The 57671-nt window shown below is 54.6% G+C and carries 48 protein-coding genes (2 of these 48 cut by a window edge); 22 read left to right on the top strand and 26 right to left on the bottom strand.

The features are described 5' to 3' along the window. On the top strand, window positions 1–820 hold the end of the coding sequence (locus D6C13_RS12110) for an alpha-L-rhamnosidase (RefSeq protein WP_120132994.1). The gene continues 1841 nt to the left of window position 1, outside the view; only the last 820 of its 2661 coding nucleotides appear in the window; the start codon falls outside the window, past its left edge; the stop codon is at window positions 818–820. 93 nt (window positions 821–913) lie between these two features. Here D6C13_RS12110 and D6C13_RS12105 read toward each other — a convergent pair whose 3' ends face one another. Genes D6C13_RS12105 through rstA form a run of 3 tightly spaced genes read right to left on the bottom strand, consistent with a single transcriptional unit; the run spans window position 914 to window position 4450 of the window. Next, a complete protein-coding gene (locus D6C13_RS12105; RefSeq protein ID WP_120132993.1) occupies window positions 914–2395 on the bottom strand; it encodes a carboxypeptidase M32 in 1482 nt (493 codons plus the stop codon). Then, window positions 2379–3722, bottom strand: a complete 1344-nt coding sequence (gene rstB, locus D6C13_RS12100) for a two-component system sensor histidine kinase RstB (RefSeq protein WP_120132992.1) — start codon at window positions 3720–3722, stop codon at window positions 2379–2381. Before rstB ends, D6C13_RS12105 begins: the two co-directional genes overlap by 17 nt. After that, the gene (gene rstA, locus D6C13_RS12095) at window positions 3719–4450 is read right to left on the bottom strand and encodes a two-component system response regulator RstA (RefSeq protein ID WP_120132991.1); all 732 of its coding nucleotides are present in this window, start codon (window positions 4448–4450) and stop codon (window positions 3719–3721) included. The genes rstB and rstA overlap by 4 nt, the downstream gene beginning before the upstream one ends. Before the next feature lie 296 nt (window positions 4451–4746). Here rstA and D6C13_RS12090 point away from each other — a divergent pair, with 296 nt between their 5' ends. Next, window positions 4747–5166: a hypothetical protein gene (locus D6C13_RS12090; protein ID WP_120132990.1), complete on the top strand. Its 420-nt coding sequence runs from the start codon at window positions 4747–4749 to the stop codon at window positions 5164–5166. An 81-nt stretch (window positions 5167–5247) separates the two neighbouring features. Here the strand turns inward: D6C13_RS12090 and D6C13_RS12085 are convergent, their stop codons facing one another. The 3 genes from D6C13_RS12085 to D6C13_RS12075 are packed head-to-tail and all read right to left on the bottom strand — an operon-like array spanning window position 5248 to window position 9008. Further along, window positions 5248–6483 carry a c-type cytochrome gene (locus D6C13_RS12085; RefSeq protein ID WP_120132989.1) on the bottom strand — a complete coding sequence of 412 codons (1236 nt, stop codon included), beginning with the start codon at window positions 6481–6483 and terminating at the stop codon, window positions 5248–5250. Continuing rightward, on the bottom strand, window positions 6480–8243 hold the full coding sequence (locus D6C13_RS12080; RefSeq protein ID WP_120132988.1) for a GMC family oxidoreductase: 1764 nt from the start codon (window positions 8241–8243) through the stop codon (window positions 6480–6482). Before D6C13_RS12080 ends, D6C13_RS12085 begins: the two co-directional genes overlap by 4 nt. Window positions 8244–8258: 15 nt before the next feature. Beyond that, the gene (locus tag D6C13_RS12075) at window positions 8259–9008 is read right to left on the bottom strand and encodes a gluconate 2-dehydrogenase subunit 3 family protein (RefSeq protein WP_120132987.1); all 750 of its coding nucleotides are present in this window, start codon (window positions 9006–9008) and stop codon (window positions 8259–8261) included. Window positions 9009–9431: 423 nt separating this feature from the next. On the opposite strand from D6C13_RS12075, the gene D6C13_RS12070 reads away from it, so the two are divergent. Beyond that, window positions 9432–10925 (top strand): YchO/YchP family invasin, encoded by a 1494-nt coding sequence (locus D6C13_RS12070; protein WP_120132986.1) that lies wholly within the window; start codon window positions 9432–9434, stop codon window positions 10923–10925. A 10-nt stretch (window positions 10926–10935) separates the two neighbouring features. Here D6C13_RS12070 and narL read toward each other — a convergent pair whose 3' ends face one another. Continuing rightward, window positions 10936–11586, bottom strand: coding sequence for a two-component system response regulator NarL (gene narL / locus D6C13_RS12065; RefSeq protein ID WP_112290142.1), 651 nt, complete (start codon window positions 11584–11586; stop codon window positions 10936–10938). Further along, complete coding sequence (narX, locus tag D6C13_RS12060; RefSeq protein ID WP_120132985.1) at window positions 11583–13394, bottom strand: nitrate/nitrite two-component system sensor histidine kinase NarX; 1812 nt, start codon at window positions 13392–13394, stop codon at window positions 11583–11585. Before narX ends, narL begins: the two co-directional genes overlap by 4 nt. A gap of 359 nt (window positions 13395–13753) precedes the next feature. Between narX and D6C13_RS12055 the strand changes: the two genes are divergently transcribed. The 4 genes from D6C13_RS12055 to D6C13_RS12040 all read left to right on the top strand — a co-directional run bounded on the left by D6C13_RS12055 (window position 13754) and on the right by D6C13_RS12040 (window position 17887). After that, window positions 13754–15172, top strand: a complete 1419-nt coding sequence (locus D6C13_RS12055; RefSeq protein ID WP_120132984.1) for a NarK family nitrate/nitrite MFS transporter — start codon at window positions 13754–13756, stop codon at window positions 15170–15172. 169 nt (window positions 15173–15341) lie between these two features. Next, entirely contained in the window at window positions 15342–16322 is a 981-nt protein-coding gene (locus D6C13_RS12050) for an alpha/beta hydrolase (RefSeq protein WP_120132983.1), read from the top strand. Window positions 16323–16369: 47 nt separating this feature from the next. After that, entirely contained in the window at window positions 16370–17290 is a 921-nt protein-coding gene (locus D6C13_RS12045) for a LysR family transcriptional regulator (protein WP_120132982.1), read from the top strand. Between the two features lie 99 nt (window positions 17291–17389). After that, on the top strand, window positions 17390–17887 hold the full coding sequence (locus D6C13_RS12040; RefSeq protein WP_120132981.1) for a YjjA family protein: 498 nt from the start codon (window positions 17390–17392) through the stop codon (window positions 17885–17887). Between the two features lie 526 nt (window positions 17888–18413). Here the strand turns inward: D6C13_RS12040 and nth are convergent. The 10 genes from nth to D6C13_RS11990 form a co-directional block, all read right to left on the bottom strand. Then, window positions 18414–19052, bottom strand: a complete 639-nt coding sequence (nth, locus tag D6C13_RS12035; protein WP_120132980.1) for an endonuclease III — start codon at window positions 19050–19052, stop codon at window positions 18414–18416. Beyond that, window positions 19045–19743 (bottom strand): electron transport complex subunit E, encoded by a 699-nt coding sequence (locus D6C13_RS12030; RefSeq protein WP_120132979.1) that lies wholly within the window; start codon window positions 19741–19743, stop codon window positions 19045–19047. The genes nth and D6C13_RS12030 overlap by 8 nt, the downstream gene beginning before the upstream one ends. After that, window positions 19736–20368, bottom strand: coding sequence for an electron transport complex subunit RsxG (rsxG, locus tag D6C13_RS12025; RefSeq protein WP_120132978.1), 633 nt, complete (start codon window positions 20366–20368; stop codon window positions 19736–19738). The genes D6C13_RS12030 and rsxG overlap by 8 nt, the downstream gene beginning before the upstream one ends. 9 nt (window positions 20369–20377) lie before the next feature. Further along, on the bottom strand, window positions 20378–21430 hold the full coding sequence (gene rsxD, locus D6C13_RS12020) for an electron transport complex subunit RsxD (protein ID WP_120132977.1): 1053 nt from the start codon (window positions 21428–21430) through the stop codon (window positions 20378–20380). Continuing rightward, window positions 21431–23530, bottom strand: a complete 2100-nt coding sequence (rsxC, locus tag D6C13_RS12015) for an electron transport complex subunit RsxC (protein ID WP_120132976.1) — start codon at window positions 23528–23530, stop codon at window positions 21431–21433. 1 nt (window position 23531) lies between these two features. Continuing rightward, window positions 23532–24098, bottom strand: a complete 567-nt coding sequence (gene rsxB, locus D6C13_RS12010) for an electron transport complex subunit RsxB (protein ID WP_047611978.1) — start codon at window positions 24096–24098, stop codon at window positions 23532–23534. Beyond that, entirely contained in the window at window positions 24098–24679 is a 582-nt protein-coding gene (gene rsxA / locus D6C13_RS12005) for an electron transport complex subunit RsxA (protein WP_095922116.1), read from the bottom strand. Before rsxA ends, rsxB begins: the two co-directional genes overlap by 1 nt. 40 nt (window positions 24680–24719) lie before the next feature. Then, window positions 24720–25160, bottom strand: a complete 441-nt coding sequence (locus tag D6C13_RS12000; RefSeq protein ID WP_112291513.1) for a DUF2569 domain-containing protein — start codon at window positions 25158–25160, stop codon at window positions 24720–24722. A 255-nt stretch (window positions 25161–25415) separates the two neighbouring features. Beyond that, on the bottom strand, window positions 25416–26783 hold the full coding sequence (dcuC, locus tag D6C13_RS11995; protein WP_120132975.1) for an anaerobic C4-dicarboxylate transporter DcuC: 1368 nt from the start codon (window positions 26781–26783) through the stop codon (window positions 25416–25418). 555 nt (window positions 26784–27338) lie between these two features. After that, window positions 27339–28547: an FAD-dependent oxidoreductase gene (locus D6C13_RS11990; protein WP_120132974.1), complete on the bottom strand. Its 1209-nt coding sequence runs from the start codon at window positions 28545–28547 to the stop codon at window positions 27339–27341. Between the two features lie 304 nt (window positions 28548–28851). On the opposite strand from D6C13_RS11990, the gene D6C13_RS11985 reads away from it, so the two are divergent. The 6 genes from D6C13_RS11985 (at window position 28852) to D6C13_RS11960 (ending at window position 35009) form a co-directional block, all read left to right on the top strand. Beyond that, window positions 28852–29565 carry a FadR/GntR family transcriptional regulator gene (locus D6C13_RS11985; protein WP_120132973.1) on the top strand — a complete coding sequence of 238 codons (714 nt, stop codon included), beginning with the start codon at window positions 28852–28854 and terminating at the stop codon, window positions 29563–29565. Beyond that, window positions 29552–30730 (top strand): aminotransferase class I/II-fold pyridoxal phosphate-dependent enzyme, encoded by a 1179-nt coding sequence (locus tag D6C13_RS11980; protein ID WP_120132972.1) that lies wholly within the window; start codon window positions 29552–29554, stop codon window positions 30728–30730. The genes D6C13_RS11985 and D6C13_RS11980 overlap by 14 nt, the downstream gene beginning before the upstream one ends. Before the next feature lie 59 nt (window positions 30731–30789). Further along, on the top strand, window positions 30790–32070 hold the full coding sequence (locus D6C13_RS11975) for an ABC transporter substrate-binding protein (protein ID WP_120132971.1): 1281 nt from the start codon (window positions 30790–30792) through the stop codon (window positions 32068–32070). A gap of 63 nt (window positions 32071–32133) precedes the next feature. Beyond that, complete coding sequence (locus tag D6C13_RS11970; protein ID WP_120132970.1) at window positions 32134–33057, top strand: carbohydrate ABC transporter permease; 924 nt, start codon at window positions 32134–32136, stop codon at window positions 33055–33057. Window positions 33058–33067: 10 nt separating this feature from the next. Then, the gene (locus tag D6C13_RS11965; RefSeq protein ID WP_120132969.1) at window positions 33068–33910 is read left to right on the top strand and encodes a carbohydrate ABC transporter permease; all 843 of its coding nucleotides are present in this window, start codon (window positions 33068–33070) and stop codon (window positions 33908–33910) included. A 4-nt stretch (window positions 33911–33914) separates the two neighbouring features. Next, window positions 33915–35009 (top strand): ABC transporter ATP-binding protein, encoded by a 1095-nt coding sequence (locus tag D6C13_RS11960; protein ID WP_120132968.1) that lies wholly within the window; start codon window positions 33915–33917, stop codon window positions 35007–35009. A 177-nt stretch (window positions 35010–35186) separates the two neighbouring features. Here D6C13_RS11960 and D6C13_RS11955 read toward each other — a convergent pair whose 3' ends face one another. After that, a complete protein-coding gene (locus D6C13_RS11955; RefSeq protein WP_120132967.1) occupies window positions 35187–36479 on the bottom strand; it encodes an MFS transporter in 1293 nt (430 codons plus the stop codon). A 142-nt stretch (window positions 36480–36621) separates the two neighbouring features. Here D6C13_RS11955 and D6C13_RS11950 point away from each other — a divergent pair, with 142 nt between their 5' ends. From D6C13_RS11950 to D6C13_RS11935, 4 genes are all read left to right on the top strand, one after another. Beyond that, complete coding sequence (locus tag D6C13_RS11950; protein WP_120132966.1) at window positions 36622–37521, top strand: LysR family transcriptional regulator; 900 nt, start codon at window positions 36622–36624, stop codon at window positions 37519–37521. A gap of 170 nt (window positions 37522–37691) precedes the next feature. Then, entirely contained in the window at window positions 37692–38915 is a 1224-nt protein-coding gene (gene mlc / locus D6C13_RS11945; protein ID WP_120132965.1) for a sugar metabolism global transcriptional regulator Mlc, read from the top strand. A gap of 324 nt (window positions 38916–39239) precedes the next feature. Continuing rightward, the gene (bioD, locus tag D6C13_RS11940) at window positions 39240–39926 is read left to right on the top strand and encodes a dethiobiotin synthase (RefSeq protein WP_120132964.1); all 687 of its coding nucleotides are present in this window, start codon (window positions 39240–39242) and stop codon (window positions 39924–39926) included. 147 nt (window positions 39927–40073) lie between these two features. Continuing rightward, window positions 40074–41570: an MDR family MFS transporter gene (locus D6C13_RS11935; protein WP_120132963.1), complete on the top strand. Its 1497-nt coding sequence runs from the start codon at window positions 40074–40076 to the stop codon at window positions 41568–41570. On the opposite strand, the gene D6C13_RS11930 is transcribed toward D6C13_RS11935, so the two are convergent. From D6C13_RS11930 to D6C13_RS11910, 5 genes are all read right to left on the bottom strand, one after another. After that, window positions 41567–43225: an ABC transporter permease gene (locus tag D6C13_RS11930; protein WP_120132962.1), complete on the bottom strand. Its 1659-nt coding sequence runs from the start codon at window positions 43223–43225 to the stop codon at window positions 41567–41569. The genes D6C13_RS11935 and D6C13_RS11930 overlap by 4 nt on opposite strands. A gap of 48 nt (window positions 43226–43273) precedes the next feature. Further along, a complete protein-coding gene (locus D6C13_RS11925) occupies window positions 43274–44215 on the bottom strand; it encodes an ABC transporter substrate-binding protein (RefSeq protein ID WP_208642889.1) in 942 nt (313 codons plus the stop codon). A 77-nt stretch (window positions 44216–44292) separates the two neighbouring features. Next, entirely contained in the window at window positions 44293–45042 is a 750-nt protein-coding gene (locus tag D6C13_RS11920; protein ID WP_120132960.1) for an ABC transporter ATP-binding protein, read from the bottom strand. A gap of 670 nt (window positions 45043–45712) precedes the next feature. Next, window positions 45713–47218, bottom strand: a complete 1506-nt coding sequence (gene araA / locus D6C13_RS11915; protein WP_120132959.1) for an L-arabinose isomerase — start codon at window positions 47216–47218, stop codon at window positions 45713–45715. Between the two features lie 66 nt (window positions 47219–47284). Beyond that, window positions 47285–48964 carry a ribulokinase gene (locus D6C13_RS11910; RefSeq protein WP_120132958.1) on the bottom strand — a complete coding sequence of 560 codons (1680 nt, stop codon included), beginning with the start codon at window positions 48962–48964 and terminating at the stop codon, window positions 47285–47287. 416 nt (window positions 48965–49380) lie between these two features. Between D6C13_RS11910 and D6C13_RS11905 the strand changes: the two genes are divergently transcribed. From D6C13_RS11905 to araC, 4 genes are all read left to right on the top strand, one after another. Continuing rightward, window positions 49381–50367 carry an arabinose ABC transporter substrate-binding protein gene (locus D6C13_RS11905; protein WP_120132957.1) on the top strand — a complete coding sequence of 329 codons (987 nt, stop codon included), beginning with the start codon at window positions 49381–49383 and terminating at the stop codon, window positions 50365–50367. Between the two features lie 125 nt (window positions 50368–50492). Next, entirely contained in the window at window positions 50493–52076 is a 1584-nt protein-coding gene (gene araG / locus D6C13_RS11900; RefSeq protein ID WP_120132956.1) for an L-arabinose ABC transporter ATP-binding protein AraG, read from the top strand. An 18-nt stretch (window positions 52077–52094) separates the two neighbouring features. After that, on the top strand, window positions 52095–53099 hold the full coding sequence (gene araH / locus D6C13_RS11895; protein ID WP_120132955.1) for an L-arabinose ABC transporter permease AraH: 1005 nt from the start codon (window positions 52095–52097) through the stop codon (window positions 53097–53099). Window positions 53100–53276: 177 nt separating this feature from the next. After that, complete coding sequence (gene araC, locus D6C13_RS11890) at window positions 53277–54212, top strand: arabinose operon transcriptional regulator AraC (protein WP_120132954.1); 936 nt, start codon at window positions 53277–53279, stop codon at window positions 54210–54212. Between the two features lie 595 nt (window positions 54213–54807). Here the strand turns inward: araC and uxuA are convergent. Then, window positions 54808–55992, bottom strand: coding sequence for a mannonate dehydratase (gene uxuA, locus D6C13_RS11885; RefSeq protein ID WP_120132953.1), 1185 nt, complete (start codon window positions 55990–55992; stop codon window positions 54808–54810). A 196-nt stretch (window positions 55993–56188) separates the two neighbouring features. On the opposite strand from uxuA, the gene D6C13_RS11880 reads away from it, so the two are divergent. After that, window positions 56189–56887, top strand: a complete 699-nt coding sequence (locus D6C13_RS11880; protein WP_120132952.1) for a FadR/GntR family transcriptional regulator — start codon at window positions 56189–56191, stop codon at window positions 56885–56887. Window positions 56888–57452: 565 nt separating this feature from the next. Here the strand turns inward: D6C13_RS11880 and bcsG are convergent. Further along, window positions 57453–57671, bottom strand: partial view of a cellulose biosynthesis protein BcsG gene (bcsG, locus tag D6C13_RS11875; RefSeq protein WP_120132951.1) — the end only. It continues 1428 nt past the right edge of the window; only the last 219 of its 1647 coding nucleotides appear in the window; its start codon lies off the right edge, out of view; the stop codon is at window positions 57453–57455.

Genomic DNA, 57671 nt, shown 5'->3' with positions numbered 1-57671 from the left:
CGCTTATTCCACGCAATTATTCGCCAAAGCGGCCAAAGTGCTGAAACGCGATGCGGACTATCAACATTACAATGCCCTGCATCAGGCGATCGTAAGACGTTTTCAGGAGGAATTCTTCACGCCTTCCGGCCGTCTGGCAGCCAGAACGCAAACCGCACACATTCTGGCGCTGTATTTCAATCTGGTGCCTGAGGCATTTCGCCAGAAAACAACCGATACACTGGTCGAATTGCTCAATGAACACAACGGGCATCTGGTCACCGGTTTTGTCGGCACGCCGTATTTCTGCCACGCGCTGAGCCAGAATGGTCGCATCAGGGAAGCCTGGGATTTGCTGCTGAAAGACGATTTCCCGTCATGGCTGTATCAGGTGAAAGCCGGTGCCACCACTATCTGGGAGCACTGGGATGGCATTAAGCCGGACGGCAGCATGTGGAGCGCGGACATGAATTCCTTCAATCACTACGCTTACGGCGCGGTCGGCGAATGGCTTTACCGCGTGGCGGCGGGGATTGAAGCGGACGAAGAGCAGCCAGGATTCAAGCACTTCATCATTAAACCGCTGACCGGCGGCGGTCTGAACTGGCTGGAAACTCGTTACCAGTCGGTTTATGGCGCAATAGGCGTTCGCTGGGAAGTCAGTGGTCAGGAAGTGAATCTTTGTGTGAAGGTTCCGGCGAATACTTCCGCCACCGTAGTGCTGACGGGCGGTGAAACATTGCTTGAAGCGGATGGCGTTGATTTTATCCGTAATGCAGAAGGGTTTACCGCAGAGGTGGGCTCAGGAGAATACCGGCTGAAATATCACGTAGCGGGATAAATGGGTCAATAAGCAGATAGCTTAAGAAAAGCAGACAGCTGAAAAACACCTCCTTTGCGAAAAGGAGGTGTTTTTGTTTTATTTGCAGATGAATTACAGGTAACGGTTTTCCAGATGCGCGCGGAAGAACGCCGGGTTCAGCGTTTCGCCGGTGGCATTCTTAATCAGCTGATCGGTCGAGAAGCGGCTGCCGTGCTGCCAGATATTTTGCTGCAACCACTGGAACAACGCCGTCAGGTCACCGCGCACGATATCATCCTGCAACGTTGGAATCGCTTTGTTGGCTGTCTGGAACAGCTGCGCGGCGTACATGGCACCCAGCGTATACGTCGGGAAATAACCAAAACCGCCGTCGGTCCAGTGAATATCCTGCATACAACCGTCGCGGTAGTTGCCGACCGTATCAATGCCCAGATATTCCTTCATTTTGTTGTTCCATAAGGCCGGAATATCATCGACTTCGATTTCACCTTCCATCAGCGCTTTTTCGATTTCATAACGCAAAATCACGTGGGCCGGATAGCTCAGTTCATCAGCATCAACACGGATGAAACCGGGCTGAACGCGCTGATTCAGCTTCATGAAGTTGCTTTCATCCAGCCCTTCACGATGACCGAACTGCTCGATAACCAGCGGATAGACAGATTTCAGGAACGGTTCGCTGCAACCTAATTGCATTTCAAACAGCAGGCTCTGGGATTCATGTACGCCCATTGAACGGGCGTTAGAGACCGGCTGGCCGAGCCATTCTTTCGGCAGATTCTGTTCGTAACGCGCATGACCGGTTTCGTGGATCACACCCATCATGGCGCTGAGGAATTCTTCTTCGTTATAGCGCGTAGTGATGCGCACATCCTGTGGCACGCCGCCGCAGAACGGATGTGCGCTGACATCCAGACGACCGGCATCAAAGTTAAAGCCCAGACGCTCCATCACTTTCAGCCCGAGCTGGCGCTGTTTTTCGATATCAAACGGGCCTTGCGGCGCGATGCGGATTTCAGACTTTTGCTTTTCGACCACGGTCTGCAACAAATCCGGCAACCAGGTTTTCAAATCGCCAAACAAAACATCGAGCTTTTGCGAGGTCATACCCGGTTCGTATAAATCGAGCAGGGCGTCATAGCGGCTGATACCCGCGGCTTCTGAACGCAACTGCGCTTCCTGACGGCTCAGTTTCACCACTTCTTTCAGGTTATCAGCGAAACCTTCCCAGTCGTTGCCTTTGCGCTGAATACGCCAGGCCTGTTCGCAACGTGCGCCCGCCAGGGATTTTGCCTGCACCAGACTTTCCGGCAGCAGAGCGGCCTGCTGATAATGGCGGCGCATTTCACGCAGGTTTGCCTGCTCGACGTCATTAAGCTGCTCGCCGCTTGCCTGTTCCAGCCATTCACCCACCTGTTTCGCAGTGAGGATCTGATGCGTCAGCACGCTCAGTTCCGCCAGCGCTTCCGAACGGGCTTGTCCGCCTTCCACAGGCATCATAGCGGCGGCGTCCCAGCCTGCGATTGCCGATAAATGGCCAAAGCGGGAGAGGCGGGCGAAAGTGTCGTGTAGTTTTTTATATGCGATGGTCATTATGGCTCCCTTCCTGATTTTCATTATTAGGCTGTTCGACAGCCAGATTAAATGTGGGTTTTACCGGCCAGCTGAAACGCATGCTGGCGCCGCCCAGCGGGCTGCTGTCTACGGCGATGCGCCCCTGATATGCCACGGCGATGGAATGAACGATGGCCAGCCCCAGCCCGCAGCCGCCGGTAGCGCGGTCGCGGCTCGGATCCAGACGCACGAACGGCTCGAAGATCCGCTGGCGCTCTTGCGGCGGAATACCCGGCCCGTCGTCTTCGACCTGCAGGCTGGCCAGTTCTCCGTCGAGCCACAGACTGACGCGCAGGGTTTCCTGCGAATAACGCAGACCGTTATTGACCAGGTTGTCCAGCACACGCTCCATCAGACGTAAATCCACGCCGCCGAAATCACTGTTTTGCGGGGCGTCGTAAAGGATCGTGCGCTCGGTGATCATGCGGAAATCATCGACTTTATCTTCCAGCCATTCGGCCAGATTGACTTTTTCCAGATTCAGCGTCACCTGTGGCCGGTCAAGGCGTGCATACGTCAGCAGTTCATCAATCAGCGCTTCCAGCTGTCCGATATCCCGGTTGATGGCATTTTGCTCCGCCTCGGGTAAATTTTCGCTGATGGCCAGCCGGTAACGCAGGCGAACCAGTGGTGTGCGAAGTTCATGCGCGATGCCGTCGATCAGCAGTTTTTTACTGGCGACCAGCGTGCTGATGTTGTCCGCCATCTGGTTAAACGCCACGCCCAGCCGGTTCAGGCTGGAGGTCGAATCAAAATCAATGCGCTCGTCGAGATGCCCGTTACCCAGGCGCAGCGCCGAGTTTTCCAGACGCAGCAAATCCTGCCAGTGCGGACGCATCCACAGGAAGACGGGTAACGCCAGCGACAGACCGATGAGCATGAGCAGAACGAAATCGAGCACGCGCATTTCGTGCATATAAAACAGATACGGGATCGGCCCGACCACCAGCACGTAGTGGCTGCGCGGCACCCGCTGGATAAAGGTATATTCATCATCGAGTGCCACGATTTCGCCGTCTTTCAGGCGCTGATCAAGCAACGGGCTGAGTTTGCGTTTACCGAGGGGTTCAATGTGCAGCTTGAAAGACAGATTTAAGTCCAGCGTATTTATGGTCTTATTCCAGTCTTTTATCGGGATTTCTCTGAGCTCACTGCGCATTAAATACAGCGAACTTTTCATCAGGTCGTTCATGGACTGTCGGCCGGTTTTCTCAGCGGTCACTTTATAGACCAGCCCGACCAGCATCGCCATGACCATAAAGCAGACCAGCAGCAACAAAAAAAACTGGATGAAAAGCTTTTTCATTCCTGCAAAGACTCCCAGGCATTAGGGGCAAATAAATAGCCTTTGTTGCGCACGGTTTTGATGCGAAATGGCTCAAGGGTGTTGTCGTACAATTTACGACGCAGGCGGGAGATCGCCACGTCGATGCTGCGATCCAGCCCGTCATAGCTGACGCCACGCAGGTTTTTCAGCAAGGCTTCGCGATCCATAATGCGGCCGGCGTGAGTCGCCAGTTCCCACAGCAAATCAAAGTCAGAAGTGGAGAGCACAATCGTTTCATCGACCAGCGTCACTTCGCGGTTAACCGGATCAATGCACAACTGACCAAAGTGCAGCGCATTGCCGCCTTTCAGTGTCTGAACCGGTTGCTCGCTCTGAAGGGTTTGCGCCGGATTCTGGCGTAAATGCAGGCGTAAACGCGCCAGAAGCACCGCCGGAGGCGTGGTTTTCAGAATGTAATCGTTAGCACCCATTTCCAGCGATAAGATGTGGTTCATGTCGCTGTCGAGCGAGGTCAGCAACACGATTGGGCCCGGAAATATCGGCCGTAAATCGCGGCACAGTGTCATGCCGTCTTTGCCGGGAAGCATGATGTCCAGCAGGACAAGATCGGGTTTTTCTTTCTCAATGCGTGCCTGCGCGGTATCGCCACGTGGCTCCACCAGCACATCGATATCGTGTTTACCCAGATAGGCGGCGATCAGGTTGCCGACTTCTACATCATCTTCTACAAAAACGATTTTATTCATTGGCTTGCTGCTTTTAGAAATCCGGTGATTAGCATAGCGTGACCCGCCTGACGGCGCCATCCTGCTAGCGTAATAGAACATGTCAGTTTTGCGGCGTGAATTCCAACTCCGCGAAATACTTTCGATAAATTCTGAAATGACAAATTTTGTCTGCTCAGGCAATAACTGCTCAAACTTAAGCACCCAAACCGACTGGCAAAGTATCCGTGAATTATGCCATTATATAGATGAATATCTTCATCGTTACAGATTGATTTGCCTAATTGATTGGCCCTGACCAGGAAGAGGAATAGGGGATGAATGAAAACCGCCTGGTACCCGATGCGCGCAGTCAAAAAGCGTCCTTTGACTATATGGAATATTTGTCCGCATCCTGCAAAAAGAAATGGAGTTTTGTTGACGCGATTTATGGCGTGATGCCGTTCTTCGGCATGGTACTGAAATCCCGTTCTAAGAAAGAAAATTCCAGGCAGGAAGCCTTACGCGCACTGGCTTTACAGGTAGTTTCCACGCAGGTCAGCGATGAGACCAATATCGTCCGGTTGATTGAACTGGCCGAGCAGCAAAATATGTACAGCATTGATATCAACCTGCCGTACTCACTGACCGAAGAACAGCTCACCGCAATAAAAGTGGAATGCAAACATCTGGTGCAACTAAGCCAGAATAACGATCATCTGTTAGTGCAGATTATGCAGATGCCTTCCCAGCACTGATTTCTCTGTGATGCCTGCAACGTCAGGCTTGCAAAAATAAAGGCCGCTTCTGCGGCCTTTATCATTTCGACAGTTTCCTGTTTATTTCTTCAGTTCTGCACGCAGGTCTTTCACGTCGGAGGCTGACACCGGCGCGGCGGCATTTCCCCAGCTGTTACGGATATACGTCAGCACGTTCGCCACATCGGCGTCACTCATGTTGGCATCAAACGAAGGCATAGACGGCGCCGTCGGTTTGCTGTCGGTCGCGACCGGACGGCTGCCCGTCAGCACGACGCGGATAAGCGATGTCGGGTTGGTCTGATTGATGAGCGCTGAATCGGCCAGACGTGGGAACAATCCTTCCTGACCTTTGCCGTCCGGCGTATGGCACGCAGAACAACGGTCAGCATAGATGTGTTTCCCGGCCATCATGGCGTTATCTTCCGCTTTCACCGGCGCAGGCGCTTTATTCCCGCTGTCGTGACCGCTGTCTTTCAGATAAACCGCCACGGCTTTGAGATCCGCATCCGTCCAGTGTTGTGAAGAATTGGTGACTTCTTCTGCCATCGGGCCGGACGCCATATCGAAGCGGTTAGAGCCGGTCTTCAGATACTGCATCAGATCTTCCTGCGTCCAGTTGCCGATACCGGTGTGCTTATTGCTGGTGATGTCCGGTGCAACCCAGTTTTCCACCACGGCGCCTTGCAGGAATTCGCTGTCTTTGTCGCCGCCAGTCATATTTTTCGGCGTGTGACAGGTTCCGCAGTGCCCCAGGCCTTCAACAATATAAGCGCCGCGATTCCACTGTGCAGATTTATCCATCTGCGGTTTGAATTCGCCTTTGTTAAAGTTCAGCCAGTTCCAGCCCATCAGGCTGGTACGCACGTTGAACGGGAACGGCAGCTGGTTGGTTTCGACTTCGTGATGCACCGGCTGCAGGGTTTGCAGATAAGCCCAGATCGCGGCGTTATCTTCGCGGGTGACTTTGGTGTACGCCGTGAACGGCATCGCGCCGTACAGACGTTTTCCGCCGTGACCGATACCTTCAGACATCGCGCGCTGGAAGTCGTCGAAGCTCCATTTACCGATACCCGTTTGCGGATCCGGCGTGATGTTGGCGCCGACCAGACGACCAAACGGCGTTTCTATCGGCACGCCACCGGCAAAAGGTTTGGCGTCCGGCGTCGAGGCGGTGTGGCAGGCCGCACAGTCGCCCACGGTGGCCAGATAACGCCCGCGTTCTACCTGCTCGAAAGAGCCGTCGCCTGCGGCATGTGCCAGACCGGAAACGCTCAGTGCCAGTAATCCGAGTGAGAATGACGTTAACTTTTTCATGCGATCATCTCTCCCGGTTTTTTCAGATAGAAATTGCGGATGGCATGCGCGGCTTTAAACGCCAGCGCGCCCACGGTGCCGGTCGGGTTGTAACCCGGGTTCTGCGGGAACGCGGAAGCGCCGACCACAAACAGGTTGGGTACGTCCCAGACTTGCAGGTGTTTGTTCACCGAACTGGTGGACGGATCCGCGCCCATCACAAATCCGCCCACCACGTGTGAAGACTGATACGGCGTGCCGTTCCAGTGGCCTTTCATCGGGTTAGCGACCAACTGGCGCGGGTTCATCGCTTTGGCGATTTCAGCCACTTTACCGGTGCAATACGCGGCCATTTTCAGGTCGTTTTCCGGGAAGTCGAAGGTCACACGCAGCAGCGGACGGCCGAGACGGTCTTTGTAATTCGGATCGAGCGACAGATAGTTGGTTTTGGTGGTGTAGCTGCTGGCTTCACAACCAATCGACATCGAGCTGAGATAGTTAGCGACTGTGGCTTTTTTCCACTCGGAACCCCATTTTGGCGTTCCCGGTGGAACAGGTCGGTAACCGATAGGCGCGCCGCCAATTGGCGTGACGCGTATACTGCCGCCGCCGAAGAAGCCGAGACCGCTGTGGTCAAAGTTATCGTTGTTAAAATCATCAATGCCCATTCCGACCGCGCCTGCGCCGATGAACGGATTGAAGTTTTTGTCATCGAAGAACAGCTGCACGCCATTGGCGGTCTGATAAGCATAATTACGACCAGTGGTACCGCTTAACGTAACCGGATCGTAGGGTTTACCGATACCGGAAAGCAGCATCAGACGTACATTTTCAAAGGTGAATGCGCTGACAATCACCAGATCTGCTGGCTGTTCCCACTCATCGCCAGATGAATCGATGTAAATCACGCCGGTAGCGCGTTTGCCGGTGGAATCGGTCAGCACCTGCATGACTTCACAGTTGGTGCGGGCTTCAAAATTCTCTTTGCGAATAAGCGCCGGTAACACGGTAGTGATCGCGCTGGCTTTCGAATAGTTTGCACAGCCGTAGTTGGTGCAGAAACCGCAGTACGTACAGGGTCCCATTTTCACGCCGAGCGGGTTGGTGTAAGGCTCGGAAATCAGCGAAGAGGGCACCGGGAACGCTTTGTAGCCCATGTTGCGCGCTGCTTCAGCAAACAGCGTCGGGCCATAAGGCTGATCCATCGGACGGGTCGGATACTCAATTGAGCGCATCCCTTCATACGGGTTACCGCCGTCATGATGTTCGCCTTTCACATTGCTGGCTTTTCCGGAAACACCGGCCAGTCGCTCAAAAGAGGCGTAATGCGGCTCCATCTCTTCCCAGTCGGTGCCCCAGTCCTGCAACACCAGTTCTTCCGGGATGGCGTTAGCGCCGTAACGTTCGGTCAGATGGCTTTTCAGGCGGAATTCATCCGGCTGGAAACGGAAGGTAATTCCCGCCCAGTGATTACCTGCACCGCCGGTGCCATTGCCGGGATGGAAAGAACCCCATTCGCGCATCGGCAGGGCAGTTTGCGCCGGATTGTTACGGATAGTGATGGTGTTCTGGCGGGTGCGCAGCATCAGTTCCTGACGGCTGTTGTAGCGCAATTCGTCGGTGACAGTGGCCACGTTAAAATCACGGGCAGTATCGCGCCACGGGCCGCGCTCAATCGCCACCACATTCAGGCCTTCATCGCATAATTCATTGGCGATGATCGAACCGGCCCAGCCGAGCCCGATAACCACCACGTCGGTTTTAGGTAATTTCTTTGCCATAATGTTGTTCTGCCCTTAGCTTTTCATTTTCCATGCGTCGCCGCCCGAAATACTCAGCGGTTCCAGATCGAGTTTCTGGTTATGTTTGCCGACATATTCGCGGTAGTCGTAGCGTGCGCCAGGGAAGCCCAGCATTTTCCACGACACCATATTGCGGTTACCGCCATAAATAGGATCGGCGAAGAAACCTTCCATCGTATTTTTCAGCGCAATGGCGAAGAACAGTTTGGAATCGATCCCATCGAGAGCTATTTTTCCGTTTTCCAGGCCGGACAGAATTTGGTCCTGCTGATCTCCGGGCAAGTCCTTGAACAACTTCTGGTGCTGAGACTGGGTATATTTATCCAGCGCGGCCAGGCCGAGTCGGTAGCGTTGCTGGGGAACCAGCGGGGACTGATCGCCTTGTTCCGGCGTGCCTTCCTGGAAAGGGCCTTCCATGTAAAGGCGGGCGTAGGTGCCGTAGAAACCCGCCAGCTGACGGTCGATAAACACCGCGCAACCGGCTTCTTTGCCACCGGCACTCAGATTATCGGCAGGTACCAGACGGTCTACGATAGCTTCCATTGCAGCGGCTTCAGCGTCGGTGAAGAACGCCCAGCCATCGAGTTCAATTTGGGGCGGCGGGCTCGCGTCAAAGGGGCTCCACACGGGCGTACCTTTGAGCGTGACTGCGTTTGCGGCTTTGGCTGCGCCCAACACCGCTGAGGCTGCCGTGAACGAGAGGATCTGCCGGCGAGTGACACCGGGCAACGTTTTTTTGCTCATTTATGTTCCCTGTTTTTTAGAAGGGCTATGTGTTGCAACAACGGGCTATAAATGGCGTTCATCGGGTTGTTTCGGTCAGTGAAACATCCGCGGTGATAACGCCATTCTGATTTGAGATACGCTCTGCATAAGCAGTCGGGTGGCATCAAAAATCGTTAACCTGCTAAGAATAAATGAAAACACTCTGTAAAGAAAAATGGTTGATGTGTCAAAAATGTTATCAAATGTGTGTGAATTGGTGTTTTCGATGTAATTTTAGATGAAATTTTGTGATCTGATGACAAAGCATCCATATATTCATCAAGGAAATGAATTCAAATGATTTCACTTAAGAAGAGGGGGGGTGTGACCTTTTGTGGCATGAAGGTTGAATTATGCTGCTCGTGAGGTAAGATCGAATCTTACTGGCAAAATGTGTAAGGCATGACAAACGTCACAGATTTTTTTCCTGATTTATTGAAGCGTTACGCGGTCTCTGCCATCGTGGCAGCCGCAACGGCTCTCTATGCTGTAAGCGCTAGTGCGCTGACGGCAGACCCTGCCGAATACGGCGCTCTCAGCTATAACCTCAGCGGTTTTCTTCCCGCCAGCGATAATCAGTCAACGTTTAATACCGGCGCGGCACCGCAGACCAACACTCTGCCAAGCCTGGGCAGCCAGTACATTAAAAATGACACCGGGCCGAGCGCCACTGAAAAACAGCTGGCGACGACACTCAAAGAACTGGGCACCTCGACCAGCGACAGCGACGATCCGCTGCGCATTCAGGCCGAAACGCTGGCGCTGAGTCAGGCGGCAAAACTGGTCCAGAAAGAAACCAGCAGCTTACTTTCGCCGCTGGGCACGGTCAGCACCACGCTGGATGTCACCGGGCATAATCTTGACGGCAGTTCCGGTCAGCTTTTCAGCCCGTTATACAATTCTGAAAACAATCTGGTGTACAGTCAGATTGGCCTGCAAAGCGCGGCTGACGCCACGGTCGGTAATTTCGGTCTGGGTCAGCGCTTTAATACCGGCCCGTGGATGCTGGGCTACAACGCTTTTATTGATAATGATTTTGACCATCAGCTGACGCGCGGCAGTCTTGGCGCAGAGGCGTGGACGGATTATCTGCGCTTCTCAACCAACTATTATCAGCCGTTTTCCTCCTACAAAGCCGACAGCAGTACGTCTGCACAACTGCGCCGTCAGGCACGCGGTTACGATATTTCGACCAAGGGCTATTTGCCGTTTTACCGCCAGCTGGGCGCTTCGCTCAGTTACGAGCAGTATTTTGGCGATCAGGTCGATTTATTCGGTAACGGCACGCGCCAGAGTAATCCGTCGGCGGTTTCATTCGGACTCAATTACACGCCGGTACCGCTGGTAACGGTGATGGCAGAACATCAGGCGGGGCAGGACGGTGATAATCAGGATCTGGTCAAACTGACGCTCAACTACCGGCTGGGTGTTCCGCTCGCTCAGCAACTGTCATCGCAGAATGTGGCGGCGGCGCGATCGCTTCGCGGCAGCCGGATGGACATGGTAGATCGCAATAATATGCCAGTGATGGAGTTTAAACAGCGTAAAACGTTATCGGTGTATTTAGCCACGCCACCGTGGTCATTGCAGCCGGGCGAAACGGTGCCGCTGAAGCTCCAGTTACGCGCGGTGAATTCCATCGTGGCACTGAGCTGGCAGGGTGATACGCAGGCACTGAGCCTGACGCCACCGGCAAATAACCGCAACCCGGAAGGATGGAGCGTCATTGTGCCGCAGTGGGACAATTCGCCGGGTGCGGCTAACAGCTACCGGCTTTCCGTCACGGTCGAAGACAGTAAATCACAGAAAGTCACCTCGAACTGGATCACCCTCAATGTGTCCCCGCCACTGACTGCTCAGCCGCAATACGGCGATGACGCGGGGCTGAATTTTTAGAGGCTCAAACCTAAAGCACATTACTCTGCAACACCCACACGGCGGCTTCGACGCGGGATTTTAGCTTCATTTTTTTCAGCAGATGTTTGACGTGAACTTTCACCGTGCTTTCGGTGATATTCAGACGGCGGGCGATCATTTTATTCGGTAAGCCTTCGGCAATCAGCTTGATGATGTCACGCTCGCGCGGCGTCAGGGACTGAATGTCGCGGTCTCCGCTCGGGCGGCTTTCCCGCAGGCTGGCGGCCAGCACCGGTGTCAGAGCTTCGCTCAGTACCATTTTCCCCGCGGCGGCGTTGTGCAGCGCCGTCAGCAAATCTTCCGGCTCCATATCTTTGAGTAAATAACCGTCCGCGCCGCGCTTGAGCGCCGTCACCACATCATCTTCATGATTGGAGACGCTGAACACCACAATGCGCCCGGAAAGCGAGGTCTGGCGCATGCTGTCCAGCGTATCGAGACCGTTCATGCCCGGCATGTTCAGATCAAGCAAGATCAGGTCGGGATCGAGCTGTTTCGCCAGTTCCACTCCCTGTTCGCCGTTGCTGGCTTCGCCAATCACCTTCAGGCTGGTATCCAGCGCAATCAGCTGTTTAACGCCATTGCGCAGCATCGGATGATCGTCAATCAGCAAAATAGTGGAAGGGGTCATGTCGTTCATACTTGCTCCTGGGGATTAATGGGCAGGGCTTCCGGACGAAAACGGACCGTCACTTCGGTGCCGCCGTCCGGGCGTCGGGCAACCCGACATTTACCGTGTAAGGTGCTGGCGCGATCCTGCATGATGATCAGGCCATAATGATTTTGTCGTTCGACATTCGGCGAAATACCCTCGCCGTTATCGCAAATACGCAGGGTGATTTCACCGTTATCACAATGCAGGGAAAGCGAAACCTGCGTAGCCCGGGCGTGCTTATACGCATTATTCAGCGCTTCACGCGCGATATGCAGCAGATGAATACCCTGATTAGCCGGTACTGAACGCGGCGGGATCTGATAATCGAAATCTATCGTCAGACCCATGCGGCGTGAGAACTCATCGGCAGTATGTTGCAGCGCCGCCCTCAGGCCGGGGGTATTCAATGTAAGGCGGAAGGTGGTCAGTAACTCACGCAACTGACGGTAAGCGGTGCTCAGTTCGTCACGCATCTGTTGCAGCAGATTCTGATCTTCTTCGCTGAAATCACCGGCGTGCATTTGCAGACAGGCGACCTGAATTTTCAGGCATGAAAGCGACTGGGCCAGTGAGTCATGCAGCTCACGCGCAATCGCCGAACGTTCTTCCATCAGCATCAGCTGTTGCTGATGTTCGGCCTGACGCGCCAGCATCAGCGTACTGGTCAGTTGCTCAAGCAGGGTGCTCACCAGTTGTTGCTGGGCGTCATTCAGATTTTCACCCGGCGGCAGTTGCGCCAGTAATACGCCGTAATTTTCACGCTCATCGCGCAGACTCCAGCTCAGTGACTCGCTGTTATCATCGGTATGCCCGCCTTCTTGCGGACTGAGCGGCGGGCGTGACGAAGTGTTACTCAGCTCATGAAACACGCCGGCATTAAACACTTCGGCGCTGTTATTTTCGTACTGACGTAATTGCACACCGTTCAGCGGCGTCAGTGATTGCAATTCTTTCAGCACCGGCTCCATGCGCGCTTCGAGCGGCTCGCTGGTGTGAAGCTGACGGCTTACGCGATACAGATAATCCAGCATCTGATTTTTCTGCTGCAAATCGGCGGTTTTCTCCGCCACGCGTTGCGCCAGATTATCGACCATCTCCGCCAGCGCCAGAGACATGCTGTTAAGGGAATCGCCGAGAATATCCATTTCGTTATGGGCATCACCGTTGGCGACCCGGTTGCGCTGATAACGATGGCTGAAATCACCGGCGGTGATGGCACTGGCCTGAGAAAGTAAACTTCTCCACGGAGCCAGCAGGTGACGGCGCAGGAACCAGATCGTCAGCGCCAGAAGCAAAAGGGTCACGGTGACCAGACCGCGCTGGATTAGCGAAATCTGTTGTAAATGGTATTCAGTTTTATGTTCCAGTTCGGTGACCAGCGTATCGAGCTGACCGACGAATACCGCGATATTGGCAGATACATCCTGCGGACGCTTCGCGTTCAGAATCTGATCCCGCAGCGTCGTCTGCCAGTAATTACGCAACGCCAGGAATTGCGGCTGCAGGTTTTCCCGCTCAACCGCCACAAGCAAATCTGCACTGTTCTGGTCGGCTTCAATCTGGCGAATATAAGCGAGGCTTTTATCTTTACCTTCGAGCGGCACTTCGGACAACAACCGGTAGCTTTGCATGCGCAGCGAACCGGCTTTATTGATCGCGTGAGCATTGCCTTCGATGCTCCCCGCCATCCATGCGGCCATACTCATCCCGCCAATACCCAGCAGGCCAAGCAGCAACATCAGTAATGTTGTCTGGCTGACCAGCGAAAGTGAAGGCAGAACACGTTTAAGCATGGAGAAATTTCCTGGAATTTATCGGGACATTGAAAAGGTGTGGATAACCACAGCCTTGTACGGAGTGGGCATTTTTTATGATCAGGGGGAGTTTCCCTATACCTCTTTATGATTACTCCTTTATTTCCATCCTGAACGGGTCGGCAAAAATGAGGCAGGGATCTCTATATCAACTTTATGAATAATAGCAGTTTATTGGAAACCCGCCGAATACTCATAAAGGATTTGTGGTCATTTTTACGCCGTGATCCACCTGCTGTTGCGTTGATTTGCATCAACATCGGGAGGCGGGGCTCTACCTAGTGTGTGCGACATAACTTAATCATTACAACAACAATGCGTTGCCACCCGAGGTACACATGTCACATACATCAGCTTCACCGGCGGAAAAACCGTCACGCCTGTTACAGGACTGGCGTCCGGAAGATCCGGCATTTTGGGAAAAAACCGGTCATAAAGTTGCCAGCCGAAATTTGTGGATTTCTGTTCCCTGTTTGCTGCTGGGTTTCTGTGTCTGGATGCTGTTCAGCCTGGTTTCGGTCAATCTGAACAAAGTCGGTTTTAACTTCACTACCGACCAGCTGTTTATGCTGACCGCCATCCCGTCAGTTTCCGGCGCACTGCTGCGCGTGCCGTACTCCTTTATGATCCCGTTGTTCGGCGGTCGCCGCTGGACAGCAATCAGCACCGTTTTCCTGATCCTGCCATGTGCATGGCTGGGCTTTGCGGTGCAGGATACCAGCACCTCTTACAACGTCTTCCTGATCATCGCGCTGCTGTGTGGTTTCGGTGGCGCAAACTTCGCGTCGAGCATGGCCAATATCAGCTTCTTCTTCCCGAAAGCGAAGCAGGGCGGCGCGCTGGGTCTCAATGGGGGTCTGGGCAATCTGGGTGTGAGCGTGATGCAACTCGTCGCTCCGCTGGTGATTTCTCTCGGCGTTTTCGCGGCGTTCAGTGATAAACAAACGCTGGCTAATGGCTCAGACATGTGGCTGCAAAACGCCGCGTGGATCTGGGTGCCTTTCCTGCTGATTGGTACCATTGCAGCCTGGTTCGGAATGAATGATCTGGCGTCTTCTAAAGCGTCAATCCGTCAGCAATTGCCGGTACTTAAACGCGGCCACTTGTGGATCATGAGCGTGCTGTATCTGGCGACTTTCGGCTCCTTTATCGGTTTCTCTGCCGGTTTTGCGATGCTGACCAAAACCCAGTTCCCGGACGTCAATATTCTGCAATTCGCCTTCTTCGGCCCGTTCTTTGGTGCGCTGGCGCGTTCTGCGGGTGGCATGTTGTCTGACCGCCTTGGCGGTGTCCGCGTGACGCTGGTGAACTATATCGTGATGGCTATTTTCGCCGGCCTGCTGTTCCTTACCCTGCCGGTTGGCGGCGTGGGCGGTAACTTCCCAGCGTTCTTCGGGGTCTTCATGGTGCTGTTCCTGACGGCCGGTCTGGGCAGTGGTTCTACCTACCAGATGATTGCGGTTATCTTCCGTAAACTGACCACCGATCAGGCGAAAGCACGTGGCGCAAGCGACGACGAAGCCTTGCGTGAAGCCGTGACCGATACCGCTGCGGCGCTCGGTTTTATCTCTTCCATTGGTGCTATCGGCGGGTTCTTTATCCCTAAAGCCTTCGGGACTTCACTGGCGATGACCGGTTCACCGGCGGGCGCGATGAAAGTCTTCCTGGTGTTCTACGTGGTTTGTGCGTTGATCACCTGGCTGGTTTACTTACGTAAACTGAACAAAGGTTTTGCGACCAAACAAGTCAGAAAGTAATCGCGAAATTGCAGTGAATGAAACAAGGGGCTTCTGCCCCTTTTTTGTTTTCTGGTCAACATGAAATACTGAACGTAAACAGGTATAAGCCATAACTATTCAGGCTTTTTAAAACCGGCGCAGGGCGTTATAAATAACAGGGTAAATCATTTCTGATAAGGATCCCCTGATGAAAACTGCCCACCTGGTTGACCCTGAACTGCGCCCGTTACTGGAACAGATGCCGGATCGCGTTCTTGAAGTCTCTGTCCTGCATGCCATGCGCGGGCAGCGTCAGGCGGCGGCGCTGGAAAGTCTTTTACAGGACGACGGCCTGCCCGTGACCCTCACTCAGCACAACATCTGGGGGGGCGAAGAGGCGCCTGCGGTGCGTGTGGTGGTGATTTCGCCGCAGCATGAGCGAAAAGGTCGGATGGGTATTTTGCATATTCACGGCGGCGGTTACGTGCTCGGCAGTCCGGAACAGTCGACGCCCTTGACGCGCCCGACAGCGGCACAACAAGATTGCGTGATTGTTTCGGTGGATTATCGCCTCGCGCCACAAACGCCTTTCCCCGGCCCGCTGGAAGACTGCTATGCCGCGCTGGTGTGGATGACTGAACAGGCCGATGAACTGGGTATCGACCCGGCGCATATCGGTGTGATGGGCGACAGTGCCGGAGCCGGACTGGCGGCCTCGCTGGCATTACTGACCCGCGACCGTGGCGGTCCGAAACTGGCGTTTCAGAATCTGATGTATCCGATGCTCGACGACCGCACGGTGACAGATCCCAACCCTAATCCTGTGACCGGCGAATTCTCCTGGACGCGTCAGGACAATCTTTTCGGCTGGCACGCGTATCTCGGTCATGAAGCGGGTTTACCGGACATTTCCTGCTACGCCGCCGCTGCCCGCGCGCAAGATTTGGGCGGATTACCTCCGGCCTGGATAGGTGTCGGTTCAATTGATTTATTCCTCGACGAGAATATTGAGTATGCCCGCCGGTTAATCCGCGCCGGTGTACCGGTGGAGTTCAGCATCTATCCGGGCGGATTCCACGGTTTCAACGGCGATCCGGCTTATGCGCTGGCACGTCGTGCCCGTAAACAGCGTCAGGATGCCTTAGCCGGTTTTAATCCGCTGCGTCATACCCATGACTTTGGCTTATAATGGGAAACACTCCATCAGGCAAAACCACCGGCTAATCAGACACTAAATTGGATATCAAACAACTCATCTACCTTTGTAATCTCGAGCGTGAACGGCATTTTGGCAGGGCGGCGCAAGCCAGCTTTGTCAGTCAGCCGACGCTGTCGATGCGCCTCAAGAATCTCGAAAAAGAACTCGACCTTAATCTGATTAACCGCGGTAATAACTTTGAAGGTTTTACCGCCGAAGGCCTGCGGGTACTGAGCTGGGCGCGGGAAATCGTCGCCGTCTATGAAGGGTTGAAACTCGAGGTTGAATCGCTGAAACAGGGATTGAGCGGTACATTGCGTATCGGTGTTATGCCGCAATGCAGCGTGTCGCTGGCGCAGCTGATTAAAGCGGTCAGCGAAGCGCATCCTGGACTGGATTACCGGGTTTCAGAAGTCAGTGCCGATCAGCTGATTGAAGCGCTGAGCAGTCATTCGGTGGATGTGGGTATCGGTTTCTTTGAGTTCTCGACGCTGAATGAGCTGCGATTTCAGCTAGTGCCGCTCGATGACGGCGGCGTTGACGTGGTGTATCACCCGGACCATTTCCCGCACTTGCAGGGCATTGAACTAATGACCGCTGAACAGGCGGTGACATTGCCGTTATGTCTTTCTGAACCGAGCCGCTATTTCCGTCGTTATCTGGATAATTTTTTCCGTCAGTCCGGGCTGGAATTGCATCCGACGCTGGAAAGCACGTCAATTTTTCAGCTGATGCAGGGCGTATTTGTCGGCATCGGCTGTGCGCTGGTGCCGCGCGGGCATCTTATTGATGAAATGCATCCTGCACTGAAACGTTGTCCGCTGGATATCACACCCATGAGCCGCCACGCCGCACTGGTGGTCGCCGAAGGGGGAAGGGCTACGCCACTGGCTCAGCACTTCTTCACCGCCGCCGGTGTCTGGCTGGCGCAGCAGCAAACGCTTAAAGCCGCTAAATAAACATGTTCAGGCAATTTCCCTCCGGTATTCCTATTGATACGGTGAATGTTTAAGCCCAAAATTTGCCGCGATACTTATTTGAAAAGGATGGAGTAAGACATGAAAACTTTGAAAGCGGTTGTTCTGGCGATGGCCTCTGCGGGTATTTTGCTTTCAGCAGGCGCACAGGCCTCGAATAATCTTCTGGGACAACTGCAGCAGGCTGCCAACGACGGACTGAATGGCACCAGCAGCAAAACCGGTTCTGCCGGCACCACTTCTTCGCTGACTTCCCTGCTCAGCGGCGGCGACAGCGCACTGACCTCGACCAGCGCGTCAAACGCGGCGGGTGTTTTGCAATATTGCGTGAAGAATAATGTGCTTTCTAAAGCCAGCACCGACAACGTGAAGGACCAGCTTCTGGACAAACTGGGGATCCAGAGCGCGTCCGGCGCAGAAAGTCAGGATTATCAGCAAGGGCTGGGCGGTTTACTGAAAACCGGTAAAGATCAGAGCGTGGATCTGAACAACCTCGGCAGCGGGCTGACGCAGGTGAAAGACAAAGTGAAAGCCAAAGCGTGTGATGTGGTACTGAAGCAGGCGAAATCGTTTATTTAATTGCAGAGGCCGCTGCAATGGCGGCTTTCAAATTCAAGTTCAAGTTCAAGTTCAAGGTCGTGGGCGTCGGCCCACACCGACAAAACCTTGGGTTGCCACCCAAACTGGCCTTAAGAGGCGCCTATCGCCGCGCCTCTTAAGAATCTCCGGCTCTTTCATTGCGCGCTCTGCTCGCTGGCTATGTTTCAGGTGCCGTGGCGACAGCCGCAAAATCCCGCCGCTGCGCGGTTCCCTTCGTTCGGGTTACAACCCGCGCAAACTAACGCGCGGTTTTCCACCTCTCCTCCGGCGTGATTTTGGAACCGGCCTCAGACTTATACTTCACAACCTCACTATCTTAAATTTTTAAAAAAGCCGCGGGCGTTTCAGAAAGCTTGCTGAATGAGAGGTTGCAGACCTGAGGCTGCAATCGTGAAATGAAGGCACCGCGCAGCGGCAAGATTTCCAGCCTGTCGCTGGGGTTGCTGAAATATAATTTGCTCAATTCTATTTGACGACATTTAAAGGGATCGCAAGGGAAGCCCTTTCACTCCGCATAGACCTTCTCTTTGCTCTCGCACAGGTCCTCAATCAGACAGCTCCCGCATCGCGGTTTGCGTGCAATGCAGGTATAGCGACCGTGCAAAATCAGCCAGTGGTGGCAATCGAGTTTGAACTCTGCCGGCACCACTTTCAGTAATTTTTCTTCGACGTCTTCCACCGTTTTCCCCGGCGCAAACTTTGTCCGGTTACACACGCGGAAAATGTGCGTATCGACGGCAATGGTCGGCCAGCCGAAGGCGGTGTTAAGGACTACGTTCGCGGTTTTACGGCCGACGCCCGGCAGGGCTTCCAGGGCAGCGCGATCTTCCGGTACTTCGCCGTTGTGCTTTTCCAGCAGGATACGGCAGGTTTTAATCACGTTTTCGGCTTTAGAATTGAACAGGCCGATGGTCTTGATGTATTCCTTCACGCCGTCCACGCCCAGCGCCAGAACGGATCCAGGGGTGTTGGCGACCGGATACAACTTTGCCGTCGCCTTGTTCACGCTGACATCCGTGGCCTGCGCGGAAAGCAGAACCGAAATCAGCAGCTCGAACGGTGTGGTGTACACCAGTTCCGTGGTCGGATGCGGGTTGTTGTCCCGCAAACGGCTGAGGATCTCGACGCGTTTTTCCTTATTCATGCACACTTCCCTTTGGCAGACTTTCTTTCGCGGCAACCTGCTGCACCGCTTTACGCGCTTTCATGCGCTGATCAATCATGTATTTCCCCGCCAGCAGCAGTCCGAGGCCGATAAAGGCGCCCGGTGGCAGCATCGCCAGCAGGAACGGGTTATCCAGATGAATCACTTCCACGCGCAGTACTTTCGCCCAGCTGCCGAGCAGTAAATCCGCGCCATTGAACAGCACGCCGCTGCCCAGAATTTCACGCATCGAACCGAGCACGAACATCGCGCAGGTGGCACCCAGACCGGTCATCGCACCGTCGAGCGCAGCCAGATGGACAGGGCTGCTGGCGGCGCAGGCTTCGGCGCGTCCGACCACAATACAGTTGGTCACAATCAGCGGGATAAAAATCCCCAGCGCCTGATACAGACCGAACGCATAGGCGTTAATCAGCATCTGCACGGTACTCACGACGGAGGCGATAATCAGCACGTAAATCGGGATGCGGATTTCATCCGGGATCCACTTACGGAACGCGGAAATCATGGCGTTGGTACAGGTCAGCACCAGCGTGGTGGCCAGTCCTAAACCGAGGGCGTTGGTGGCGGTGGACGTCACGGCCAGCAGCGGACAAAGCCCGAGCAGCTGCACCAGCGAGGAGTTATTGGTCCACAGACCCTGAACGATTATCTTTCTGGCTTCACTCATCACGGGCTCCACAAGGGGTGAGGTGGGAAAGCTGAGACGGTACCGTCCCGATAAATAATGTTGTGCGTTTTACCGAGCGTACAACGGCGCGCGGAGTAATGGTCGCGCCGGTAAACTGATCAAACATACCGCCATCTTTCTTCACCGCCCAGCGCTCATCGCTTGCGCCATTAACGGTCTGATTGGCGAAATGCTTGATCCAGTCGGAAATACGTACTTCAATTTTGTCACCCAGCCCCGGCGTTTCATGCTGTTCCAGCACGCGGGAACCGTAAACTTTGCCATGAAAATCAGCGGCAACCAATAACTGAATCGCACCGGAATAGCCGTCAGGTGCGGTGGTTTCGACCACAGCCGCCACCGGTTGCCCGTTCTTACGAGCCAGATACATCCGGTGCGGCGTGGCGGTTCCCAGTGACGTATCAGTGACGTTGTAACATTCATTCTGCAGGTCGTTATCGTAGACACTGGCCGGGATCACCTGATCAAACAGCGATTTTTGCTGTAACAGTGCCTGATGGGCAATCGTCGGTTTGGTCATCAGATTGACCAGCGCCGTCATGCCGGTCATCAGTGCGCCAAAGAAAGCCAGGATCAGGCCGTGGCGTCGCATTGTAGCTAACATAATTCTTCCTCAGCGATGCCCGTAAACACGTGGTTGCGTGTAGTGATCAATCAGTGGCACGGTAATGTTGGCCAGTAAAACCGCGAAGGCGATACCGTCCGGATAACCGCCGTAACTGCGGATAAGCCACACCAGTAAACCAATGAGCGCACCAAAAATCAGGCGGCCTTTCGGCGTGGTGGAAGCGGTCACCGGATCGGTTGCGATAAAGAACGCGCCAAGCATCGTCGCGCCGGAGAACAGCCCGACCAGCGGCGAGGAATAACTTTCCGGCGACAGACCCCATGCAATACCTGAGCAGAAGACCAGCATACCTAACATCGCCACCGGGATGTGCCAGCTGATGATTTTGCGCCACATCAGGAACAGGCCACCGGCCAGGAACCCGAGGTTAATCCACTGCCAGCCCAGACCGGCCAGCGTGCCGCCAAACAGCGGTGTGCCCAGAATTTGATCAGCGGTATGCCCGGAACGCAGACCGGTTTTAAACGCATCCAGCGGAGTCGCCTGCGTCACGCCATCCACATTCATGTTCAACTGATACGCCGTCAGGCTCTGACTGTTGTGGCCGGTAAAAATGGTCAGCAGCGTGTCGGTGAATCCGACGTGATGATGTTGCAGGGCATCCGGCGGCAGCCAGGTGGTCATCTGCACCGGGAACGAAATCAGCAGCACCACATAACCGACCATCGCCGGGTTAAACGGATTCTGACCCAGACCGCCGTAGAGCTGTTTGGCGATGATGATGGCGAAAATCGTGCCGAGCACTACCATCCACCACGGGCCGAGCGGTGGCAGGCTGACGCCGAGTAAAACCGCGGTCAGCAGGGCGCTGTTATCGCCCAGACGTTTTTTCACCGGCAGTTTGCGCAGCTGTAAAACCGCGCCTTCTGCCAGCAGGGCAATCACGATAGCCAGCGTCAGTTGAACCAGCGTGCCGTAACCAAAAAACCAGACCTGAGCTGCCAGGCCGGGAATACACGCCAGGATCACCATCATCATGATGGTGCTGGTATTCTGGCGGTTATGCGTAAAAGGTGAACTTGCGATCCTGAAGGCCATCTATTCCTCGTTCGACATTGTCTGAGCGGCTTTACGGGCCTTAACTCGGGCGATCGCAGCAGCCACAGCGGCTTTGCGTGGATCACTTTCTTGTTGTGATGTTTCTTTTTCTTGCGGTTCAGCGTCCTGCGCTTCACTCAGTGCGGCGGCTTTCTTCGCTTTGGCACGGGCGATAGCCGCTGCCACTGCCGCTTTACGTTTGTCGTCAGCCGTGAGTTCTGCTGGTGACGTTGTCACGTTTGCTTCGGCATTTACCGATTGTACGGCGGCTTTTTTAGCTTTCACACGGGCGATGGCGGCGGCAACGGCGGCCTTACGGTCATCTTCCGCCGGAGCCTGCGGGGCCACGGCCAGTTCGCTTTCTTTTGCTTCAACGACGACGCCGGTATTTCCGGCTTTCTTGGCTTTCACGCGGGCGATAGCCGCCGCCACGGCAGCTTTGCGGTCATCCTCCGCCGATGGCGGTGTTTCAGGCACCGGCTCGGAAGCCACCGGAATTTCCTGTTCAGCTGCGGCTTTTTTCGCTTTAGCACGGGCAATAGCCGCGGCCAGCGCGGCTTTACGCGGATCGGCTTCGGCAGGTTCTGACACCGCTTCAGCGACCGGCGCTGCTTCCACCGGCGTTTCGTCCAGCTTCACGGCCGCTTTCTGATGTTTCTCTTCACGCGCTAACTTCTCGCGTTCCATGCGCGCCTGTTTGGCTTCGAAGCGGGCTTTGGCTTCGGTAGCGCGGGCGGTTTCGCTGTCGATGGCGCGGATTTCGGCCTTTTCCTGCCGGTAATACTGCACCAGCGGAATGTTGCTCGGGCAGACGTAGGCACAGGCACCACATTCGATACAGTCGAACAGATTATGCTTACGCGCTTTCTCGTGTTCTTCGCCTTTGCTGAACCAGTAAAGTTGCTGTGGCAGCAGACCCGCCGGGCAGGATTCTGCGCACAGGCTGCAACGGATACAGGCTTCTTCCTGCTCGGGCTGACCGAGTTCGGATTGAGACGGGGCCAGCAGGCAGTTGGAAATTTTGACCACAGGCACATTGAGCGACGGCAGGGTAAAGCCCATCAGCGGGCCGCCCATAATCACCATCTTTTTGTCGCCCTGCGGCTGCAATTCACCTTCACGCATCAGATGTTCAATCGGGGTACCCAGACGCGCCCAGACGTTGCCGGGTTTTGCCATCGCTTCGCCGGTCAGCGTGACTACGCGCTCAATCAGCGGTTCGCCGTCGATAATTGCGCGTTTAATGGCAAACACGGTGCCGACGTTTTGCATCAGCACGCCGATAGAAGAGGAGTGATGACCTTTCGGCACTTCGAGACCGGTCAGAATTTTGGTCAGCTGTTTCGCGCCGCCGGAAGGGTATTTGGTCGGGATCACCCGCAGCTCGATGCGCACACCATCAGCCTGTTCGGCTTTGATCGCCGCTTTAAAAGCCGCAACGGCCTCGGGCTTATTATCTTCGATGCCGATCAGTACGCGTTCGGGATGCAGCATATGGCACAGAATGCGCGTGCCCTCGAGGATTTCGGCGGCATGTTCCTGCATCAGCCGGTCATCAGCGGTGATGTAAGGCTCGCATTCGGCGGCGTTAAGGATAAGCGTGCGCGTGGACGTCAGGCCGCCTGCCAGTTTGCTGGCGGTCGGGAAACCTGCACCGCCCAGCCCGGCGATACCGGCCTGGCTGATTTGCTGATTCAGTTCATCGGCAGAAAGCGCGCGATAATCGGTAATGAATTCACGCTCGCACCAGGTATCAAGACCGTCGGCTTCAATCAATACACACAGTTCTTTCAGGCCGGAAGGGTGCGCGGTGATGTGCGGTTCAATGGCAGTGATGACGCCCGACGTCGGCGCATGTACCGGCACCGTACGGCCACGGCCTGTGGTCAGTGGCTGACCTTTCAAAATACGGTCGCCAGCTTTTACACACAGCTCGCCCTCAGGGCCAAGATGTTGCTGAAGAGGGATGATAAAGCGCTCAGGCAGCGGCACGTTGCGCAGCGGAACGTGGCTCGACTGAGTCTTCATTTCAGGCGGATGAATCCCCCCGTCGAAGTCCCAGATTTTGTCTTTTTTGAGCGCGGCAAACAGATTAAACATGTTACTCCGCATGGATGACCTGAACCGGAATGGACTGCAAATCCCACTTCCAGTTTGCGGTGGTGGTTTTTACCGGCAGCATTTCAATGCAGTCGGTCGGACACGGCGCGACGCAAAGGTCACAGCCGGTACATAAATCGGTGATCACGGTATGCACGGCGCGGGTGGCGCCGACGATGGCATCGACCGGGCAGGCCTGAATGCACTTGGTACAGCCGATGCAGTTACTCTCGTCGATGTAGGCGACTTTGCGCACCGGCACAGCGGCAGCGGCATCTTCGCCCATCGGTTGCGGCTCTACATTCAAGAGGGTGGCAAGCTTGAGCATTACCGCTTCGCCGCCCGGCACGCATTTATTGATGTTGTCGCCATTAGCGACCGCTTCGGCGTAGGGTTTACAGCCGGGATAGCCGCACTGCGCGCACTGACTTTGCGGCAGGATATCGTCAATCTGATCGACAACCGGGTTGCCTTCGACGGCAAAACGGCGCGATGCGTAGCCCAGCAGCAGGCCAAAAACCAGCGCCAGAGCGGTCAGTGCGCCAATCGCTACCCATAATTCAAACATTAGAATTTCACCAGACCTGTGAAGCCCATAAAGGCTAATGACATCAGGCCAGCCGTGACCAGCGCAATCGAAGAACCTTTGAACGGCGCAGGGACATCAGCCACCACCAGACGTTCACGAATGGCGGCGAACAGCACCATCACCAGCGAGAAACCGAGCGAGGCGGCAAATCCGTACAGAGCGGACTGCATAAAGTTGAACTGCTGGTTGATGTTCAGCAGTGCCACGCCCAGCACGGCGCAGTTAGTGGTGATCAGCGGCAGAAAGATACCCAGCAGGCGATAGAGCGACGGGCTGGTTTTGCGCACCACCATTTCGGTGAACTGCACGACAACGGCGATCACCAGAATAAAAGCCATGGTGCGCAGATACACCAGACCCAGCGGCATCAGTATGAAAGTGTTCACAATCCACGAGCAGATATTCGACAAGGTGATCACGAACGTGGTCGCCAGCCCCATGCCGATCGCTGATTCCAGTTTCTTGGAAACGCCCATAAACGGGCACAGGCCAAGAAACTTAACCAGTACGAAGTTATTTACCAGCACAGTGCCGACAAAAAGTAATAAATAAGAGGTCATGACAATTGCCCGGACATAATAAACATTAAAAACTTCAGGGTTATTCCGTGAAGGTTTCTTTTACCCGCAATGAGCGCTTGAAATAAGGCACAAAGACAGCGGCGGCCAATAAAGGTAACAATAAGTTACGCACGGCCAGGTCATCTGTAACTGGCGAGAATGCAAAGGCTTTTACCGCCAGGAGCACCGTACACAATAACCAGATAATATACATTTTCGGTAAGGCTCTTGCGCGCTTACAGAATTGCCACAGTACCGCGACGGTAAATGCCCCCATCGCCAGCGTGGTCACCACGGAGAAATACCATTGCAGGGTAAAAGCCTGCGAGTTGGTGAATAAGTATTCACGAGATTCCGGCACAAATAATGCCATTGAAAACAGGAACAGCATTAATACGACGCTCAGCAGCGTCACAATCAGATACGCCATCGGGGCCAGTAACCACCCGCCAATACGTTTATAGCCCGGATTATTCGACATAAAAGCTTTTCTCACGCTGGTTTCGCCATCAAATCAGCACAGGGAGAGTTCCCCGACCTTCAAGGCGCAGTAGCTTAACCTGTGAGAGGCATTCTCGTTATCGTATTTATGTGATCAATACCTTTATCCTTCACGCCGTCTCTGCGTTGGCTGCCTTCACGCGCCCCGGTCACATACTTTTGTATGCTCCCGGGGACTTGCTCAGTTGCCGCCTTGATACAACCTGAATGATTCAGGTTGTAAAATCGGGGAGGGTCAGTGCACCGGCACCAGAATTTCAGTGGCGACAACCACCACAATCAGGCCGACCAGCACGGGAACGGAGGTCCGTTTTACCACTTCGAAAGGGGATATTTTTGCCATACCGGCCACGGCCACGACGACGCCGGAAACCGGTGAAATGGTGCGTCCCAGATTGGACGCCTGCAACATCGGGATAACCAGATATTCAGGGTTGATGCCCATTTTGGCGGCCAGCTTCGGAATCAGTTCGACGAACGCATAGAATGACGCATTACCGGAGCCGGTGGTCATGGCGGCCAGCACGGTGATCACCACCAGAACCAGCATCATCACAATGCTGCCGGAACCGAAGTTTTGCGCCAGTCCGATCAGGCTGCTGATAAATCCGACAGTGCTGAGCCCCTGCGCGAATACGCCAGCCGCGACCAGCAGCATCACCACGTTGGCGAAGGCATCTGCCATGCCGCGATAAGCCACGTCCAGACCGGCGAAGACGGCTTTGCCGTTACGGTTACGCAGCGTTTCAATGATGGCGGTCAGCAGCATACAAATCACCAGAATGGTGATGATATGCAGATTCGGGCCCCATTTACCGTCAAAAATCAGCACACCGATAATCGGCGTGAAAGGCAAAATGGCGTAGAAAGCGGGCGCATTGGTTTCCACCACATCGTCCGCATTGGAATCGATGGCATCCACCTGCGTCGTGGTATCGCGTTTATCCAGATAGCGTTGCCAGAAGAAGTGCGCGACTGCCATCGCCACAATGGCAGCAATGGAAATCGGCAGGGTGACTTTAAAGGCAAAATCCACCAGCGGCATGTTTGCTGCCTGCGCCGCCAGCACCACATCGCCGGACGTCGGGGAAAGAATAATCGCCGCCGGAGACGCACAAATCGCCGCCGCCGCGCCACGGCTGATGCCGACGTTGACCATAATCGGGAACAGCGTCGCCATCAGCAACACGCCCAGACCGGTCGCCGAAGACACCGCCAGTGACATCAGACAGGCCAGAATATAGGCCGCGACCATCAGAATATAAGGGGAGTTAATCATCTGCAACGGGCGGGACGCCAGTTTGACCACCACGTCGTTGGCACCAATATGCGTCATATACGCTGCAAATCCGCACAGCATCATAATCATCATGCCGAGATCGCCGCCGCGGCTCATCAGCAGAATTTTGACGTATTCAACGATATCCGTCGCATTCCAGCCGGTACTTTTGGTGCCTTCCGGCAGGATACTGTGACCCATAATGGCGCTGATGATCAGCAGCAACAGCCCGCCCACCATGAGAACGCCGGTGGGTGAGTAACCTTTGATGATATACCGCCCGACAAACACGGCGACCACCAGTCCGATGAGTAATTCCAGCATATTTATATTCCCCGAGATGAAATTTGGATCCAAGTGAAAGGCGGGCACTATGCCGAAATAGCTCACCGGGCGTAATGACGCTTATCAATTATGGGTGATGAAAAGGCGGGGAATATTAAAATATGTGATGTTTGACGGACATCACCAGGGCCGTTTAAAATAACTTCAAGGTCGTGGGCGTCGGCCCACACCGACTATTTCAGGTTTCGAGCCATAGGTCTCGAACCATTCATTCGGTGCCATTTTTGATCACGCCAATATACTTATCTAAAAGATTAATCCATTCCATTTTTGAATTTAAAATCCTGCGGGCGTTTCAGAAAGCTTGCTGAACGGAGCGGCTTCGAGACCTGTGGCTCGAAGACCGAGTGAAGGAACCGCAAAGCGGCAAGCTTTCAGCCTGTCGCCGTGCTACCTGAAACATAGCAAGTGAGCGGTAGCGCGCAGTTAAAAAAGCGTGGAGTCCAGAGGCCCGCGCGTTACCGGGTCTCTGGTCGGTGTGGGCCGATGCCCACGACCTTGATCTTTGGGCCAGTTTGGGTAGCAAACCCAAAATCAAAGCTTCGGGATCTCCCGGTAAAACCCGACTCCGATCAGGCGTCCAAACAAAAAAGGGATAAATTTCCTGCCCCGCAGCCACAGCTCCATACGGGATGGCGGTCGGGTGTGTTTCTTCTGTCCCGCCTTGCTGATCATTATCTGCAAGGCCTGCGTCGCCCAGGTCGGGAACGTCCGGCGGCGCTGGATGCGTTTTAAATGCCGGAGCGTCAGGCGCCCGGTTTTCAGCGGCTCGGCGATAATATTCGCTGTCGCGACAGCGTCCTGAATCGCCAGATTCACGCCGACGCCGCCAATTGGCGACATCGCATGGGCTGCGTCGCCGATGCACAGCAGCCCCGGTTTCGCCCATTGTTTCAGGCGGTCAATACGGATCACCAGCAGACGCACGTCGTCCCAGCTGAGAATATCCTCCGCTAAGCGCGGACGTTCAAACGGCGACACTTCGGTCAGCAGGTCAAGGAAGGGCGGGATGCCCTGTGCTTTGAGCGTATCCAGACTGTCTTTGGGGATCGAATACCCGCACTGCCAGTAATCACCGCGGTCGATCATGATGAAGTTTTTCTTCGGGCCGCGATGCCCCATCGACCACTGCGGATCGTCCGGCCGTTTATGGATTTTCAGCCACAACACGTCACGCGGTGCGCCGTAACGACGGATTTCCATCCCTGCCTGTTCGCGAACTATGGAGTTACGTCCGTCGCAGCCCACCACCAGACTGGCATCGAAACGCCGCGTTTCGCCGTTCACTTCGGCCAGAACACCGGAGACCTGACATTTATCTTCCAGTAACGACAGCACCTGCGCGTTGTGGATCAGCCGGAAGTTTGGCAACTGCGCGGCCTTGCTGGCGATAAAGTTAAGGAAATCCCACTGCGGCCTAAATGCGATGAATTTGCACTGCGTCGGCAGATGGGTGAAGTCCGCCAGCGTGGTTTCTTCGCCGTTGATTTCGCCGTAGAGCTTTTCCGCACGCTGATGTGGCAGGGCGAGGAACTCCTCAAGAAAACCCAGCTGCCAGATGATGTCCAGCGTCGATGGATGAATGGTATCGCCGCGAAAATCGCGCAAAAAGTCACGATGCTTTTCCAGCACGGTAACGTCAATTCCCTTACGCGCCAGAAGATACCCCAGCATTAATCCTGCGGGACCGCCGCCGACGATGCAGCAGGACGCTGCTGCACAGGACTCAGTGTTCGGTGTCATGCCAACCTGCCTGACCGGATGAATTTACATGATAACAATTATCATTTGCGTCAGTGTGCGTCAATCCATCCTGTGCTACATCACAGAACATTTCCTGCACAGCGCAATAACAAACCCCCGTCCTTTTGCACCACTGCGATCTGACCTTTGCTGTCCGTTTTGGGCGTCATTCACTCAATGTGTCTGTAAATCATCCGGTTAACGGTTGTTTTTAAAACTGGCAGACAAATTGCAAAGTGGTCCACAGGTTGAGTTGTTGGGCCAATTCTGGCCGGTACTGCACAAGCCCTGTCCGGAGAAGCCCATGAGCGGCGAAATGAATTTACTGCATCCGATCGCGCCACAACAGAGCGACACCCTGGTGCTGGATGCGCTGACCCGTTATGTGGCGCAGTCCGGCACCCGCATCGGCGAAAAATTACCGCCAGAGCGCGTGCTGGCCGAAGGGCTGGCGGTGAGCCGCAATACCGTGCGCGAGGCGCTGAAACGCTGGGAGGCGCTGGGGATTATTGTGCGCAAAAAAGGCAGCGGGACGTTTTTGCAGTCTGAGATAGCCGCCAATGACAGCTTTCTGTCCCTGCGCTTTAAAAATGACTCCGCCACCATGCTGCACGCGCTGGAAGTGCGCCGCATCATCGAATGCGAAGCCTCGGCGCTGGCGGCGGTGCGCGCCACAGAAAGCGATTTGCTGTTTATCGAACAAAAACTCGATGTGATGGAAAAAGTGCATCTGAGCGTCGGTTCTGCCGGTGCGGAAGACTGGCAGTTTCACGCGGCGATTTACAGCGCGGCGCACAATCCGCTGCTGTTGCAGATGGTTGGCGGTATCTACGATCTGCTGCACGCCTTTTTCGAATCACCGCCTGAGCAGGCGCTGTTCAGTGACTCTTTTCCGCTGCACCGCACCTTATTTGAAGCCATTGCGCGTCGTGAACCGGAGACCGCGCGCAGGCTGAGCAACGACATTCTGAACATAACTGAACGTGACATGAAGGAAGTGATCAATGCAGCAAGATGATAAGAGCCAGCCTGTTGAGTTAAGTGAAAACACCCGTCTGGTACACGATGCCCGCCACGATCGCGGGGCGATTTCACCGCCGATTTACCAGTCCTCATTATTCAGTTTCACCGATTATGACAGCATGATCGCCCGTTTTCGCGGCGACAGCGATCACGCACTTTATTCCCGGGTGGATAACCCGACCGTCGTCGAGTTGCAGAAAAAGGTGGCGCAGCTGGAAGGCGGCGAAGCCTGTCTGGCCTTCGGCAGCGGGATGGCGGCGATCAGCAACGCCATTCTCAGCGTGGCCGGTCCCGGCGACAAAGTCGTATGCGTGAATCACGTTTATCCCGACACTTACCGCTTCCTGCGCGGGTTCTGTACCCGTTTTCAGATTGAATCTCACTTCGTTGATGGCGGTTCTCTGCCCACGCTGGAAGAGGCAATTCAGGGCGCGAAACTGTTGTATCTCGAAAGCCCGAACAGCTGGGTGATGGGCGAGCAGGATCTGCGTGCCATCGCGGAGCTGGCGAAAAAATACGGCGTCGTGACAATGATCGACAACAGCTGGGCATCGCCGGTCTTCCAGAAACCGCTGGCGGCGGGTATCGATCTGGTCATTCATTCTGCATCCAAATACATCAGCGGGCACAGCGATGTGGTGGCGGGTCTGGTGATTTCGAGTCAGGAACGGATCAGCGCCATCAGCCGTTATATCAGCCCGTTTTTAGGCGGCAAACTTTCAGCGAATGAAGCCTGGCTGCTGCTGCGTGGTCTGCGCACCTTGCCGCTGCGTATGCGTCAGCATCACGAAAGTGCGCTGGAACTGGCACGTCGCTTACAGGGTTATTCGCGCATTACGCAGGTGAATCATCCGGGGCTGGATCCGCTGCCGACCTCCACGCTGACCGGCTACAGCGGTTTGTTTTCTTTTGAGCTCAGCGACGGCATCGACATTCCGAGGTTTTGTAACGCATTGAATTTATTTCGCATGGGCGTCAGCTGGGGCGGTTTTGAAAGTCTGGTGATGCCCGCCATTTCTGTGCTCAATCAGGCCGGTGAATTTAATTCGGCGATTGATTTCGGTGTCTCACCGCGCGTTATCCGCATTTCTGTCGGGCTGGAAGATGCCGAAGATTTATGGCGTGACCTGAAAAACGCCATCGAAAGCGCCTGTTCCTGAAGCCATTTCTGCACGCTTTTCCTGTGTTCCGCCTTTTTTCACCCTGGAGAATCAAGATTATGCGACACCCGAAACGTCATTTGCTTAACCTGCTGGTGCTCAGTGCCGGTCTGTTTTCCGGCATGAGTTCTGCCGCCACCAAACTGACGCTGGTGGAAGTGATCACCAGCCCGGCGCGTACCGAAATGCTGCAAAAAATGTTAACCGCCTACAAAACGCAGCACCCTGATGTTGAGATAGAAGTGGTGTCGCTGCCGTGGGGGCAGGCGTTTGAAAAGCTCGGCACCATGATCCAGAGCGGACAATATCCTGATGTGGTGGAAATGCCGGACACCTGGCAGGGGCTGTACGCCAGCAACGGCATGCTGGCCGATCTTGAACCGCGCCTGAAAGGCTGGGCAGGCACGCTGGATCTGACCGACAAAACGCTCACCATGGCGCGCTCTTCCGGCGGAACCGCCACGATGATCCCTTACGGTTTCTATCTGCGGGCGATGTTCTGGAACAAAAAGCTGTTTAAGCAGGCCGGTCTGACTGACGCACCGAAAACCATGGATGAGTTTATGGCGGATGCTAAGAAAATCAGTGCGCTGGGTAACGGTATCAGCGGCTACTGCATGCGCGGTGGCGTCGGCGGCACTAACGCCTGGATGATGTTTATGGCGGCGATGAATGGCTCGCCGGACTTCTTCGACAAAGAGGGCAACAGCACGCTGACGGATCCGGGTGCTGTCAAAGGCGCGCAATTCCTGGTGGATATGTACCAGAAAGGTTACGCGCCAAAAGACAGCGTGAACTGGGGCTTTAACGAAATCGTCTCCGGTTTCTACTCCGGCAAATGCGCAATGCTTGATCAGGATCCTGACGCGCTGATCGCCATTAAAAACAGCATGAATCCGGATGATTTCTCGGTTGCGCCTATGCCGCTCGGGCCGAACGGCAAAGCCTATCCGACCATCGGCTACACCGGCTGGTCGATGTTCAAACAGAGCAAAAATCAGGATCAAAGCTGGGATCTGATTTCCTTCCTGAGTAACAAAGAAAACAACCTGACGTGGTCGAAATTTGTCGGCACCTTACCGATTTATAAAGGCGCTGAGCAGGATGTGTATTACCACGCGCCGCAGTTTGCCGGCTGGTTTGCTGAGCTGAACAGCCCGAATTACATCCCGCTGACCATGCCGACGCACCTCAAAGGCTGGGGCTATTTCAACTCAGTGATTGTGAAAGACAGTTCTCAGGAAACGCTGCTCGGCCAGAACGACACCGAAAGCATGGTGAAAGACTGGGCGAAATACCTGACGAAAGAACAGAAAGCCTGGCTGGCTGCGCAGAAGTAAACCGGCTGACTCCGGCATGAATCTTCTGCCGGAGTTCCACATTTCTCTCAATGGAGACGCGTCATGATGTTGGATGTTTCAGAGCCAGACACCGCTGGCGCGCCGCGCTTCCCCCGTTTGCGTGCGCTGCTGGAACCCTGGGTTTATCTCAGCCCGACGCTGGTGCTGATTGGACTGTTTATCTTTGTCCCGATGGCGATCGGCATTTCGTATGCTTTTCAGAACATCCAGTTGCTTAATCCTTTCGATACCGGCTGGGTGGGGCTGGATAATTTCCGCACCATGTTTGATGACCGGCATTTTTATGCCGCGCTGCGCCACACATTCAACTGGACGCTGACCTCGCTGGTATTGCAGTTCGTACTCGGGCTGGGATTAGCGCTGTTGCTTAACCGTGAATTTCCCGGACGCCGCTGGGTGCAGGCGCTGGTATTTCTGCCGTGGGCGGTTCCGGCATTTCTTTCCGGCCTGACCTGGGCCTGGTTGCTCAATCCGGTCATTGGCATTTTGCCTTACTGGCTGACCGATCTGCATATCATTGCCGAGCCGTACAATATTCTCTCTGACCCGCAACTGGCGCTGTACGGCCCGGTGGTGGCGAATGTCTGGTTCGGCATTCCGTTTTTCGCCATTACTTTGCTGGCGGCATTGCAGTCGATTCCGAAGGATTTATATGAAGCGGCGTCGATGGACGGTGCGACCGGCTGGCAGCAGTTTCGCAAAGTCACGCTGCCGTTTCTGGCACCGATGATTGCGATTACGGTGATGCTACGCACCATCTGGATCGCTAATTTCGCCGATCTGATTGTGGTCATGACCGATGGTGGCCCGGCGAATTCCACCTCGATCCTCTCGAGTTTCATCTTCACCACGGCGTACCGCAAACTCGACTTTGGTTATGCCTCGGCGATGGCGGTTTTCCTGCTGGTGCTGATGACCTTTTACGCGCTGGTGTTACTGCGCATCCGCCAGCAGTTGCTGAAATAAGGAGCCTGCAATGAATGCACTGTTATTAAACGCATTACTGCGTAAAAGCGGACACCGGCTGGGGATTTTGTTTTATCTGCTGTTCGCGCTGTTCCCGATTTACTGGCTGATCAAAATCTCGATCACACCGGACAAACTGCTCTACAGCGAAGGCGTGCGGATGTGGCCGGGCGAGATGACGTTTGTCCATTTTCAGCGCGTGTTTACCGAAAGCCAGTTTCCGCTGTATTTCTTCAACAGCCTGATTGTGTCTTTCGGCACGGCATTTCTGACCACCATCATCGCCGCCGGTGCGGGTTTTGCGTTTTCCCGCTTCAGTTTTCGTGGCAAAACGGTGATGGCCGCGCTGCTGCTGTTTACGCAGATGTTCCCGCTGGTGATGATCCTCGCGCCGATTTACAAAGTGATGGCCCCGCTCGGGCTGACCAACAGCCTGCTGGGGCTGGTGCTGATTTACACCGCGTTCAACGTGCCGTTTGCCACGTTTCTGATGCAGTCGTTTTTCGACAGCATTCCTAAAGATCTGGAAGAGTCCGCGATGCTGGAAGGGTGCAGCCGTTTTATGGCGCTGCGTAAAGTCATCATCCCTCTGACCTTGCCGGGCATGGCAGCCACTTTAGGGTTCGTGTTCACCGCCGCGTGGAGCGAACTGCTGTTCTCGCTGATGCTCATCAACAAAAACGAAGTGATGACCTTCCCGGTGGGATTGCTCAGCTTTGTGTCGAAATTCGCAGTTTCCTGGGGCGACATGATGGCAGCGGCCGTGCTGGCGCTCATTCCTGCCTGTCTGTTCTTTGCGTTCATTCAGCGTTACCTGGTTCAGGGGCTGACTGCCGGTGCGGTAAAAGGATAATTTTATGGCTCAGATTACGATTTCCGATCTTCAAAAACGTTACGAAAATGTCGAAGTTTTGCGCCACATTAACCTGACCATCAAAGACGGCGAATTTGTGGTGCTGGTCGGGCCATCGGGTTGTGGCAAATCGACCCTGTTGCGCACCATTGCCGGGCTTGAACTGGCGACGGCGGGGGACATTCATATCGGTACGCGCCTGATGAATCAGGTGGCACCGAAAGACCGCGATATCTCGATGGTATTTCAGAGTTACGCGCTGTATCCGCACATGACCGTGGCGCGCAATATGGGATTCAGTCTCGAAGTGCAAAAACGCCCGAAGGCTGAAATCGAGGCCGCCGTGAATAAAGCCGCCGATATTCTCGGACTGACTGCGCTGCTGCATCGGCGTCCGAAAGAGCTTTCCGGCGGACAGCGCCAGCGCGTGGCGATGGGCAGGGCGATCGTGCGCGAACCGCAGGTATTTTTATTCGACGAACCGCTTTCCAACCTCGACGCTCAGCTGCGCGGGCAGATGCGTATTGAAATCAAAAGTCTGCATCAGCGGATGAAGAATACCATCGTATATGTGACACACGATCAGGTCGAAGCCATGACGCTCGCCGACCGCATCGTAGTGCTCAACCACGGCCTTATCCAGCAGGTCGGCACGCCGCTGGAACTTTACGACACACCGGCCAATAAATTCGTCGCCAGCTTTATCGGTTCGCCTTCGATGAATTTCATCAACGGTACGCTGGAACTGGGTGATTCTGCGCCGCAGTTACGAATCAATGCGCAATTAACGCTGCCGGTTGATCCTGCGATTATGACCCTGCAAAGCGGCGCAGAGGTCATTTACGGGGTCCGTCCGGAAGCCATCGTACTGTGCGAAGAAAGCGCACCCGGCGCGGTGCCGCTGGACATCACGCTTATCGAACCGACCGGCCTGAGCGAACTCATCCACGGTAAATTTGGCAGCGAAAGCCTGAGTGTTTACAGCATGGTGAGATCGAATGCCGCACCCGGCGACCGTGTATGGGTACAAATTGATACCGCGCGGATGCAGTTGTTTGAGGCGGATAGCCAGAGACGGCTGGGGAAAATGGGAGAATGAAAGCAGCAAATTTTTCGCACGAAAATAAGTGAATCTCGGTCGGCTCCCTCCGCTGCGAAGGGGAGGGTTGGGGTGGGGTATTAATGATTAATCAATGCATTGAAGTGTTCTTTGACAAGGTGTTAGCCTTTAGCCCCCCTCCCAACCTCTTCCTTCGCAGGGGGAGGCGCTAACCCGTTAAACCGCTTTTGCCTCAGCTAATCTCATCAGCTTAAACCCAACGCCAACTCCAGCAATCAGCATCAGACTGATAAATCCGGTGATCCCATACCATCCGTAGGCGTGCCAGAAAAAGCCGCCCAGCGTACCGGCGACGCTTGATCCCGCGTAGTAGCTGAACAGATATAAAGACGAGGCCTGGCCTTTCGCACGGCGCGCACGGCGGCCGATCCAGCCGCTGGCGACGGAGTGGGCGGCGAAGAACCCGCCGGTCACTAAAATCATGCCGATGAAAATCAGCCACACCGGTGAAAAGGCGGTAATCAAAATCCCCAGCAGCATCAGCACGGTGGCGCCGATTAATACCGGACCACGGCCATAGACGCCGGTCAGCGCGCCGGCTTTCGGCGAACTGTAAGTCCCCATCAGGTAAACGATGGAAAGTATCCCGACAATCGCCTGACTCAGGTTGTAAGGCGATGACAGCAGACGATAACCGATGTAGTTGAACATGGTGACGAAGCTGCCCATCAGCAGGAAACCTTCCGCGAAAAGTAACGGTAAACCGCTGTCACGCCAGTGCAGTTTAAAGTTAATCATCAGCTTGCGAGGTTTGAGTGAGCTGGCGCGAAAATGTTTTGAGGGCGGCAGGATGCGCCAGAACATAATCGCTGAGGCGAGGGCGAAGAGGCCGACAACGGCGACGGCGATACGCCAGGAGAAGAAATCGGTCAGAACACCGCTGACTAAGCGTCCGCTCATGCCGCCGATGGAGTTCCCGCTGATATATAAACCCATCGAGAAGGCGACCACGCTCGGGTGAATTTCCTCGCTCAGATAGGTCATCGCCACCGCTGCTACGCCGCTGAGGGAAAGGCCGATCAGCGCGCGCATGATGAGAATGCCATCCCAGCTCTGCATAAAGGAACAGACCAGCGTGCAGCCTGCGGCGAGAAGTAACGCCACCACCATCACCGATTTGCGCCCGACGGCGTCCGAAACTGGTCCGGTAAACAACAGGCCAATCGCCATCAGGCCGGTTGATAACGACAACGACAGGCTGCTGGTGGCCGGAGAAACGCCGAAATCATGGGATAACACCGGCAAAATCGGCTGCACGCAATATAACAATGCAAACGTTGCCAGACCCGCAGAAAACAGAGCGAGCGTCACGCGGATAAATTGCGGCGTACCACGTTTGATAAAAGGAGTTTTCAGACCAGAGCGGGCGGCAGGCGATTCAGGATTTAATTCGTCGTCATTAACAGAATCTTGAGCAGGTGCAGCGGAAATCCGCCGGAAGGTTTTCACTGTCATTCCTTAATTCGATGGGCTGTAAAACTAAATTTAAAAATGTATGAAAATTTTAACAGTGCCCGTTGTATTGTCTAATATATTAATCAATTGAAAACGATATGTTTAAAGTATCAATCAGAATGAGGCGGGCATTGTAGTGAGCCAAATTGAGTTGCGTCATTTACGTTATTTCATTGCGGTGGCGGATGAACTGCATTTTGGCCGGGCGGCGGAGCGTTTGCATATCTCCCAGCCGCCGCTGAGCCAGCAAATTCAGGCGCTGGAGGCGCATGTCGGTGCGGCGCTGTTTTACCGCAGTAACCGCAGCGTACGCCTGACGCAGGCCGGTCAGGTTTTTTTGACCGAAGCGCGGCAGATTTTACAACGGGTGGATGATGTTTCGGCGCAGGCGGCGCGAATTCACCGGGGAGAATCCGGTAATCTGACGCTCGGGCTGACCTCTTCGGCGCCGTTTTTAAGCCGGGTTTCCAGCACATTGCATCATTTTCGCCTGACCTATCCGGACGTGAATATCCGCATCGAACAGCTCAACAGCAAACAGCAAATCGACCCGTTGCTGGAAGGCAGGCTTGATCTGGGGATTATGCGTAACGGCGAATTGCCGCCGGAACTGGAACATCATCTGGTGCTGACTGAACCTCTGATTGCGGTGGTGCATAAAGACCATCCGCTTAACGCACTGGCTGACGGCGAACTGACGTTTGAGCATCTGGCCGATCAGCCGTTTGTGTTTTTCTCCAAAGATGTCGGCACGTCGCTGTACGACGATATTCTCGGGCAGCTGAAAGCGCAGGGGATCACGCCCTATATCACGCAGGAAGTGGGAGAGCCGCTGACCATTATCGGGCTGGTGGCGGCCGGGCTGGGCGTGTCGATTTTACCGGCGTCGTATCTGCGTATTCAGGTGGAAGGTGTCCGCTATCTGCGCTTTGGCAATCTGCATGGCACCACGCAGTTATGGCTGGTGAATCACGCGACGCGGCCACTCACGGCGGCGACCCGCACGTTTATGGCATTGTTGCTTCACGATGACTGACGGACTACTGATGCCGAAGATGCTGTATTTCCAGTCAATTCCGAGGGTGTTTTCATACAATTTGTGCACCAAATCACATAACGAATCAAATAGTTGACGACATATGACAAAAACTCCAACATACCCCCTAATCTTTATTTTGAAGCGCGAAAATAACAGGAGCTCCTTGAGTGATCCCCGACGGGCAACCAGGACATATCGACCAGATTAAACAAACCAATGTCGGTGCTGTGTACCGCCTGATAGATCAGTTTGGTCCCATTTCGCGTATCGAGCTTTCGAAAAAAGCACAGCTGGCTCCGGCCAGTATCACCAAGATTGTCCGCGAGTTATTACAGGCTCATCTGGTGCTGGAAACCGAGTTTCAGGATCCCGGTAGTCGCGGGCGTCCGGCTATTGGTTTAGCGCTGGATACGCAGGCCTGGCACTATCTTTCTGCCCGTATCAGTCTCGGCTCTATTACCCTGGGTTTGCGTGATCTGAGCAGTAAACTGGTGGTGGAAGAAGTGATGCCATTACCGGAACAGGCTCCGCAGCCGCTGCTCAAACGTATTATCTCTGAAATCGATCAGTTCTTTATCCGCCATCAGCGCAAACTCGAACGCCTTACCGCCATCGCTATTACCCTGCCGGGAATGATTGATGCGCGCCGTGGCATTGTTCACCGTATGCCGTTTTATCATGACGTGTTTGATATGCCGCTGGGCGATACGCTTTGCGCGCACACCGGTCTGCCGGTGTATGTGCAGCACGATATCGGTGCCTGGACGCTGGCGGAAGCGCTGTATGGCGCTTCCCGCGGCTGTAAAAACGTCGTTCAGGTGGTGATTGACCACAACGTCGGCGTGGGAGTGATCACCAGCGGACGCGTTCTGCACGCGGGCAGCAGCAGCGTGGCGGAAATCGGTCATACGCAGGTGGATCCTTACGGCAAACGTTGTTATTGCGGCAATCACGGGTGTCTGGAAACCGTTGCCAGCACTGACAGTATTCTCGAACTGGTGCGTCAGCGTCTGACGGTACCGGTTCCGGCGAGTTTACTGCATGGGGTTTCACTGACCATTGAAGCCGTCTGCGATGCCGCTAACCGTGGCGATCAGCTTGCGCGTGATGTGATTATCAGCGTCGGGCAGAGCGTGGGACGAATTCTCGCCATCATGGTGAATTTATTTAATCCGGAAAAAGTGCTGATCGGCTCACCGCTTAATTTATCGCAAGATATTCTCCATCCCGCGATAATGTCCTGTATTCAGCAGCAGTCACTGCCCGCATATAGCGAAAATATCAAACTCGAATCCACGCAATTCTATAATCAGGGAACCATGCCCGGTGCGGCATTAGTGAAGGACGCTTTATATAGTGGTTCACTGATAATAAAATTACTGCAAGGCTAATATCCTTCATACTTGAAATTATCACTGCGTTGGCGGCATTCGTTCGCCCGAATCACTGACTTTAGTCAGCTCATCGGGATTTTCTCACTTGCCGCCTGGCGCTAATCACAATTATTTTGGATATGCCTTTAACGACTGTTTTTAAATAAAAAACATATAAAGCCTGGATAATTACTGCTCACCGAGTCGACAAAACATTGCGCTAACGCAATCCGCTCTCATCTCGCATCGCCTAGACTTTCTGTCGATACTTTGTCTCCGGCGGTGTTTTCTTACCGGAGACTATCTTTCAATAAGACGGAGAGATCCCGGAGCCTGAATTCCATGTTAACGCATTTTTTCGTCACGGGTACGGATGCCCGTGTAGGTAAAACCATTGTCACACGTGCCTTGCTTCAGGCTTTAGCCGCGCAGGATCGCTGCGTTTCAGGCTATAAACCTATTGCAACAGGCAGCCAGGAGTTGGCCGACGGGGTTCGAAATAAAGATGCGGTAACTCTCCAGCAGTCATCTTCTATTTCTTATCCTTTTAATAAAATAACCCCGCTGGCGCTGGCGGATGAAGATATTTATGCCAGCCAGATCCCCGAAAATGTTTTTGAAATAATGACTAACGGCCTTAATTTCATGCGCCAGGAGGCTGATTCGGTGGTTGTTGAAGGATGTGATGGGTGGAGAACGTTGATCACTCCGCATCTTTTTTATTCTGACTGGGTACGCCAGCAAAATATGCCGGTGGTATTAGTGGTCGGTATTCAGGAAGGTTGTGTCAGCCATGCGTTATTAACGGCGCAGGCGATTATTGCAGATGGTTTGCCGTTGCTGGGGTGGGTGGCGAATCGCATTAATCCTTGCCTTGCTCACTATCAGGAAACTATCGAAGCGATCAGCACCAATATTTCGGCGCCGTTGCTGGGTGAAATTCCTTATCTGCCGCGTGCAGAAAGCCGCGATATGGCGAAGTTTATCGATCTCTCCAGCTTCAATCTTAAGACGCTGACTAAAGCCTGACGGTGACGTTGTCACATAATTTCTTCATGCTGAGGCTCTGAGTGCAAAAACTCAGAGCCTTTTTTATGACTATAATTAGCCATCTGCCTGAGTGCGCTTCTCAAAACATTTCGCGTACATAAAAACTATTTTAAGAAAATAAAGAACATGGCCGTCAATCATTCCGAAATCAAAACATCTGCTGTAAAAGCTTCTCACCGCCCGCTGATCCTGACTGCCTGCATGTTGTCGATGTTTATGGCCGCCGTTGAAGTGACGATTGTCGCGACTGCGATGCCGACCATCATTGGCGATCTCGGCGGTTTTTCGCTGCTCGGCTGGGTGTTCGCCGTCTATCTGCTGACCCAGGCGATCACCGTGCCCATTTACGGGCGGCTGGCCGATTTATATGGCTGCCGGAAAATGTTTTTCATCGGCACCACGCTGTTTCTGATCGGTTCTGTTCTGTGCGGATTCGCGCCATCGCTGGGCTGGATGATTGGTTTTCGCGCGTTGCAGGGGCTGGGTGCGGGTGCCATCACGCCGATTGCCACCACCCTGATTGCTAATGTGTATGGTCCGCAGGAAAGGGCAAAAGCGCAGGGCTATCTGTCCAGCGTGTGGGGCGTTTCAGCGATCGTCGGGCCGCTGATGGGAGCGTTTATTGTTTCTCATTTTCCGTGGGCGGTGGTGTTCTGGGTGAACGTACCCATCGGGCTGGTGGCGATGGCGATCCTTATCAAATACCTGCCACCGGACGGACAGCGTAAACAGCATCAGCTGGATCTGGCCGGCACCGCCTGTCTCACGCTGTCAGTCGCTGCTTTATTACTGGCGTTGTTACAGGCTGAAGCACTGGGGTACTGGGCGCTGGCATTACTGGCGTTCGCCGTTCTTTGCGGCGGGTTGCTGGTACGTCAGGAACGTAAAACGCCGGAACCGTTATTCCCGCTGGCGTTGTGGGACAGCAAAGTGATCATTGCCGGGAATATTGGCGGCCTGATTATCGGCGCGACCATGATGGGGATCAGCGCGTTTCTGCCGACTTATGTGCAGGGTGTTCTGGGCGGCACACCCTTGCAGGCGGGTACCACGCTGGCGCTGATGTCAGTGGGCTGGCCGCTGGCGAGTATGTTCAGCAGCCGCATGATGCAGGCGACGTCATACCGCATCACTGCCGTGACCGGCGCATTATTGCTGGTGGCCGGAAGTCTGGCGCTGTTACTGCTTTCACCGTCTTCTGGCTTGTGGATGGCGCGACTGGCAGCATTTTCTATCGGCGCAGGAATGGGTCTTTGTAACACCACCTTTATCGTTTCGGTGCAGAACAGCGCAGAACCGGCGATACGCGGAATTGCCACTGCTTCGACGCTGTTCACCCGTATGCTCGGCTCGGCCATTGGTACGGCGGTGCTGGGCGCCACACTGAATCTTAATCTGGAATACCGGCTGCCGCAGGTGAACGATCCGGTGCAACAGCTGATGGAAAAAGCCACGCGCAGTGCGATGGACAGCGGCCTGCTGAATCAGCTGACAGAAAGCGTTGCCGCCTCGCTGCATTGGGTCTTTATAGTCTCGGCGGCGATTTCAGTTCTGGCGGTCGCCGCCGGTTTACTGATCCCCTCCGGCGACCGCCCGCACCGCGAAGCACAGCGCGAAAGTTAAGACGTCTGGCGCTGCTGTAGCCTGAATGCGATTAACATCAGCGTCAGGCTCAGCAGTACGGCAATCGACGCCATCGCCATGCCGTCGCCCACCGAACCCTGTTCAAACTGCCGCCAGACATAGACCGACACGGTCTGCACGCCAGCCGGTGACAGCAATAACGACGTCACCAGTTCCCGTGAAGCGACCGCAAATACCATCATCATTGACGCCAGCAGGCTCGGAAATACCAGCGGCAGCAGGATCATACGCAGCGCCTGCGCAGCGGTCGCGCCGTGCACCCGCGCCGCCGCATCGAGATTTGCGCCAATCTGCCTTAACGCTGCGCTGACATAGCGCACCGGATAAGGCAGCAGCAGGCAGCAATATGACAGCAGCAGGATCCCCCAGGTGTTGTACGGAGTGACCGGCCAGAAACTGCGGTTCCAGGCCAAAATCAGCCCGACACCCACCACGATGCCCGGCAGCGCCGCCGGAAACAGTGACAGTCCGTCGATCAGCGCCGCACCGCGAATCTTCTGTGCCACCACCAGCCATGAGGCCAGAAAACCCGTTGCACCGGCGACAAGCGCCGTACCCAGCGCCAGACTGAGACTGGTCGACAGCGCACTGAGCGCATCGCCGTGCGAGGCAAACAGATTATCAAAGTGCCGTAATGTCAGATTGGAAAGTGACAGACCGCCGGAAAGCGTACCGGAGAATGCCGTGACCAGCGTCGAGACAATCGGCAGCGCGACGGCAATCAGCGCCACGAGGATAAATAACGCCAGCACCGGCAGCGTCCAGCCCGCCAGCGATTTTTGAGTCACATCCGCCGGTTTACCGGTCATGCTTTCGACATTTTTCCCGGCCAGCACCGCGCGCTGAACGCTGTAGGCGCATAATGCGATAGCCACCAGCAGCAGGGAAAGCACCGCCGCACCCGGCATATCAATCGGCCAGTCGGCCAGACGCTGCTCGATTCCGGTAGTCAGCATCAGAATGCCGCTGCGCGAACCTAACGCGCCGGGCACGCCGTACTCTTCTATCGACAGGGTAAACGCCAGCAGCAGGCTGGAAGCAATGGCCGGTAACGCCATCGGCAACGTGATGCGGATAAAGGCCCGCCACGGCCCCGCGCCATGAATGCGCGCCACGTCCGCCAGACGACTGCCGCTGGCGGCCATGCTGCGGGATACGGCGAAATAGACCACCGGAAATACGTTGAGCGTCATCACCACCACCATCCCCGGCAGTGAAAACAGAAAATCATTCAGATGCATCCCCGGCAGCAACTGCTGGACATAACCGTTGGTCTGCAACGCCAGCATCCACGCCAGCGCGGCGATATAAGGCGGTAATAAAAACGGGATCAGGAATACCACATCCCAGAGCGCGGCGCCGGGCAGGGCGAACAGTCCGCGCAGTGCCCCGAGCGGGACGCCAATCAGCGCGCTGCATAACGCCACGCCGAGCCCGACCTTCAGCGTCGTGGTAATCAGCTCCCTCAGTGCCGGTTCGGCAAAAACGCGGGTAAAAGCGCTGAACGGTGCCGAATAACTGCCGGTATCGAGATGGGGAAAAACCGCCTGCAAAACGACAAATGCCACCGGCACTGCGACCAGTAACAGCAGCGCAATGCCCGTCACGCCCGGTAAAAAAGCGTTTCTATTCATTGATCAAATCTCAGAAGCGGGCTGTTTTATCAACAGCCCGTGAAGGGATTATTGCTGGCCGAAAAGCTTCGCAAAGCGGTCGAGGACGTCTTTGCGTGACACGCAAGCCTGTGAAGCCTCCGGGAGTAACTTTAGTGATTTGAACAGCGGACGTTTGGCGTCGATATCCGTACGAGCGGGCATCAGCCAGGCATCGGCGACCAGTTTCTGGCCTTCAGGTGACAGCGCGTAATCGATAAACGCTTTGGCTTCTTTCTGCTGCTGGCTGGATTTGAGGATCATCATCGGGCGCGGGGCAATCACTGTACCGCTGCTCGGGAAAATCACTTTGACCGATTCACCATCCTGCACGCTGGCATAAGAAACGTAGTCCACCGCACCAAAGACGGCGGCTTTCGCACCCTGCAGAACCGGCGTCAGCGCCTGCGCGTTAGGTCCAGCGATAATCATGCCGTTGGCTTTCAGATCCTCAAACAGCTTCCAGGCCTGCTGCGCGTGGGCATTTTGTAACCCGATCAGCAAATCTAAAGAGGCACCGGAAAGCGACGGATCCGGCGTGGTGACTTTGTCTTTGAATTCCGGTTTGGCTAAATCGCCCCAGTCTTTCGGTTCGGTGGTGCCGCTTTTGGTGTTCCATACGATACCGAGTGCGGAAATACCCTGCGCGACGTAATACGGCGTTTTGAATTGTGCCGGCACCTGCCCGGAATTCGGGCTCTGATATTCCAGTAACCAGCCGCGTTGTTCGAGATCGGTGGCGGTATCCCAGGAAGCGGAGATTAAAACGTCGGCACGCGGATTGGCCTGTTCAGCTTCCAGACGTGCCATCACTTTGCCGGTGGTGGCCTGGAAAACATTGACTTTTACGCCGGTTTGTTTTTCATAGCCTGCCGCCAGTTTTTTTGCCAGTGAGCCCGGCCCGGCGGTGTAAAGCGTCAGCGCCTGAGCGCTGCCTGCTGCCATTGCGAGAGAAAGAGTCATTGCTGTCATTACGCCTGTTTTGATACGGGAAAACGTTTTTGTCTTTGTGTTGTGTGTGCGGTTCATCATTTTCATTCCATCAAAGGTTAAGCAACAAAAGGTGAAACAACGGAAGGGTCAGTCGGGTCAATACTGGCGATCGCGCCTTTGTCCATGCGTGCAATCCGGTGAGCGAGGGTGCGGGCTTCATGCTGATCGTGGGTGACGTACACCGCCGTGGTGTGGAGCTGGCGCAACAATGTCGCCATCTCCTCGCACAGACTTTCACGCAGGTCGCGGTCAAGATTGGACAGCGGTTCGTCGAACAGCAGAATGCGCGGCTCGGCGACAATGGCGCGGGCCAGTGCCACACGCTGTTGCTGACCGCCGGAAAGCTCAGAAGGGCGGCGAGAGACAAAATCCGCCAGCCCGACGCGTTCCAGTGCGGCCATCACTTTTTCGTGTTGCACCGCGCCACGAATACCGCGCATCTGTAAGGGAAACGCGACGTTCTGGCGCACTGTCATGTGCGGCCACAGAGCGTAATCCTGAAACGCCATCCCGAGATTACGTTTTTCCGGCGGCAGGCTGAGTTTTCCGCTGGCGACGATTTCACCATCGAAACTGATTTGTCCTGACGCCGGATGCAGTAACCCCGCCAGCATTTTCAGCAGCGTGCTTTTCCCGCAGCCCGAAGGGCCGAGCAGGGCGAGGATCGTACCTTCCGGCACGGATAAATTGACGTGATTGAGTACCTGGTTGCTCCCAAAGAAATGGGACACCTGATGTATGGCGATGGCGGGAGGAGAAGGCATGCGCGCAGGCGCATCCCCGCCGTGATGAGCTGGAATGATCATGGTTGGTACTATCCTCTTTGGGACTTAATTGTGCTGGTGAGCGTAAAGGGGGAATGTGACGGATGGATGACAAAAACCTTGGGTTGCCACCCAAACTGGCCTCAAGGTCAAGACCGTGGGCGTCGGCCCACACCGATAAGACCTTGGGTTGCCACCCAAACTGGACTCCGCGCTTTTTTCACTGCGCGCTGCCGCGGGTATGACGGACATGTTCCTGTGCAATAGTGAGTGGCGCAAAATGTCATCGCTTCGCGATTTCCGAATTTCAGGTGTCGAGCCTTTGGTCTCGAACCATTCATTCGGTGCCATTTTTGAGCACGCCAATCAACTTTTCTAAAAGATAAAAGACATTTTGCCTTTGAATTTAAGATGGTGCGGGCGGTTCAGAAAACTTGCTGAACGGAGCGGCCTGGAGACCAGAGGCTCCAGGACCGAGTGAAGGTACCGCGCAGCGGCAAAATTTCCAGCCTGTCGCTGTTGTTTCTGAAACGTAGCCAGCGAGCGGAGCGGGGAGTTTAAGACGTGGAGATTCCAAAGAGGGCTCGTCTTAGCCCTCTTTGGTCGGTTTCGCCGCGAAAGCTACAGTGATAACTGTTATTGAAAAACCGAAATTTACGCTAACTCGCTTTAGCATTGTAAGCCGCCATTGCAGCGGCCTTCTGCAAGCAAATCAGCGACTGCACAATTTGTAATAAACCTCATTCCAGCGGATCTGATTCTTGAAGTCTGGCAGCGTTGTATCGTTATCAATCACCAGCAGCTCAATATTGGTCAGCTCTGCGTATAACCGCATTGCGTCCAGATCCAGGGCCTGCGAGAACACGGTGTGGTGCGCGCCGCCGCCGAGGATCCAGGCTTCTGCTGCTGTCGCCAGAGAAGGCTGGGCTTTCCAGATAGCGCGGGCGACCGGCAGTTTTGGCAGCGGATGCGGCTGTTCAACGGTATCGACCAGATTGACCAGCAGACGGAAACGATCGCCCATGTCGATGACGCTGGCGTTAACCGCCGGGCCTGCCGGAGTGGAGAAGATCAGACGCGCCGGATCTGCCTTGCCGCCTATGCCAAGATATTGCGCATCCAGCAGCGGTTTTTCTTCTTTGGCAATCGACGGGCACACTTCCAGCATGTGCGAACCGACCACCAGATCGTTACCCGGCTTGAAGTGATAGGTGTAATCTTCCATGAAAGATGTGCCACCTTTCAGACCGCTGGCCATCACTTTCATGATGCGCAGCAAGGCGGCGGTTTTCCAGTCGCCTTCGCCGCCAAAGCCGTAGCCTTTTTGCATCAGGCGTTGTACTGCCAGCCCCGGCAGCTGTTTCATGCCGTGCAAATCTTCAAAGTTGGTCGTGAACGCGCCGAATTTACCCTGTTCGAGGAAACGCGTCATACCCAGTTCGATTTTCGCCGCATCCAGCAGATTCTCACGACGTTCGCCGTTGAGTTTGACCGCATCGGTCAGGCGATAGGTGGCTTCATATTCTTCCACCAGTGTGTCGATATCGCCCTTGCTGACTTCGTTGATGACGCTGACTAAATCGCCAATGCCGTAGGCGCTGATGCTGTAACCGAACTGGATCTGAGCCGCCACTTTGTCGCCTTCGGTGACTGCCACTTCACGCATGTTGTCGCCAAAACGCGCCACTTTCAGGTGCTGACTTTCGTTTTTCGCGGCAGCTACGCGCATCCACTGAGCGATGCGACGATGCGATTCACCGTCCTGCCAGTGACCGGCAACCACGGTGTGTTGCTGACGCATACGGGCACCGATGAAACCAAATTCACGGCCACCGTGAGCGGTCTGGTTCAGGTTCATGAAGTCCATATCCATGGTATCCCACGGAATTTCAGCGTTGAATTGCGTATGGAACTGCAACAGCGGTTTATGCAGGATGCTTAAGCCCGCAATCCACATTTTGGCCGGAGAAAAAGTGTGCAGCCAGGTGATGATGCCCACGCAGGCGTTGTCATAGTTGGCGTCGCGGCACAGCGCTGTGATCTCATCCGGTGTGGTCACCAGCGGTTTAAGCACCAGTTTGACCGGCAAACCGGCTTCGCTGTTCAGGCTACTGACCACCTTTTCGGCGTTCTCTTTTACCTGACGTAGGGCTTCTGGTCCGTACAGATGCTGACTGCCAATAGCGAACCACACTTCGAGATGTTTAAACGCGTCCATTTGTGACTCCTGAATATCGGATATGTGAAATAGCAATTTATGAGATAGCAATTTATAAGGTAAAAACTAATGCGCCAGTTTCGCTGCAAACAGCGGTTCAGTCGTGGCACACCATTGCTGATAACGTTCGTACAGGCGCTGATACAGTTCGACGCGCTGCGGATCCGGCAGCAAAGTACGTTCGATGCTGCAGGCCATTTTTTCCTGTGCGGCAGGCACGTCGCTGAATTCTCCGGCGGCGACGGCGGCAAAAATCGCCGCACCCAGCGCGCAGCACTGATCGGAGGCGACAATTTGCAGCGGACGGTTCATGGCATCAGCGCAAACCTGCATAATGACCGGCGATTTACGCGCAATGCCGCCAAGTGTCAGGACGTTTTCCACCGGAATATCCTGCTGTTCGAAACACTCCATAATGGCGCGTGCGCCAAAGGCGGTGGCGGCGATAAAGCCACCGAACAGTTCGGGGGCCTGCGTGCCTAAATTGATATCAGTGATAACGCCTTTCAGACGCTGATTGGCGAACGGTGTCCGGCGGCCGTTGAACCAGTCGAGTACCAGGGGCAGGTGATCGAGTTTCGGATTAGCGGCCCAGGCTGCAGTCAGATCGGTCAGCAGATTTTTTTGCAGACTTTCCAGCTGAGTTTTCATTTCAGGATGCGCTTTGGCGGCCTGAATCAGCGGCCAGCTCAGCAGACGGCTGAACCACGCGTACATATCGCCGAAAGCCGACTGTCCGGCTTCCATCCCGATCATATCCGGCACTACGCTGCCTTCGACCTGACCGCAGATCCCAGCAATCGCGCGGTCGTTCACGCGTTCTTTATCGGCGATCAGAATGTCGCAGGTGGAAGTGCCAATCACTTTGACCAGCGTATAAGGCTGTGCGCCCGCGCCAACTGCGCCCATATGGCAGTCGAAGGCACCGCCCGATAGCACGACGGAAGCGGGCAGGCCAAGGCGCTGCGCCCATTCCGGCGTCAGGGTGCCGACCGGCTGTTCAGCGGTGACGGTATCGGTAAACAGCGGATACGGCAGATGTTCGACCAGCAGCGGATCGAGTGCGGCAAAGAAATCTTTAGGAGGCAGACCGCCCCACGAAGGGTGCCAGAGCATTTTGTGTCCGGCGCTGCAACGTCCGCGCATGACTTTGTCCGGTGCCGTGGTACCGGAAAGCAGGGCGGGCACCCAGTCGCACAGTTCGACCCAGGACGCAGCGGCTTTTTTCACACGCTCATCGGCGCGGGAAACGTGCAGAATTTTCGCCCAGAACCATTCTGAGGAATAAACGCCGCCGATATAGCGGGAATAATCGGGGAAATCGCCGCTGCGGCACAGGCGGTTAATTTCTTCGGCTTCTTCTATTGCCGTGTGATCTTTCCATAATACGAACATGGCGTTCGGGTTTTCGGCAAATTCCGGATTCAGCGCCAGAATATTGCCTTCATTATCTACCGGGGCAGGCGTAGAACCGGTGGAATCGACACCGATCCCCACCACGCGTGCCGCCCGTTCAGTCCCCAACCGTTGCACGACATTTTTAATTGCCTGCTCCATCGCCTCGATATAGTCGAGCGGATGGTGACGGAACTGGTTTATTGCCGCGTCACAGTAGCGGCCTTCATTCCAGCGCGGATAATAAACCACGTCCGTTTCCATCTCCGCACCGGTCTGACAATCCACAGCCAGTGCCCGGACAGAATCGCTGCCAAAATCAAGACCAAGAGCAATCGCACCTTGCGTCATTCTTTCTCACTCCTTCAGGTTTGCCGTAGTCATTACGGCGGCGAATCGAATTGCTCTAACAGTAGGAGGATGCAAAAAAGTGAGTGAGGAGGCGTTAGCTGGAAGTATGCACAAATCTGCTCCCAATGATGTTTCTGTGAGGTTGGTCAAATGTTAGCATTTGGCTAAAATCGCTATATCTATGTACAAACCTGCTGTTTTCCCGCCGTGTGATAGCGCTCTACATTCCGCTGCAAAATTACCGCTAAAACTTAACCCGTCTTACAAGAGAGTGTGACGTAAATCCGCTATATATATGACTTCGCCGCACTCTCACTTTGTTTCTTTACACTACTGATAACGTTTTCACGATGGCGGCTAGCCAACAAGTTCCGGGCCGGGATCGCGAGAAACAACAATAAAAGTCGGAGAACATCATGCATAAATTCACTAAGGCGCTGGCAGCAGTTGGGTTAGCGGCTGTTATGTCACATTCAGCTATGGCAGCCGATAATCCGAAACTGGGTTTTCTGGTTAAACAGCCGGAAGAACCGTGGTTCCAGACCGAATGGCGCTTTGCAGATAAAGCCGGTAAAGATCTGAACTTTGAGGTCATCAAAATTGCTGTGCCGGACGGTGAAAAAACGCTGAATGCCATCGACAGCCTGGCGGCGAACGGCGCGAAAGGTTTTGTTATCTGTACGCCGGACCCGCGTCTGGGGCCTGCGATTATGGCCAAAGCGCGCAGCTATGACATGAAAGTTATCCAGGTGGATGACCAGTTTGTGAATGCCAAAGGCAAACCAATGGAAGAGGTGCCATTAGTGATGATGGCGGCGACCAAAATTGGCGAACGTCAGGGGCAGGAACTGTATAAGGAAATGCAAAAACGCGGCTGGAAAGCGGCAGATACCGGCGTGATGGCGATTACTGCAGATGAGCTGGACACCGCACGCCGTCGTACCAGCGGTTCTATGGATGCGCTGAAAGCGGCCGGTTTCCCGGAAAAACAAATCTACAAAGTGCCGACGAAATCTAATGATATTCCCGGCGCACTGGACGCGGGTAACTCCCTGCTGGTACAGCATCCTGAAGTTAAAAACTGGCTGATCATCGGCATGAACGACAACACCGTTCTGGGTGGCGTGCGTGCAACAGAAGGTCAGGGCTTTAAAGCCGCGAACGTCATCGGCATCGGCATCAACGGTGTGGACGCGGTGAATGAGCTGTCAAAAAGCTCACAAACCGGCTTCTACGGTTCTCTGTTACCGAGCCCGGATATCCACGGTTATAAAAGTATCCAGATGCTGAACGAATGGGTCACCAAAGGCGTTGAACCACCGAAATTCACTGAAGTCACCGATGTGGTCCTGATCACCCGTGACAACTTCAAAGAAGAGCTCAAAAAGAAAGGTCTTATGTGATCTCCTGAATCATTTAAAAGAGCATTAGATAACGCTGCTGCAGAGTGGACGACAGGGAGACGTTGAACTGTTTTCTGCTGTGCAGTGGCGTGCATTCAACTTTACTTAATTTCCAGGTAGCCACTATGACTCAGCAATCTTCAAACAAGACGCCTTTGCTGACGCCGTCACTGACGGAGTTTGATGCGGCCACGCCGTATCTGGAATTCCATGACATTGGCAAAACTTTTCCGGGCGTGAAAGCGCTGGACGGGATTTCCTTCAATTGTTATGCCGGGCAGATCCATGCGCTGATGGGCGAAAATGGCGCGGGTAAATCCACGCTGCTGAAAATCCTCAGCGGTAACTATCAGCCTTCGCAGGGCAATATTCATATCCGAGGGCAGCAGGTCGCTTTCAACAACACCACCGATGCGCTCGACGCCGGTGTGGCGATCATTTATCAGGAATTGCATCTGGTGCCGGAAATGACGGTGGCAGAAAACATTTATCTCGGACAGTTGCCCAGCAAATACGGTTTTGTGAACCGCAAATTGCTGCGCTATGAAACTAAAATTCAGCTCGAACATCTCGGGCTGGATATCGATCCGGATATGCCGCTGAAATATCTCTCCATCGGCCAGTGGCAGATGGTGGAAATCGCCAAAGCGCTGGCGCGTAACGCCAAAATTATTGCGTTTGATGAGCCGACCAGTTCGCTGTCTGCCCGTGAAATCGAACAATTATTCCGGATTATCCGTGAGTTGCGCGCAGAAGGTCGGGTGATTTTGTATGTGTCACACCGTATGGAAGAGATTTTTGCATTAAGTGACGCCGTCACCGTTTTCAAGGATGGCCGCTATGTGCGCACCTTTGACGACATGACGCAGGTGGATAACAGCAAGCTGGTGCAGGCGATGGTCGGCCGTAATCTGGATGATATTTACGGTTATGCGCCCCGTCCGCACGGCGAAGTGCGTTTACAACTGGATCAGGTGAAAGCGCCGGGGGTGAAAACGCCGATCAGTCTGAGTGTCCGTCAGGGCGAAATTGTCGGTCTGTTCGGGCTGGTGGGGGCCGGTCGCAGTGAGCTGATGAAGGGATTATTCGGCGGCACGCGCATTACCGGCGGCACACTGCGGCTCGACGGCAAAGTGATGAATATCCGCAAACCGGCGGACGCGATCCGCCAGGGCATTATGCTGTGTCCGGAAGACCGCAAAGCTGACGGCATCATTCCGGTTCACTCGGTGCGTGACAACATCAACATCAGCGCCCGCCGCAAAACAGTGATAGCGGGGTGCCTGATCAACAACGACTGGGAAGCGAAAAATGCCCGCAAGCACATCGAGGCGCTGAATATCAAAACGCCGGGCGATCAGCAACTGATCATGAACCTTTCCGGCGGTAATCAGCAAAAGGCCATTTTGGGTCGCTGGTTATCGGAAGACATGAAAGTCATTTTGCTCGATGAACCGACGCGCGGAATTGACGTAGGTGCCAAACATGAAATCTACAACGTGATTTATTCACTGGCGAAACAGGGCATTGCCGTGCTGTTTGCGTCCAGTGATTTACCGGAAGTGCTGGGTCTGGCAGACAGAATTGTGGTGATGCGCGAAGGCGCAATTTCCGGCGAACTGTCCCATGACGAAGCCACCGAAGAAAAAGCGCTGGGGCTCGCCATGTTGCGGACACCAGACCTTGATTCTGCCCCTGACGCTGCCTGACTGAGGAGCAAAAATATTATGTCGAGTATGACAACCAATTCAGCCAAACCGGACCAACCTTCAGCGGCATCGCGCAGCGGACAAGGTCTGATGCGTATCTGGGACACTTACGGCATGTTAGTGGTGTTCGCCGTGCTGTTTCTCGCCTGTACTATTTTCGTGCCGAACTTCAGTTCTTTCATCAACATGAAAGGACTGGGGCTGGCTATTTCGATGTCCGGCATGGTGGCGTGCGGGATGCTGTTTTGTCTGGCATCCGGTGACTTCGACCTGTCTGTCGCCTCGGTCATAGCCTGTGCGGGCGTCACCACGGCGGTGGTCATCAACATGACCGAAAGCCTGTGGATTGGCATCGCGGCCGGTTTAGTGCTCGGGATGCTGACCGGTTTGCTCAATGGTTTTGTTATCGCGCGCCTGAAGATCAATGCGCTGATCACCACACTGGCCACTATGCAGATTGTGCGCGGTCTGGCGTACATCATTTCGGACGGTAAAGCGGTAGGCATCGAAGACGAACGCTTCTTCGCGCTCGGCTATGCCAACTGGCTGGGGCTGCCAGCACCTATCTGGCTGACCGTCGGCTGCCTGATTATCTTTGGTCTGCTGCTCAATAAAACCACTTTTGGCCGCAATACGCTGGCGATTGGCGGTAATGAAGATGCGGCGCGTCTGGCCGGTGTCCCGGTGGTGCGCACCAAAATCATCATCTTCATGTTGTCCGGGCTGGTGTCGGCGGCAGCGGGGATCATTCTGGCTTCGCGTATGACCAGCGGACAGCCGATGACGTCGCTGGGCTTTGAGCTTATCGTCATCTCTGCCTGCGTATTGGGTGGTGTTTCCCTGAAAGGGGGGATCGGTAAAATTTCTTACGTGGTCTCGGGGATCCTTATCCTTGGTACCGTAGAAAATGCCATGAACCTGCTGAATATTTCCCCGTTCTCGCAGTATGTGGTACGTGGTCTGATCCTGCTGGCCGCCGTCATCTTTGACCGCTACAAACAGAAAGCCAAAAAGACCGTTTAACAGGGTTTTGTGATAACGTTTTCACAGCATATTACCTGCGGCATTTAACGCTCACACCGGTTAAATGCCGCAAAAACGCGTGTTTGTTCACAAATTAGTAACCTTTACTGGCAGCGTTTTCACCGCCGATTAGAATAGATGAAAAGTCCATAGCCACGTGAAGTTTCAGGAGGTTCGATGTATCACCGTATGATTCAGGATCAACAGCAAAATCCGCTGTTACCGGGTTACAGTTTCAACGCCTATCTGGTCGCCGGTATGACACCGATCCTCGCTGACGGGCCACTGGATTTCGCCATCGACCGTCCGGGGGGCATGAAAGGTTTTATCCTTAACCTGACGGTAAAAGGGCAGGGCAAAGTCTTCGACGGCGAAGACACGTTTTACTGTAATCCCGGCGATCTGCTGTTGTTCCCGCCGAAAGCCCGCCATCTTTACAGCCGTTCCGCCAATGCGGATTCCTGGTATCACCGCTGGGTGTATTTCCGCCCGCGTGCTTACTGGGCTGACTGGCTGGAATGGCACACCAAAACTCGCGACGTCGGGCGTCTGTCACTGCCAAATAACACGCTGTTGCTGGAATTCGACCGTCTGTTTGCCAATATTGAGCAAACGCAAAAGTCCGGACGTCGTTTCTGCGAAGAGCTGGGGATGAACCTGCTGGAGCGTCTGTTGCTGCGCGCAATGGAAGAAGATCCGCAGAGTCCGCAAAAGATTATGGATCCGCGCGTGATCGAGGCCTGCCAGTTCATCACCGGTAATCTGGCCGGAGAGCTGCGTATCGACGAAGTGGCGCGTCACGTCTGTCTGTCGCCATCGCGGCTGGCGCATCTGTTCCGCGAACAGGTGGGGATTAATATTTTGCGCTGGCGTGAAGACCAGCGGGTGATCCGCGCCAAACTGCTGTTGCAGACCACACAGGAATCTATTGCGACCATTGGCCGCGTGGTGGGTTATGACGATCAGTTGTATTTCTCGCGCGTGTTCCGCAAACGGGTAGGGGTAAGCCCGAGTGATTTCCGCCGCCGCAGCGTGGAGATCAACTATCCGGCTAAACCGTATAAATCACATCCGTGGCCAGAGCAGGAAAACGCAGTGGCATATCATTTTTGAGTTTGCAGAGGGGTTAAGTTCAACACCTTGGGGTGCCACCCAAACTGGCCTTAAGGTCAACACCGTGGGCGTCGGCCCACACCGACCAGAGACCCGGTAACGCGCGGGCCTCTGGACTCCGCGCTTTTTTCACCGCGCGCTGTCGCTTGTATGACGGACATGTTCCGGCACATTGGTGAGTGGCGTAAATTCAGGTGCTTTGCACTGCCTTCTCTCGGTCTTCGAGCCTATGGTCTCGAAGCCGCTCCGTTCAGCTGAATTTTGAGCACGCCAATATACTTATCTAAAAGATCACAACATTCTGTCTTTGAATTTTAGATCGTGCTGGCGATTCAGAAAGCTTGCTGAACGGAGCGGGCTGGAGACCAGAGGCTCCAGGACCGAGTGAAGGCACCGCGCAGCGGCAAGCTTTCCAGCCTGTCACTGTCGTAACTGAAATATAGCCAGCGAGCGAAGCGTGCAGTTCGAGACGTGGAGATTCCAAAGAGGGCTCGTCATAGCCCTCTTTGGTCGGTTTCAGCGCGATAAGGCCGGGTGATAACCGTTATTAAGAAACCGAAATTATCTCAGTCGGAAGTTAATTGATCCCGAGAGTTTACTCGGCAAAGAAGCTCTGTTTCAACGCCCGCTCCACACCGCGAAGTTCCGCTAATCCGCGCAGGCGTCCAATCGCCGAATACCCCGGATTAGTTTTCTTATGCAAATCATCCAGCATCTGATGGCCGTGATCCGGACGCATCGGGATGGCGCGCAGATTACCCGCGCGGCGGCGGGTTTGCTCTTCGGTCAGAATCGCTTTAATGACCGCGACCATATCCACATCACCGTCCAGATGGTCGGCTTCATGGAAGCTGCCCGGCACTTCTTCGCGCTGTGTGGCACGCAGGTGAATGAAGTGCACGCGGTCGGCGTAATCAGTCATCATTTTCACCAGGTCGTTATCTTCACGCACGCCGTAAGAACCGGTACAGAAGCAGAAACCGTTGTGAATACTGTCGACGGTTTCTTTCAGCCACTGCATGTCTTCGATGGTGGAGATAATACGCGGCAGGCCGAGGATAGGGCGCGGAGGATCATCCGGATGAACCGCCAGACTTAATCCACATTGCTCTGCTACCGGTACAATACTGCGCAGGAAGTGCGCCATGTTTTCGCGCAGTTTGGCTTTATCGATTCCGTCGTAAGTCGCCAGACGGGCGCGGAACTGATCCAGCGTATAGCCTTCTTCTGCACCCGGCAGACCGGCAATGATGTTCGAAACCAGCTGGTCTTTATCTGCCTGCGTCATCGTCGCAAAGTATTCCGCTGCCTGTTCCTGTTCTTGTGCACTGTAATAAGTCGTGGCGCCTTCGCGTTTGAGCAAATGCAATTCAAAGGCTGCGAAAGCGATATGGTCGAAGCGCAGGGCGCGGGAACCGTCCGGCAGCAGATACCCCAGATCGGTACGCGTCCAGTCGAGAACCGGCATGAAGTTATAGCAAACCGTATCGATGCCGCATTCCGCCAGATTGCGGATGGATTGCTGATAGTTAGCAATGTGCTTCTCAACATCTCCGCTGCGGGTTTTGATTTCCTCATGCACCGGAATACTTTCCACCACGGACCACACCAGACCTTTGGCTTCGATGATTGCTTTACGTTTTTTGATCTCTTCTACCGGCCAGACTTCACCGTTAGGAATATGGTGCAGGGCGCTGACCACGCCAGTTGCGCCAGCCTGACGCACATCATCAAGCGAAACCGGATCGTTCGGGCCGTACCAACGCCATGTCTGTTCCATGTGTTTTCCTTAAATTGTTAACTGACTCTCTGAATGTAGTTGACGCATGGCCGGTGATAAGTTCAATCTTAATGCGCGGTCTGGTCAGGTGGTCTGCTGGTCAGGCCATCAGACCGACATATGATTCAGTATCAACCCGATGATTAATGTGACCTGGATAACAGATCTGCCATTCAGCAAGAACACGGAGACAATAATGGAATTACCAACCCTGAAGGTGGAACGGCTGTATCGCCAGATTTCAAACGTACTGATTAACTGCATCAATACCGGACAGTTTGCGCCGGGGGCGATGATCCCGTCCGAACGCGACCTTTCCAAACAGCTGGGCGTCAGCCGTTCTTCCATTCGCGAGGCGTTGATTGCATTGGAAATCACCGGCTGGGTGGAAATCCGCACCGGTAACGGCGTGTACGTCAGCGACCCGCTGCCACTGACCACGCCAGCGGCGCAGACGGTCAGCAGCGAAGAAGAATTCAGCCTGCAATCGCTGGTGAAAGCGCGTCAGGTATACGAAGCGATGACGGCGGAACTGGCAGCGATCAACGGCACCGACGAGCAGCGAGTGAAGCTGAAAGAAATTGCCGATGAGTTAAACAAGCTGAATGCCAACAACGACGCTTTTCTTGAAGCCGACCGCCGTTTCCATATGATGATAAGTGAAATGACCGGCAACGAAGTGCTGCACGATATGATGGGATACCTGTGGGATAAGCGCCGCTCACGCCGTTTTATGCGACTGGAAAGTCATTACACTGAAGTCGATTTTGCCCGCGAAATGAATGCCGATCATCAGGGGATCCTGGATGCCATTCTGGCGAAAGATGGCGCAGGGGCGAAGGCAAGAATGAGCCGACATTTACAACATGTTTATGACCAGTTATTTGCGGAGTGACCGTGTCAATGCCGGACACAGGCAAAACCTTGGGTTGCCACCCAAACGGGCCTCAAGAGGCGCCTATCGCCGCGCCTCTTAAGAATCTCCGGCTCTTTCACTGCGCGCTCTGCTCGCTGGCTATGTTTCATAAGCCACAGCGATAGCCGCAAAATCCCGCCGCTGCGCGGTTCCCTCCCTTCGGGTTACAACCCGCGTAAAAGACACGCGGTTTTCCACCTCTCGTCCGGCGGTATTTTGGAACCGGCCTCAGGCTTCTACTTCACAACCTTGCTTGTTTTATTTTTGATTTTTTAAAAGCTGCGGGCGATTCAGAAATCTTGCTGAACGGAGCGGCTTCGAGACCTGCGGCTCGAAGACCGAGAGAAGGCACCGCGCAGCGGCAAGATTTCCAGCCTGTCTCTGCGGCACCTGAAACATAGTGTCCAGCGATAGCGCGAAGTGAAAAAAACGCGGAGTCCAGAGACCCGCGCTACCGGGTCTCTGGTCGGTGTGGGCCGACGCCCACGGTGTTGACCTTAGGCCGTTTGGGTGCCCGTGTGGGCGGCAAGCCCACAAAATAGCATCAACTCGGGTACGGCACCCATCCCCCGCCGTTCAGGCGGATATAAATTTTTCCCTGATATTCCATCACCACCGAGTTTTCATTTTCAGAAACCAGCGGAGTTTGCGGCAGGTTCGAACCGAAGGTTTTCCAGTCCATCGTCTGAGTGGTGAATACTTTACCGTCCACCGCACGGGCGACCATTTCAGAAATCGCCTGATAGCTGCTCTTTGCGTCGAT

This window comes from Rahnella woolbedingensis (assembly GCF_003602095.1).
Taxonomy (GTDB): Bacteria; Pseudomonadota; Gammaproteobacteria; order Enterobacterales; family Enterobacteriaceae; genus Rahnella; species Rahnella woolbedingensis.
This window is presented reverse-complemented; position numbering and strand designations above follow the sequence as displayed.

What these genes read in the sequence shown, in the direction of transcription:
- D6C13_RS11930 (WP_120132962.1), bottom strand. Translation starts at nt 43,225, where the DNA reads ATGAATAGAAACGCTTTTTTACCGGGCGTGACGGGCATTGCGCTGCTG.
- D6C13_RS11925 (WP_208642889.1), bottom strand. Translation starts at nt 44,215, where the DNA reads ATGACAGCAATGACTCTTTCTCTCGCAATGGCAGCAGGCAGCGCTCAG.
- araG (WP_120132956.1), top strand. Translation starts at nt 50,493, where the DNA reads ATGACTCAGCAATCTTCAAACAAGACGCCTTTGCTGACGCCGTCACTG.
- D6C13_RS11980 (WP_120132972.1), top strand. Translation starts at nt 29,552, where the DNA reads ATGCAGCAAGATGATAAGAGCCAGCCTGTTGAGTTAAGTGAAAACACC.
- narL (WP_112290142.1), bottom strand. Translation starts at nt 11,586, where the DNA reads ATGAACGACATGACCCCTTCCACTATTTTGCTGATTGACGATCATCCG.
- D6C13_RS11965 (WP_120132969.1), top strand. Translation starts at nt 33,068, where the DNA reads ATGAATGCACTGTTATTAAACGCATTACTGCGTAAAAGCGGACACCGG.
- D6C13_RS11910 (WP_120132958.1), bottom strand. Translation starts at nt 48,964, where the DNA reads ATGACGCAAGGTGCGATTGCTCTTGGTCTTGATTTTGGCAGCGATTCT.
- araC (WP_120132954.1), top strand. Translation starts at nt 53,277, where the DNA reads ATGTATCACCGTATGATTCAGGATCAACAGCAAAATCCGCTGTTACCG.
- D6C13_RS12000 (WP_112291513.1), bottom strand. Translation starts at nt 25,160, where the DNA reads ATGTCGAATAATCCGGGCTATAAACGTATTGGCGGGTGGTTACTGGCC.
- rsxG (WP_120132978.1), bottom strand. Translation starts at nt 20,368, where the DNA reads ATGTTAGCTACAATGCGACGCCACGGCCTGATCCTGGCTTTCTTTGGC.
- araH (WP_120132955.1), top strand. Translation starts at nt 52,095, where the DNA reads ATGTCGAGTATGACAACCAATTCAGCCAAACCGGACCAACCTTCAGCG.
- rstA (WP_120132991.1), bottom strand. Translation starts at nt 4,450, where the DNA reads ATGAATAAAATCGTTTTTGTAGAAGATGATGTAGAAGTCGGCAACCTG.
- nth (WP_120132980.1), bottom strand. Translation starts at nt 19,052, where the DNA reads ATGAATAAGGAAAAACGCGTCGAGATCCTCAGCCGTTTGCGGGACAAC.
- D6C13_RS12075 (WP_120132987.1), bottom strand. Translation starts at nt 9,008, where the DNA reads ATGAGCAAAAAAACGTTGCCCGGTGTCACTCGCCGGCAGATCCTCTCG.
- D6C13_RS12070 (WP_120132986.1), top strand. Translation starts at nt 9,432, where the DNA reads ATGACAAACGTCACAGATTTTTTTCCTGATTTATTGAAGCGTTACGCG.
- D6C13_RS12090 (WP_120132990.1), top strand. Translation starts at nt 4,747, where the DNA reads ATGAATGAAAACCGCCTGGTACCCGATGCGCGCAGTCAAAAAGCGTCC.
- D6C13_RS11970 (WP_120132970.1), top strand. Translation starts at nt 32,134, where the DNA reads ATGATGTTGGATGTTTCAGAGCCAGACACCGCTGGCGCGCCGCGCTTC.
- rsxA (WP_095922116.1), bottom strand. Translation starts at nt 24,679, where the DNA reads ATGACCTCTTATTTATTACTTTTTGTCGGCACTGTGCTGGTAAATAAC.
- D6C13_RS11880 (WP_120132952.1), top strand. Translation starts at nt 56,189, where the DNA reads ATGGAATTACCAACCCTGAAGGTGGAACGGCTGTATCGCCAGATTTCA.
- D6C13_RS11920 (WP_120132960.1), bottom strand. Translation starts at nt 45,042, where the DNA reads ATGATCATTCCAGCTCATCACGGCGGGGATGCGCCTGCGCGCATGCCT.
- rsxD (WP_120132977.1), bottom strand. Translation starts at nt 21,430, where the DNA reads ATGGCCTTCAGGATCGCAAGTTCACCTTTTACGCATAACCGCCAGAAT.
- D6C13_RS12050 (WP_120132983.1), top strand. Translation starts at nt 15,342, where the DNA reads ATGAAAACTGCCCACCTGGTTGACCCTGAACTGCGCCCGTTACTGGAA.
- uxuA (WP_120132953.1), bottom strand. Translation starts at nt 55,992, where the DNA reads ATGGAACAGACATGGCGTTGGTACGGCCCGAACGATCCGGTTTCGCTT.
- D6C13_RS11985 (WP_120132973.1), top strand. Translation starts at nt 28,852, where the DNA reads ATGAGCGGCGAAATGAATTTACTGCATCCGATCGCGCCACAACAGAGC.
- araA (WP_120132959.1), bottom strand. Translation starts at nt 47,218, where the DNA reads ATGGACGCGTTTAAACATCTCGAAGTGTGGTTCGCTATTGGCAGTCAG.
- D6C13_RS12085 (WP_120132989.1), bottom strand. Translation starts at nt 6,483, where the DNA reads ATGAAAAAGTTAACGTCATTCTCACTCGGATTACTGGCACTGAGCGTT.
- D6C13_RS11990 (WP_120132974.1), bottom strand. Translation starts at nt 28,547, where the DNA reads ATGACACCGAACACTGAGTCCTGTGCAGCAGCGTCCTGCTGCATCGTC.
- D6C13_RS11975 (WP_120132971.1), top strand. Translation starts at nt 30,790, where the DNA reads ATGCGACACCCGAAACGTCATTTGCTTAACCTGCTGGTGCTCAGTGCC.
- rsxC (WP_120132976.1), bottom strand. Translation starts at nt 23,530, where the DNA reads ATGTTTAATCTGTTTGCCGCGCTCAAAAAAGACAAAATCTGGGACTTC.
- dcuC (WP_120132975.1), bottom strand. Translation starts at nt 26,783, where the DNA reads ATGCTGGAATTACTCATCGGACTGGTGGTCGCCGTGTTTGTCGGGCGG.
- narX (WP_120132985.1), bottom strand. Translation starts at nt 13,394, where the DNA reads ATGCTTAAACGTGTTCTGCCTTCACTTTCGCTGGTCAGCCAGACAACA.
- D6C13_RS12055 (WP_120132984.1), top strand. Translation starts at nt 13,754, where the DNA reads ATGTCACATACATCAGCTTCACCGGCGGAAAAACCGTCACGCCTGTTA.
- D6C13_RS11960 (WP_120132968.1), top strand. Translation starts at nt 33,915, where the DNA reads ATGGCTCAGATTACGATTTCCGATCTTCAAAAACGTTACGAAAATGTC.
- rsxB (WP_047611978.1), bottom strand. Translation starts at nt 24,098, where the DNA reads ATGTTTGAATTATGGGTAGCGATTGGCGCACTGACCGCTCTGGCGCTG.
- D6C13_RS11905 (WP_120132957.1), top strand. Translation starts at nt 49,381, where the DNA reads ATGCATAAATTCACTAAGGCGCTGGCAGCAGTTGGGTTAGCGGCTGTT.
- D6C13_RS12030 (WP_120132979.1), bottom strand. Translation starts at nt 19,743, where the DNA reads ATGAGTGAAGCCAGAAAGATAATCGTTCAGGGTCTGTGGACCAATAAC.
- D6C13_RS11935 (WP_120132963.1), top strand. Translation starts at nt 40,074, where the DNA reads ATGGCCGTCAATCATTCCGAAATCAAAACATCTGCTGTAAAAGCTTCT.
- rstB (WP_120132992.1), bottom strand. Translation starts at nt 3,722, where the DNA reads ATGAAAAAGCTTTTCATCCAGTTTTTTTTGTTGCTGCTGGTCTGCTTT.
- D6C13_RS12105 (WP_120132993.1), bottom strand. Translation starts at nt 2,395, where the DNA reads ATGACCATCGCATATAAAAAACTACACGACACTTTCGCCCGCCTCTCC.
- D6C13_RS12080 (WP_120132988.1), bottom strand. Translation starts at nt 8,243, where the DNA reads ATGGCAAAGAAATTACCTAAAACCGACGTGGTGGTTATCGGGCTCGGC.
- bioD (WP_120132964.1), top strand. Translation starts at nt 39,240, where the DNA reads ATGTTAACGCATTTTTTCGTCACGGGTACGGATGCCCGTGTAGGTAAA.
- D6C13_RS12040 (WP_120132981.1), top strand. Translation starts at nt 17,390, where the DNA reads ATGAAAACTTTGAAAGCGGTTGTTCTGGCGATGGCCTCTGCGGGTATT.